Annotated in this window: 53 protein-coding genes, 1 tRNA gene and 1 other RNA gene (2 of these 55 cut by a window edge); 31 read left to right on the top strand and 24 right to left on the bottom strand. The window is 51.2% G+C overall.

From position 1 onward, the window contains the following. The 3 genes from hsdR to GBAG_RS02185 all read right to left on the bottom strand — a co-directional run. Positions 1-3,169 carry the 5' portion of a type I restriction-modification system endonuclease gene (gene hsdR, locus GBAG_RS02195; RefSeq protein WP_034493069.1) on the bottom strand. 356 nt of this gene lie to the left of the window's left edge, so only the first 3,169 of its 3,525 coding nucleotides appear in the window; its start codon is at positions 3,167-3,169; its stop codon lies beyond the left edge, outside the window. A gap of 339 nt (positions 3,170-3,508) precedes the next feature. Beyond that, entirely contained in the window at positions 3,509-4,762 is a 1,254-nt protein-coding gene (locus tag GBAG_RS02190; RefSeq protein ID WP_034493067.1) for a tyrosine-type recombinase/integrase, read from the bottom strand. A gap of 186 nt (positions 4,763-4,948) precedes the next feature. Continuing rightward, positions 4,949-5,033: transfer RNA gene (locus GBAG_RS02185), tRNA-Leu, on the bottom strand. A 249-nt stretch (positions 5,034-5,282) separates the two neighbouring features. On the opposite strand from GBAG_RS02185, the gene GBAG_RS02180 reads away from it, so the two are divergent. The 3 genes from GBAG_RS02180 (at position 5,283) to sstT (ending at position 9,038) form a co-directional block, all read left to right on the top strand. Next, positions 5,283-6,281, top strand: a complete 999-nt coding sequence (locus GBAG_RS02180) for a Gfo/Idh/MocA family protein (protein WP_034493064.1) — start codon at positions 5,283-5,285, stop codon at positions 6,279-6,281. A 243-nt stretch (positions 6,282-6,524) separates the two neighbouring features. Further along, a complete protein-coding gene (locus tag GBAG_RS02175) occupies positions 6,525-7,493 on the top strand; it encodes a TerC family protein (RefSeq protein ID WP_034493062.1) in 969 nt (322 codons plus the stop codon). Between the two features lie 300 nt (positions 7,494-7,793). Further along, positions 7,794-9,038: a serine/threonine transporter SstT gene (gene sstT / locus GBAG_RS02170; protein WP_034493060.1), complete on the top strand. Its 1,245-nt coding sequence runs from the start codon at positions 7,794-7,796 to the stop codon at positions 9,036-9,038. Positions 9,039-9,071: 33 nt separating this feature from the next. On the opposite strand, the gene GBAG_RS02165 is transcribed toward sstT, so the two are convergent. From GBAG_RS02165 to uxaC, 3 genes are all read right to left on the bottom strand, one after another. Continuing rightward, positions 9,072-9,617 carry a YgjV family protein gene (locus GBAG_RS02165; RefSeq protein ID WP_034493058.1) on the bottom strand — a complete coding sequence of 182 codons (546 nt, stop codon included), beginning with the start codon at positions 9,615-9,617 and terminating at the stop codon, positions 9,072-9,074. 88 nt (positions 9,618-9,705) lie between these two features. After that, a complete protein-coding gene (locus GBAG_RS02160) occupies positions 9,706-11,193 on the bottom strand; it encodes a UxaA family hydrolase (RefSeq protein WP_034493057.1) in 1,488 nt (495 codons plus the stop codon). A gap of 18 nt (positions 11,194-11,211) precedes the next feature. Continuing rightward, complete coding sequence (uxaC, locus tag GBAG_RS02155) at positions 11,212-12,621, bottom strand: glucuronate isomerase (RefSeq protein WP_034493055.1); 1,410 nt, start codon at positions 12,619-12,621, stop codon at positions 11,212-11,214. Between the two features lie 487 nt (positions 12,622-13,108). On the opposite strand from uxaC, the gene GBAG_RS02150 reads away from it, so the two are divergent. The 11 genes from GBAG_RS02150 (at position 13,109) to GBAG_RS02100 (ending at position 20,426) form a co-directional block, all read left to right on the top strand. After that, positions 13,109-14,404, top strand: coding sequence for an MFS transporter (locus GBAG_RS02150; protein ID WP_034493053.1), 1,296 nt, complete (start codon positions 13,109-13,111; stop codon positions 14,402-14,404). 127 nt (positions 14,405-14,531) lie between these two features. Further along, a complete protein-coding gene (gene exuR, locus GBAG_RS02145) occupies positions 14,532-15,308 on the top strand; it encodes a transcriptional regulator ExuR (RefSeq protein ID WP_034493050.1) in 777 nt (258 codons plus the stop codon). A 335-nt stretch (positions 15,309-15,643) separates the two neighbouring features. Beyond that, positions 15,644-16,306 (top strand): DedA family general envelope maintenance protein YqjA, encoded by a 663-nt coding sequence (gene yqjA, locus GBAG_RS02140; RefSeq protein WP_034493047.1) that lies wholly within the window; start codon positions 15,644-15,646, stop codon positions 16,304-16,306. Positions 16,307-16,318: 12 nt separating this feature from the next. Further along, complete coding sequence (mzrA, locus tag GBAG_RS02135; protein WP_034493044.1) at positions 16,319-16,696, top strand: EnvZ/OmpR regulon moderator MzrA; 378 nt, start codon at positions 16,319-16,321, stop codon at positions 16,694-16,696. Between the two features lie 169 nt (positions 16,697-16,865). Further along, positions 16,866-17,234: a DUF1090 domain-containing protein gene (locus GBAG_RS02130; protein ID WP_034493041.1), complete on the top strand. Its 369-nt coding sequence runs from the start codon at positions 16,866-16,868 to the stop codon at positions 17,232-17,234. A 43-nt stretch (positions 17,235-17,277) separates the two neighbouring features. After that, positions 17,278-17,583, top strand: a complete 306-nt coding sequence (locus GBAG_RS02125) for an ElaB/YgaM/YqjD family protein (protein WP_034461328.1) — start codon at positions 17,278-17,280, stop codon at positions 17,581-17,583. Positions 17,584-17,585: 2 nt separating this feature from the next. Further along, complete coding sequence (locus GBAG_RS02120) at positions 17,586-17,984, top strand: phage holin family protein (protein ID WP_034493038.1); 399 nt, start codon at positions 17,586-17,588, stop codon at positions 17,982-17,984. After that, positions 17,981-18,271, top strand: a complete 291-nt coding sequence (locus GBAG_RS02115; RefSeq protein ID WP_034493035.1) for a YqjK-like family protein — start codon at positions 17,981-17,983, stop codon at positions 18,269-18,271. Before GBAG_RS02120 ends, GBAG_RS02115 begins: the two co-directional genes overlap by 4 nt. Positions 18,272-18,470: 199 nt before the next feature. Continuing rightward, the gene (locus GBAG_RS02110; protein WP_034493031.1) at positions 18,471-18,863 is read left to right on the top strand and encodes a DoxX family protein; all 393 of its coding nucleotides are present in this window, start codon (positions 18,471-18,473) and stop codon (positions 18,861-18,863) included. Positions 18,864-18,945: 82 nt separating this feature from the next. Further along, a complete protein-coding gene (locus GBAG_RS02105) occupies positions 18,946-19,938 on the top strand; it encodes a glutathione S-transferase family protein (RefSeq protein ID WP_034493028.1) in 993 nt (330 codons plus the stop codon). A gap of 104 nt (positions 19,939-20,042) precedes the next feature. Next, complete coding sequence (locus tag GBAG_RS02100) at positions 20,043-20,426, top strand: DUF805 domain-containing protein (RefSeq protein ID WP_034493026.1); 384 nt, start codon at positions 20,043-20,045, stop codon at positions 20,424-20,426. Between the two features lie 98 nt (positions 20,427-20,524). On the opposite strand, the gene GBAG_RS02095 is transcribed toward GBAG_RS02100, so the two are convergent. Continuing rightward, positions 20,525-21,415, bottom strand: a complete 891-nt coding sequence (locus GBAG_RS02095) for a LysR family transcriptional regulator (RefSeq protein WP_034493025.1) — start codon at positions 21,413-21,415, stop codon at positions 20,525-20,527. Between the two features lie 106 nt (positions 21,416-21,521). Here GBAG_RS02095 and GBAG_RS02090 point away from each other — a divergent pair, with 106 nt between their 5' ends. Both GBAG_RS02090 and GBAG_RS22895 read left to right on the top strand, forming a co-directional pair. Then, positions 21,522-22,223: a pirin family protein gene (locus tag GBAG_RS02090; protein WP_034493102.1), complete on the top strand. Its 702-nt coding sequence runs from the start codon at positions 21,522-21,524 to the stop codon at positions 22,221-22,223. Between the two features lie 33 nt (positions 22,224-22,256). Beyond that, complete coding sequence (locus tag GBAG_RS22895) at positions 22,257-22,427, top strand: hypothetical protein (protein WP_167333321.1); 171 nt, start codon at positions 22,257-22,259, stop codon at positions 22,425-22,427. Between the two features lies 1 nt (position 22,428). On the opposite strand, the gene GBAG_RS02085 is transcribed toward GBAG_RS22895, so the two are convergent. From GBAG_RS02085 to GBAG_RS02050, 8 genes are all read right to left on the bottom strand, one after another. After that, positions 22,429-23,736, bottom strand: a complete 1,308-nt coding sequence (locus GBAG_RS02085; RefSeq protein ID WP_034493023.1) for an L-cysteine desulfidase family protein — start codon at positions 23,734-23,736, stop codon at positions 22,429-22,431. 43 nt (positions 23,737-23,779) lie between these two features. Next, positions 23,780-25,102 carry an SLC5/6 family protein gene (locus GBAG_RS02080; protein ID WP_034493021.1) on the bottom strand — a complete coding sequence of 441 codons (1,323 nt, stop codon included), beginning with the start codon at positions 25,100-25,102 and terminating at the stop codon, positions 23,780-23,782. Positions 25,103-25,610: 508 nt separating this feature from the next. Then, a complete protein-coding gene (locus GBAG_RS02075; protein ID WP_034493019.1) occupies positions 25,611-26,708 on the bottom strand; it encodes an AAA family ATPase in 1,098 nt (365 codons plus the stop codon). A gap of 104 nt (positions 26,709-26,812) precedes the next feature. Beyond that, an RNA gene (gene rnpB / locus GBAG_RS21805) (RNase P RNA component class A) lies at positions 26,813-27,191 on the bottom strand. A gap of 42 nt (positions 27,192-27,233) precedes the next feature. Continuing rightward, positions 27,234-28,379 (bottom strand): glycerate 2-kinase, encoded by a 1,146-nt coding sequence (gene garK, locus GBAG_RS02065; protein ID WP_034493016.1) that lies wholly within the window; start codon positions 28,377-28,379, stop codon positions 27,234-27,236. A 57-nt stretch (positions 28,380-28,436) separates the two neighbouring features. Continuing rightward, a complete protein-coding gene (gene garR / locus GBAG_RS02060; protein WP_034493014.1) occupies positions 28,437-29,327 on the bottom strand; it encodes a 2-hydroxy-3-oxopropionate reductase in 891 nt (296 codons plus the stop codon). A 27-nt stretch (positions 29,328-29,354) separates the two neighbouring features. Beyond that, positions 29,355-30,125, bottom strand: a complete 771-nt coding sequence (gene garL / locus GBAG_RS02055) for a 2-dehydro-3-deoxyglucarate aldolase (RefSeq protein WP_034493012.1) — start codon at positions 30,123-30,125, stop codon at positions 29,355-29,357. Positions 30,126-30,162: 37 nt separating this feature from the next. Continuing rightward, positions 30,163-31,494 (bottom strand): MFS transporter, encoded by a 1,332-nt coding sequence (locus GBAG_RS02050; protein ID WP_034493010.1) that lies wholly within the window; start codon positions 31,492-31,494, stop codon positions 30,163-30,165. Positions 31,495-31,891: 397 nt separating this feature from the next. Here GBAG_RS02050 and garD point away from each other — a divergent pair, with 397 nt between their 5' ends. Continuing rightward, the gene (gene garD / locus GBAG_RS02045) at positions 31,892-33,463 is read left to right on the top strand and encodes a galactarate dehydratase (RefSeq protein WP_034493003.1); all 1,572 of its coding nucleotides are present in this window, start codon (positions 31,892-31,894) and stop codon (positions 33,461-33,463) included. A gap of 50 nt (positions 33,464-33,513) precedes the next feature. Here garD and GBAG_RS02040 read toward each other — a convergent pair whose 3' ends face one another. Then, positions 33,514-34,443, bottom strand: a complete 930-nt coding sequence (locus GBAG_RS02040) for a LysR family transcriptional regulator (protein ID WP_034493100.1) — start codon at positions 34,441-34,443, stop codon at positions 33,514-33,516. Positions 34,444-34,579: 136 nt separating this feature from the next. Here GBAG_RS02040 and GBAG_RS02035 point away from each other — a divergent pair, with 136 nt between their 5' ends. Then, positions 34,580-35,974, top strand: coding sequence for an MFS transporter (locus GBAG_RS02035; protein WP_034493001.1), 1,395 nt, complete (start codon positions 34,580-34,582; stop codon positions 35,972-35,974). A 51-nt stretch (positions 35,975-36,025) separates the two neighbouring features. On the opposite strand, the gene GBAG_RS02030 is transcribed toward GBAG_RS02035, so the two are convergent. Continuing rightward, complete coding sequence (locus GBAG_RS02030; protein ID WP_034493000.1) at positions 36,026-36,838, bottom strand: DeoR family transcriptional regulator; 813 nt, start codon at positions 36,836-36,838, stop codon at positions 36,026-36,028. Between the two features lie 251 nt (positions 36,839-37,089). On the opposite strand from GBAG_RS02030, the gene kbaZ reads away from it, so the two are divergent. The 9 genes from kbaZ (at position 37,090) to GBAG_RS01985 (ending at position 46,459) form a co-directional block, all read left to right on the top strand. Beyond that, entirely contained in the window at positions 37,090-38,391 is a 1,302-nt protein-coding gene (gene kbaZ / locus GBAG_RS02025) for a tagatose-bisphosphate aldolase subunit KbaZ (RefSeq protein ID WP_034492998.1), read from the top strand. An 18-nt stretch (positions 38,392-38,409) separates the two neighbouring features. After that, positions 38,410-38,883, top strand: coding sequence for a PTS N-acetylgalactosamine transporter subunit IIB (agaV, locus tag GBAG_RS02020; protein WP_034492996.1), 474 nt, complete (start codon positions 38,410-38,412; stop codon positions 38,881-38,883). Positions 38,884-38,893: 10 nt separating this feature from the next. After that, positions 38,894-39,676 carry a PTS N-acetylgalactosamine transporter subunit IIC gene (gene agaW / locus GBAG_RS02015; protein WP_034492995.1) on the top strand — a complete coding sequence of 261 codons (783 nt, stop codon included), beginning with the start codon at positions 38,894-38,896 and terminating at the stop codon, positions 39,674-39,676. Continuing rightward, complete coding sequence (agaE, locus tag GBAG_RS02010; protein WP_034492993.1) at positions 39,666-40,541, top strand: PTS N-acetylgalactosamine transporter subunit IID; 876 nt, start codon at positions 39,666-39,668, stop codon at positions 40,539-40,541. Before agaW ends, agaE begins: the two co-directional genes overlap by 11 nt. Positions 40,542-40,570: 29 nt before the next feature. Continuing rightward, a complete protein-coding gene (gene agaF, locus GBAG_RS02005; RefSeq protein ID WP_034492991.1) occupies positions 40,571-41,005 on the top strand; it encodes a PTS galactosamine/N-acetylgalactosamine transporter subunit IIA in 435 nt (144 codons plus the stop codon). Next, positions 41,002-42,135: an N-acetylglucosamine-6-phosphate deacetylase gene (gene nagA / locus GBAG_RS02000; protein ID WP_034492988.1), complete on the top strand. Its 1,134-nt coding sequence runs from the start codon at positions 41,002-41,004 to the stop codon at positions 42,133-42,135. The genes agaF and nagA overlap by 4 nt, the downstream gene beginning before the upstream one ends. A 303-nt stretch (positions 42,136-42,438) precedes the next feature. Then, a complete protein-coding gene (locus GBAG_RS01995; protein WP_034492985.1) occupies positions 42,439-43,593 on the top strand; it encodes an SIS domain-containing protein in 1,155 nt (384 codons plus the stop codon). 12 nt (positions 43,594-43,605) lie between these two features. Continuing rightward, positions 43,606-44,484, top strand: coding sequence for a tagatose-bisphosphate aldolase subunit KbaY (gene kbaY / locus GBAG_RS01990; protein ID WP_034492983.1), 879 nt, complete (start codon positions 43,606-43,608; stop codon positions 44,482-44,484). 76 nt (positions 44,485-44,560) lie between these two features. Further along, positions 44,561-46,459: an enterotoxin gene (locus GBAG_RS01985; protein WP_034492981.1), complete on the top strand. Its 1,899-nt coding sequence runs from the start codon at positions 44,561-44,563 to the stop codon at positions 46,457-46,459. Positions 46,460-46,591: 132 nt separating this feature from the next. Here the strand turns inward: GBAG_RS01985 and GBAG_RS01980 are convergent, their stop codons facing one another. Beyond that, on the bottom strand, positions 46,592-46,789 hold the full coding sequence (locus GBAG_RS01980) for a hypothetical protein (protein ID WP_156104845.1): 198 nt from the start codon (positions 46,787-46,789) through the stop codon (positions 46,592-46,594). 142 nt (positions 46,790-46,931) lie between these two features. Continuing rightward, positions 46,932-47,798, bottom strand: a complete 867-nt coding sequence (gene rsmI / locus GBAG_RS01975) for a 16S rRNA (cytidine(1402)-2'-O)-methyltransferase (protein ID WP_034492975.1) — start codon at positions 47,796-47,798, stop codon at positions 46,932-46,934. Positions 47,799-47,860: 62 nt separating this feature from the next. Between rsmI and GBAG_RS01970 the strand changes: the two genes are divergently transcribed. Genes GBAG_RS01970 through dolP form a run of 4 tightly spaced genes read left to right on the top strand, consistent with a single transcriptional unit; the run spans position 47,861 to position 51,487 of the window. Beyond that, entirely contained in the window at positions 47,861-49,939 is a 2,079-nt protein-coding gene (locus GBAG_RS01970) for a penicillin-binding protein activator (protein ID WP_034492972.1), read from the top strand. After that, positions 49,897-50,292, top strand: a complete 396-nt coding sequence (locus tag GBAG_RS01965) for a YraN family protein (protein ID WP_034492970.1) — start codon at positions 49,897-49,899, stop codon at positions 50,290-50,292. The genes GBAG_RS01970 and GBAG_RS01965 overlap by 43 nt, the downstream gene beginning before the upstream one ends. 19 nt (positions 50,293-50,311) lie before the next feature. Beyond that, on the top strand, positions 50,312-50,902 hold the full coding sequence (diaA, locus tag GBAG_RS01960) for a DnaA initiator-associating protein DiaA (protein ID WP_034492968.1): 591 nt from the start codon (positions 50,312-50,314) through the stop codon (positions 50,900-50,902). A 9-nt stretch (positions 50,903-50,911) separates the two neighbouring features. Continuing rightward, complete coding sequence (gene dolP / locus GBAG_RS01955) at positions 50,912-51,487, top strand: division/outer membrane stress-associated lipid-binding lipoprotein (RefSeq protein WP_034492967.1); 576 nt, start codon at positions 50,912-50,914, stop codon at positions 51,485-51,487. A 98-nt stretch (positions 51,488-51,585) separates the two neighbouring features. Here dolP and GBAG_RS01950 read toward each other — a convergent pair whose 3' ends face one another. The 5 genes from GBAG_RS01950 to GBAG_RS01930 form a co-directional block, all read right to left on the bottom strand. Continuing rightward, positions 51,586-53,496 carry a BglG family transcription antiterminator gene (locus GBAG_RS01950; protein ID WP_034492965.1) on the bottom strand — a complete coding sequence of 637 codons (1,911 nt, stop codon included), beginning with the start codon at positions 53,494-53,496 and terminating at the stop codon, positions 51,586-51,588. A 15-nt stretch (positions 53,497-53,511) separates the two neighbouring features. Continuing rightward, positions 53,512-54,618: a lactonase family protein gene (locus GBAG_RS01945; protein WP_034492964.1), complete on the bottom strand. Its 1,107-nt coding sequence runs from the start codon at positions 54,616-54,618 to the stop codon at positions 53,512-53,514. 110 nt (positions 54,619-54,728) lie between these two features. Then, positions 54,729-55,469: a 2-dehydro-3-deoxy-phosphogluconate aldolase gene (gene dagF / locus GBAG_RS01940; RefSeq protein ID WP_034492963.1), complete on the bottom strand. Its 741-nt coding sequence runs from the start codon at positions 55,467-55,469 to the stop codon at positions 54,729-54,731. After that, positions 55,466-56,584: a DgaE family pyridoxal phosphate-dependent ammonia lyase gene (locus GBAG_RS01935; RefSeq protein ID WP_034492962.1), complete on the bottom strand. Its 1,119-nt coding sequence runs from the start codon at positions 56,582-56,584 to the stop codon at positions 55,466-55,468. Before GBAG_RS01935 ends, dagF begins: the two co-directional genes overlap by 4 nt. Then, positions 56,568-57,671, bottom strand: the 3' portion of a protein-coding gene (locus GBAG_RS01930; RefSeq protein WP_034492959.1) for an amidohydrolase/deacetylase family metallohydrolase. The gene runs 30 nt beyond the window's last position; the window shows 1,104 of its 1,134 coding nt (coding positions 31-1,134); its start codon lies off the right edge, out of view — the gene reads right to left on this strand; the stop codon is at positions 56,568-56,570. The genes GBAG_RS01935 and GBAG_RS01930 overlap by 17 nt, the downstream gene beginning before the upstream one ends.

Below are 57,671 nucleotides of genomic sequence, written 5' to 3'. Positions count from 1 at the left end.
AATAGCCCGCACCGTCTAATAATAAGCGGATCTCTTTAAGCTGTTCACGAGTGAGGTCGCGGGGTTTGTTGACAACCACGGCCAGCGCAGTGGATTGGTTAAGCTGCTGCTGAATAAAATCCGCAAAGCTTTCCAAGTAATCTTCTGGCCGTTGATGGCTACCGTAGCTCTGGTTACGTTCCTCTAGTTGGTCATGATGCTCAGAAATAATCGGCCGGTATTCACTGCCGAGTAATGTAGCTATCTCGTTGAGCTGACTGATTAACCCTTGCTGTTGTTGGATGAAGGCAGCCGCCTGACGCGGCCCTAAATGATGCAGGTGTTGATGCAGTTGTTTAGGTTCTACACCCCAAATCTGGTGAAGGTCAGCCAACTTTTGTTTCACCGCCGGACGACTTTCTGCGCGTTTTTCCGCTTTACGCAAAATACGCATCACCTTTTGGCTTAACTGGCTGAGTACCACATCAGCTTGAGTTTCCCCGGCCTGTTCGCCGGGACTATTAAGCGCTTTTTCAAGCTGTTCAGTATCTGTTAGCTCGCTGACCAATTGTTCAAGCGTGATATTGGGGTCTTTGACCAGCGGTTTCATGGTGTTGACGTCGCTGAGGGCCTCATAAATATCCACCGGATCGTAAATACGGAAGACCGTTTTGCCAATATCATCACAGCGGCGCGTTGCGCGACCGATCATTTGTTCAAATAAAATACGTGACTTCACCCTACGCATGAAAACCAGATTACAAATCTTCGGCACGTCAATGCCGGTGCTGAGCAAATCAACGGTGACGGCAATATTCGGGTAGCGCTCATTTTTATACTGTTTGATCAGCTGTTTGACTTTGTCACTTTCACCGGTGATTTTCTCGACGGCCGCTTGATTATAGTTTTCATATTCGGCAGAGAACGCTTCATCCAGCAGGCGTTTGACCATGTCGGCATGTTTGTCCGTGACGCAGAAAACCAGTGTTTTCTCTTCGCCAAAGGGGTCGAGCTCTTTCACGAGCTGTTGGCAAATAACCCGGTTAAAGTTTTCACTGATGACGCCACGGTTAAATGCATCGACGTTGAAATCCACCTCGTCTTCTAGCTGGTCAATCTCAACCTCTCCGGTGTGGATATTAATGGCATGCACCTGGCTCCCTTTGTCAAAGTGGATGCCATTTTGCGTCAGCAGCGTTTCATAACGGATCGGGGGTTCATGATCGATGAGCCAATCATCCGCCACGGCTTCACGGTAGGAGTAGATGTAAATCGGTTTGCCGAAGATATCGCTGGTGTGTTTCGCCGGTGTGGCGGTAAGGCCGATTTTTACCGCGTCGAAATAATCGAGCACTCGACGGTAGCTGGAGATGTATTGGCTGGCGTCGCGGGTCGAGAGCTCCCCTTCCGTCATTTCCTGATCTAAGGTGTAGCCTCGGTGGGCTTCATCAACGATGATGCAGTCAAATTCATCCACCGGCGGTGGTGTGTCCGAGGAAAAAATGCGGCTAACCATGGCCTGTACCGTCGCGACCTGTACTCGGGTTTCTGCCTGTGTAGCCATATCGCCGAGCTCAGCGATATTGTAAATCTGAGACAGCGTCTGGTTTTGCTCCAGCGGCGCTTCTTTGAAGGTGTCCGTGGCTTGGTCGCCCAAAGCCGTGCGGTCAACCAGAAACAGGATGCGCTTGAAGCGTTCAGTTTTCAGAAAACGGTACATCAGGCCAACAATGGTGCGTGTTTTCCCGGTGCCGGTCGCCATCGCCAGCAGGGCATTGCGGATGTTTTGCGCCAATGTGCTTTCAACGGCGAGAATGGCCTTTTGCTGATAATCGCGTAACCGGAGGTAAGCGAAGCCTTCTTGCTTTAGCTTCTGTTCGGCGCTGTCTTTGCTGCGTTCGAGTTTATCCAGCAAGCCTTGCGGGGTATGAAACTTTTGCAGCGCACGGCGGATGTTGGACGGTTCGCGCACGTCCCTGAACCAAGTTCCTGATGACTCGGCCAACTGTGGCACGTAGGGGCGACCGTTGCAGGAGTATACAAACGGGATAATGTAATGCCCGTCAGTTTCATCCGCCCATGCAATGGTTCGGCCTTCCCGCTCCCATGCGCCGATCATGGGGGAAGTGATTTTGAAGCCTTTGCTGTAGCGTTCTGCCTGCGGAATTTTTCCCGCAACATCGGTATTTTCTTTTTTGGCTTCGACCGTGGCCAGCGGAGTTAAGCCGCAAAACAGAACGTAATCAGCGCGACCTTTTTTACCCTGATGCTCCGTAGGCCATTCGGCAATGGCTTTGTTTATCCCCTTTTCAGGGCGAGTTCCGTTAGCCCAGGTCAGTTCCTGACTGTCAGCAAGCCAGCCCGCATCATTTAAGTTTTGGTCAATCAGTATACGAGTGAGTTCTTCATTTAACGCGATATGTTGGCTGGCACGGCGGCTCTTCTGGGCAAACTCTTGCCGTTGTGTTCGGGCCTGCTTTTCATCTTTTTCGGTCAGCTGCGCTTGCAGGATTTTTAAATTTTCTTCGTATTGCTGTCGAAGCTGTTCGAGTGCAATTTCCTGCTCTTTCGCCTGCGATGCTAACACCTTAGTTTCATCATCCATGGCTAGCGCCAGCGTTTCATATTCACTCTTTTCCTGCACCAGCAAATTTTGCAGCTGTTGGCTGGAATCTAGCTGTATGTTGGCGGTAGTGAGCTCACTTTTGAGGCGATCGATTTCCGTTTGGAGTTGCCTGAGCTGATTGCTCGGGTCTGGGGGAGCAATAAAAGCGCCGGGTTTAAAGGCCGCGCCCTGCTTGCCGAAAGATTGGTGGAACCAGATAGCTAGCGCTCGCGCCACTTTTAAGCCATCCAGCGCCTCTTTGTGCTTGGTTTTGAACTGGTGAGTGGCCTTGTTGCCCTCTATCCGCAATAGATGAAATAGCTCGCGTACCGTTGGTTCAAATTTTAGCTCGCGATTGAGGCGGTAGAGTAAATCAGCCTGAGTGGGCGGTTCATCAAACGTGAGCCCGACCAGCGCAGCAATATGTTGTGCTAAGGCTTCACCTAGTTGGCGCAATTTAATCAAGGTGGTGTTGGGATCGCCTGAGAAGGCATTTTCTGCAGCAGCGGCGATTTGTAGAAACAGCGGGTCATGTTCAGCGAGAAAACTGAAATTTGTCGATGTTGTAGCCCTTAAAGCATCCATTCAATCGCCTCTCGATTATAAAGCGCCTGTGCTTAGAATTAGTTAAATACTTGGTAGCATTGTATCGAAAAAAACCGGTCAGAAAAGGTAAGTAAACACTCCCCCACTTAAATCAATACCTTCTTTCGATTCTTCATTGCGGCAGACTGGCCCTATCGATATTTAACACAGGGTTACTCTCGAGAGACATAACGCATATTGCAAAATAGACAAAAAATAAGCAGCGTTATTAACTAGCAGCACCAGCATCACTGCTGGCACTGTTGGTCTCCTTTGGATAGACTGCTTTAACTTATGCAAAGTCCCCACTCCGCATGTTGTGGGAGAAACCGCGGCTAATCACCGCCCAAGCTTGGCAAAGTCAAACGGACTCACCGCCTTATCCCTATTCGCATCCAGAAAATCAGCCCACCATTGCAGCATCAGTTTGCGCTCATCAAGATGCTCAGCTTTGTGAATGTAAGCCGCTCGCACAGAGTTACGCTCCATATGGCTCATCTGCCGTTCCACTGCATCTCTCGACCACAACCCTGACTCAATCAACGAACTACACGCCATTGTCCTGAAACCGTGACCGCAGACTTCAACCTGTGTGTCATATCCCATCACTCGCAAAGATTTGTTCACCGTGTTTTCACTCATCGGTTTGCGATGGTCGTGATCGCCAATGAAAACAAAATCGCGATCGCCACTAAGTTTGTGTACCTGTTTAAGGATTGCTAACGCCTGACGAGATAACGGCACCAAATGAGGTGTACGCATTTTTGAGCCGCGCTGGGAGTGCTTTATCCCTTCAATAGCCTCGCGCTCTGCGGGTATGGTCCACATTGATGTTTCAAAATCGATCTCAGACCAACGAGCAAAACGCAATTCGCTGGAGCGGATGAAGACAAGAAGAGTTAGCTCAACGGCAAGACGAGTCAAAGGCCTGCCGGTATAGCTATCAATGCGCTGAAGCAGTTCGGGAGTACGTCTCAACTCTAACGCAGGCCTATGCTGCCTGTTACTTGAAGCAACGGCACCGGCCATCTCCTGTGCCGGGTTATAATCAAGCAAACCACTCTGTACCGCATAGCGCATAATTGCGGTAGTACGCTGCTGTAGACGGGAAGCCACCTCAAGTCGCCCCGACAACTCTACCGCTTTGATTGGGGCCAGCAGGTCTCGAGTTTTGAGATCAATAATATTCCGCTTACCAATGGCGGGAAAGAGATTGTCCTCTAGGCTTTTCAGCACCCGACGACTATGTTCTTCCGACCACTTTTTATTTGTGGCATGCCACTCAATAGCAAGTTGTTCGAAAGTACGTGCTTCTTCCTGCTCAACTTTATCATTTTTCTTTTTATCTCCCGGATCAATGCTGTTTGCCAAAAGCTTACGAGCTTCATCACGGCGAGCCCTTGCATCAGCGAGTGACACATCAGGGTAAACACCCAGAGCCAGCATCTTTTGCTTTCCGCTAAATCGGTACTGCAAACGCCAGTACTTAGAGCCATTTGGATGAACAAGAAGGTGCATACCGTTGCCATCGGTCAGCTTATATTGCTTATCTGTTGGCTTGGCTGTTCTGACTTTGATATCTGTTAGAGCCATGCTTATCCCCTCCCTGTTGGTACAAGCATTATCGAACCGGAAATACCATCATCTGTACCAACATCTGTTGGTAGATGTACGTTGAAGTCGGTTGACCTTGAGAGAGTTAATATAGCGGGAATGATGGGTAAATACTGGATTTCAGGCACAAAAAAAGACGTCCGTTGACGTCTATTGATGTTCCGATGGTGCCGAAGGCCGGACTCGAACCGGCACGTCTTTCAACGGTTGATTTTGAATCAACTGCGTCTACCGATTTCGCCACTTCGGCACGAAGAGGTATGCGGAAAACGTTGGGGATTATACCTGTCACAGACCACCTTGCAAGCACCATTCTACCGATTACGTGCTAAGTGCTGAAAAAACCAGCGCATCATCAGTTGGTTGTACCCTTAAGCCTGTGCGGAAGCCAAATCACGGCACCAAAAGCCAACAAAATCTGCGGTGCTCACCACTGGTTTTCCCCATACATCGTGATAGTCTTTCAAACACACCCCGCCTTCGGAGATAGCACCCGTTTATGATACGCCTCGCTGTTATTGGAACTAACTGGATCACCCGTCAGTTCGTCGATGCTGCCCACGAAAGTGGCAAATATAAACTCACCGCGGTCTACTCCCGCTCGCTGGAACAGGCGCAAAGTTTTGCCAGCGACTATCCGGTAGAACATCTCTTTACCGATCTGAATGCGATGGCGAAGAGTGATGCCATTGATGCGGTGTACATCGCCAGCCCAAATTCTCTGCACTCCCCGCAAACGTTGTTGTTTCTCAGTCATAAAAAGCATGTGATTTGCGAGAAGCCCCTGGCATCTAATTTGCGTGAAGTGGAAGCAGCGATTGCCTGCGCGCGTGAAAACCAGGTGGTTTTGTTCGAAGCGTTTAAAACGGCCAGCCTGCCGAACTTTATTGCGCTGCAACAAGCATTGCCGAAAGTGGGCAAGATCCGCAAAGTGCTGCTCAACTATTGCCAGTATTCCTCGCGCTATCAGCGTTATCTCGATGGCGAGAACCCAAACACCTTTAATCCGGCGTTTTCCAACGGCTCGATTATGGATATCGGGTTTTATACGCTGGCCTCGGCGGTTGCGCTGTGGGGCGAACCGTATTCGGTTCACGCAACCGCAAGCCTGCTGGAAAGCGGTGTCGATGCGCACGGTTCGGTGCAGATGAATTACGGCGATTTTGATGTGAATCTGCTGCACTCGAAAGTGAGCGACTCAACTATCTCAAGCGAAATTCAGGGCGAAGGCGGTTCGCTGGTGATTGAGAAAATCTCTGAATGCCAGCGCATTACCTTTATTCCACGCGGCGGCAAACCGCAGGATCTGACGCTGCCACAGCATATTAATACTATGCTTTATGAAGCCGAAGTCTTTGCTCGTCTGGTCAATGACAACGAAGTGAATCATCCAGGTCTGGTGACATCGCGTTCTACTGCGGCATTGAGTACCGAGATCCGCGCACAAACCGGCGTGAAATTCCCGGCAGATGACGTCTCTGTACAGCTACCGGCGTAAAGGTGTGTAAAAGCGGGGTAGCAGCATGTTGACGGATTGTAGCATTCGTAATATTTTGTTACCCGCAAAGGGGAGTAACTTCATTGTCGGTTAATCGTCATTACGGTGTGAAAGCACCCGGTTACCGAGCAACGTTCAAAACGTTGTAAGTGAGACCTTGCCGGAAGGCGAGATCCCTGTTGCAAGCATTAGCGGCTGGCGTCTTCCGACGTTGGCCGTTTTTGTTTTTATAGGAATAATTTTATGAATAGTGTCGGCACTCCATTACTGTGGGGCGGTTTTGCCGTCGTGGTCGTCATCATGCTGGCTATCGACCTCCTTCTTCAGGGACGTAAAGGCTCGCACACCATGTCCATGAAGCAGGCGGCCGTCTGGTCCCTGGTCTGGGTTTCGCTTTCGCTGCTGTTTAACGCAGCATTCTGGTGGTATCTCACCGGGACATCTGGCCGCGAAGTGGCAGACACACAAGCCCTCGCCTTCCTCACCGGTTATCTGATTGAAAAAGCGCTGGCGGTGGATAACGTCTTCGTCTGGCTGATGCTGTTCAGCTACTTCGCTGTTCCTGCTGCATTGCAGCGCCGCGTGCTGGTCTACGGCGTGCTGGGCGCGATTGTACTGCGTACCATTATGATCTTCGCGGGCAGCTGGTTGATTTCCCAGTTCGAATGGCTGCTGTATGTGTTCGGCGCGTTCTTGCTGTTCACCGGTATCAAAATGGCGCTGGCGAAAGAAGATGAAGGCGGCATTGGCGATAAACCGCTGGTGCGTTGGATTCGCAGCCACCTGCGTATGACGGATAAAATTGAAGGCGAGCACTTCTTTATTCGTAAGAACGGTATTTTGTTCGCAACGCCATTGCTGCTGGTGCTGATTCTGGTTGAACTGAGCGACGTGATTTTCGCGGTCGATAGTATTCCGGCAATCTTCGCGGTAACGACCGACCCGTTCATTGTGCTGACGTCGAACTTGTTTGCCATCCTCGGCTTGCGTGCGATGTACTTCTTATTGGCTGGCGTGGCTGAACGCTTCTCCATGCTTAAGTACGGCCTGTCGATTATCCTGGTGTTCATCGGCGTGAAGATGATGATTGTCGATTTCTACCACATCCCAATCGCGATTTCGCTTGGCGTGGTGGGCGGTATTCTGGCGTTGACGTTAATTATTAACGCTATTGTGAACTACCGTAACGATCAGAAAAGACTGGCGAAATAATATTTTTTGTCGGATGACGCTATCGCTTATCCGACCTACGAAAAGCTTCATGACCCTGCCCTGGTGGCAGGGTTTTTCTTTTTATAGCATCCGCTGTGAGAAATGTTGCTAATGTCACGAATTTGTTAATTATTAGTTATAAAACCTAGCCTGCGTCGAAATAATCAGTGATTACTACTTACTACCCCGCGACATTTCCTTATACTCGACCAGGCAAACACATTTCTTTACATCCGGTCAGAAAAGTACCTCAGAGTACCGACACAGGATGGGACGACATACAACACAGGAAGGTTATTCATGGCTACACAATCTCCGGGTATTCTTAAACGCCTGGCACAAGGCAGTCTGGTAAAACAGATTCTCGTCGGTCTGGTGCTGGGTATCGCACTGGCGGCAATTTCAAAACCTGCGGCTATTGCTGTCGGCTTGCTCGGAACACTGTTCGTCGGCGCACTGAAGGCTGTCGCACCGGTGCTGGTTCTGATGCTGGTGATGGCGTCAATCGCCAACCATAAGCACGGCCAGAAAACTAGCATCCGTCCGATTCTGGTGCTCTATCTTCTGGGAACATTCACCGCCGCGCTAACCGCCGTGGTCGTGAGTTTCGTGTTCCCTTCTACCTTGCATCTGGTGACTGGCGCGACAGATATCACGCCACCGTCAGGCATTGTTGAGGTTCTGCGCGGCCTGTTGTTGAGCATGGTTTCCAACCCAATTGATGCTCTGCTGAAAGCCAACTACATCGGGATTCTGGTGTGGGCTGTAGGTTTGGGCTTCGCGCTACGTCACGGCAATGAAAGCACCAAAAACCTGATTAACGATGTTTCCGATGCGGTGACGTTCATCGTGAGAGTGGTGATTCGCTTTGCCCCAATCGGTATCTTCGGCCTGGTGGCATCAACACTTGCAACGACAGGCTTCGAAACGCTGTGGAGCTATGCGCAACTGCTGCTGGTGCTGGTTGGCTGTATGTTCGGCGTGGCGCTGATCATCAACCCACTACTGGTGTTCATCAAAATTCGGCGCAACCCGTACCCACTGGTGTTCGCTTGCCTGCGTGAGAGTGGCGTAACCGCCTTCTTCACACGTAGTTCTGCGGCCAACATTCCCGTGAACATGGCGCTGTGCGAGAAGCTGAATCTGGACCGTGATACCTATTCTGTATCCATCCCGTTAGGCGCAACCATCAACATGGCGGGCGCAGCAATCACCATTACCGTTCTGACTCTGGCGGCGGTGAATACTCTGGGCGTGCCGGTGGATTTACCAACCGCACTTCTGCTGAGCGTTGTGGCTTCATTGTGTGCTTGCGGAGCGTCTGGTGTGGCGGGGGGTTCTTTACTGCTGATCCCACTGGCATGCGGCATGTTCGGTATTCCGAATGAGATTGCCATGCAGGTGGTTGCCGTCGGCTTTATCATCGGCGTGTTGCAGGACTCTTGCGAAACCGCACTGAACTCCTCCACCGACGTGCTGTTTACCGCAGCGGCTTGCCAGGCTGAAGATGCACGCCTGGCGGACAATAATCCGTTACGCGGTTAATGCTTAAAGCTCCCTGTCTTGCGAGGCAGGGAGTTATCCCTCTTGTTGCTGCACTTCTTTTTCGACTTTAAACGGATCAATTCCTCGCCTCTGCATACGCCAGAAACGAATAATATTCAGGCCGTTCATCACCAGAAAACTCCCTTCGATTAACGTTCCGCCAATCGAGCCAAGCCAGAAGTTATGCGTTACCCAGCAAGCGGTAGAGCACCACATCACGCAGCGAGTGGTCAGCCCTTTGCAACGGAATAATGCCCAGGTACTGGCGACGGTGCCGAATATCGGCAGCAATTCCATGGCGTGGTTAAATTTAGATAGTCCCAACCCAAGCGTCAGCGCGATAAAAATCCCCATCACCCACAGACTACGAGTGCGCAGGGAAATTACGGTTCGGATTGCGTTAAGTTCCGCGCTCATGCCCGCCGGGCTTGCGCCCATCAAGAAGAAATGAATACCGATAATGGCGCTGTAACCCGCCAACTGTAACTTGAAGCGCCGTTCATCACGGTTAACGAACGTGGTAATACCAACCACAAAGGCGAGAACCCCGACGCCCTGGGCAACCCAATACGCGGTCATGACAAATCCTTGTGAGTAAACATGAGGCGAAAAAAAACGGCATTCCAAATATCAAAATGCCGTTTCATGTTAGCACCTGCTTAACGCTTTACAACGTGACGCCGCTCTTAAAGATAGCCAACTCGCGGAAATCATTACGTTCGTTACAGGTTTTCTTGCCGTTAGCGATATCAACAATGGTGTCGATAAACTCAGTCAGCAAGGTGTTCATGTCACTGCCATGCAACAGTTTGCCTGCATCAAAATCGATCCAGTGTGGCTTTTTAGTGGCCAGTTCACTGTTGGTTGCGATTTTAACCGTTGGCACAAAACCGCCGTACGGTGTACCGCGCCCGGTACTGAACAGCACCATGTGGCAACCTGCGCCAGCCAATGCACTGGTGGCAACTGCATCGTTACCAGGTGCACTTAACAAGTTCAGGCCAGGCGTTTTCAGGCGCTCGCCATAACGCAGGACATCAACCACTTCGCTCTCACCGGCTTTTTGCGTACAGCCGAGGGATTTTTCTTCGAGCGTCGTGATACCGCCAGCTTTGTTCCCTGGTGATGGATTCTCGTAGATCGGCTGGTTGTGTTCGATGAAGTATTGTTTGAAATCGTTCACCATGGTGACGGTTTTTTCAAACGTCGCTTCATCGCGACAGTGGCTCATCAGAATGCGTTCAGCGCCAAACATTTCCGGGACTTCTGTCAGCACAGTCGTGCCGCCATTAGCCACCATGTAGTCGGAGAAACGGCCAAGCATTGGGTTCGCCGTAATGCCGGACAAACCGTCTGAACCGCCGCATTCCAGGCCGAACTTCAGCTCGCTGATTTTGCCTGGTTCACGCTTGTCGTTACGCATGACTTCGTACAGGGCTTGCAGTTGCTCAAGCCCGGCTTCAACTTCGTCATCCTGCTGCTGGCAAACCATAAACTTCACGCGGGACTCATCGAACTCACCCAGCGTTTCACGGAAGGCGCTCACCTGGTTGTTTTCACAACCCAGGCCAATCACCAGCACCGCACCCGCATTCGGGTGATGCACCATGTTTTGCAGCATGGTGCGGGTGTTAATGTGATCTTCACCCAGCTGTGAACAACCAAACGGATGACTGAACAGGAACACACCGTCGATATCTTCGGCATCGTTGTTCTGTTTCAGGAAACGGTTCTGGATCTGACGCGCGATACCGTTAACACAGCCTACGGTCGGCAGGATCCACAACTCGTTACGCACACCCACATTGCCGTTTTCACGGCGGTAAACGCTCACTTCGCGGTCTGCCGCCTGGCTTGCAAGAGACTGGAAATCAGGTTGATAGCTATACTCATCCAAATCGTTCAGATTAGTACGCGCGTTGTGTGAGTGAATGTGCTCCCCGGCTTCGATCTTCGCCAAAGCATGGCCAATCGGTAAACCGTATTTAACAACGTTCTCACCTTGCGCAATGGTAACCAGCGCAAATTTATGGCCGCGAAGCACCGGCTGGCGCAGAGTTACCTCTGCACCTTCTACGGTAACGACTTCACTTTCGGCCAGGTCCACTAACGCAACAGCGACGTTATCTTGCGTATGGATCTTGATGTATTGCATATCAACCTCAAAGCCTGATTAGTTCAGTTCAATGCCAAAGTAGTCTCGGGCGTTGTTAAAGCAGATGTTTTCTACCATGCTGCCCAGCAGTTTGATGTCTGCTGGCGCTTCGCCCGCTTCCACCCAACGGCCAATCATCTGGCACAGAATGCGACGGAAGTATTCGTGGCGGGTGTATGACAGGAAGCTACGGCTGTCAGTCAGCATGCCCACAAAGCGGCTTAACAGACCCAGTTGCGCGAGCTGCGTCATTTGACGCTCCATGCCATCTTTCTGGTCGTTGAACCACCAACCGGAACCAAACTGCATTTTTCCAGGCATACCTTCGCCCTGGAAGTTGCCAATCATGGTGCCCAACACTTCGTTATCGCGTGGGTTCAGGCAATACAGAATTGTTTTTGGCAGTTCGTTGTTTTCATTTTGCTTGCTGAGCAGGCGAGATAGTTCTTCAGCCATTGGACGGTCGTTGATGGAGTCAAAGCCCACATCAGGCCCCAGCAGTTTGAACTGACGCAGGTTGTTGTTACGCAGCGCACCGATGTGGTACTGCTGAACCCAGCCGCGACGGGTGTATTCAGCCGCCAGCCAAACCAGAACCGCAGTTTTGAACTGTGCAGTTTCGTGGTCAGTTGGAGTCGCACCGGAAAGACGACGCGCCAGGATACCATCCAGAGTCGCTTCGTCTGCTTCTGCAAACAAAACAACGTCTAATGCGTGGTCGGATACTTTACAGCCGTGTGCTGCGAAGTGGTCCAGACGCTTGCTCAGTGCAGTTTGCAGGTCGCTGAAACGACGGATGTCGGTATCAGAAACTTCAGCCAGTTTGCCCATGTATTCAACGAAAGTGCCTTGCTCGATGTTGAACGCTTTGTCCGGGCGCCAGCTTGGCAGCACTTTGGTTTCAAACGCGTCGAGCGCGATTTGGCGATGGAAACGCAGGTCGTCGATTGGATCATCCGTTGTACCGACCATTTTCACGTTCATCTGCTTCATGATGCCACGCGCAGAGAAGCTGTCCTGAGTCAGCAACTCGTTACATTCGTTCCAGATTTCATCGGCAGTAGTTGGGGAAAGCAGTTTGCCAGTGATGCCGAAAGGACGACGCAGTTCGAGGTGAGTCCAATGGTAGAGCGGGTTACCGATAGTGTGCGGAACAGTCGCAGCCCAGGCATCGAATTTCTCACGGTCAGACGCATCGCCAGTACACAGACGCTCTTCCACACCGTTTGCACGCATGCCGCGCCACTTGTAGTGATCGCCTTTTAACCAGATGTCATACAGGTTTTTAAAACGATAATCTTCAGCAACCTGCTGTGGTGGCAAGTGGCAGTGATAGTCAAAGATTGGCTGATCGGCTGCAAACTCATGGTACAAACGGCGAGCGAATTCGGTATCAAGGAGAAAATCTTCAGTCATAAACTGGGCCATTGTAGGGTTCCTCTGTTCATAGCAGTTCGATGCTTGCGCATAATGCAAATAAAGTTATCACACCAATTTCTTGAGGCCGAGTGGATTTTTGAGGTGCACGTCACAAAAACCATACTTTTATTGTTAATATAGTGTTTAAAAAGAACCCTTATCCCGCGCCAGTTCTGGCCCGAAAGCCCCTACCCCCTAAGAGTGAGCTGATCGACACTTTTGTGATATCACTCAACTTTTGAAGCTGTATGACAAGTTATCTTTCCTGCCGTCGCAATACACATGTAATGGATTTACTTCAGACGCTGATATCAATAACAGCGCATCACGGTACGGAAACCGGAATTGCCACTGGCAGTTTTTTACATGGCAAGGTACGGGTCGTACCGGGTGATACCCCCGGATATGAACCCTCTAACGAACAAACGCTCTGGCAGCAGTGCCGGACGTACGACCACATGATATGTGGTTGTTTATAGACGGGATGAGATTCCAAATGGGAAAGATTAAAGGCTTGCGCTGGTACATGATAGCTCTGGTAACTATGGGTACCATACTGGGTTATCTGACACGTAATACTATTGCTGCTGCTGCACCAACATTGATGCAAGAGCTGCATATCTCTACTCAGCAATATTCCTACATTATCGCTGCTTACTCTGCTTGCTACACCATTATGCAGCCTGTTGCGGGTTATGCGCTTGACGTGTTGGGTACAAAAGTCGGTTACGCTTTCTTTGCTGTCGCATGGGCAATCTTCTGCGGTGCAACTGCACTAGCAGGGAGCTGGGGCGGTCTGGCTATCGCTCGTGGCGCGGTCGGTGCTGCTGAAGCAGCGATGATTCCTGCGGGCCTGAAAGCCAGTAGCGAATGGTTCCCGGCTAAAGAGCGTTCTATCGCCGTAGGTTACTTCAACGTGGGTTCCTCTATCGGCGGTATGATTGCTCCTCCATTAGTGGTCTGGGCGATTGTGATGCACAGCTGGCAGATGGCATTCATCATCTCTGGTGTCCTGAGCTTTGCATGGGCAATGTGCTGGTTGATTTTCTATAAACACCCACGCGACCAGAAACGTCTTTCCGAAGAAGAACGTGAATACATCATTGGCGGTCAGGAAGCTCATCACCAGACCAACAACAGCAAAAAAATGAGCGCATGGAAAATCCTGCAGAACCGTCAGTTCTGGGGTATCGCCCTGCCACGTTTCCTGGCAGAACCAGCGTGGGGGACTTTCAACGCCTGGATCCCATTGTTCATGTTTAAAGCTTACGGCTTCGACCTGAAACACATTGCGATGTTTGCCTGGATGCCAATGCTGTTTGCTGACCTGGGTTGTATCGTAGGCGGCTACCTGCCACCGCTGTTCCAGCGTGTGTTCGGCGTAAACCTGATTGTGTCTCGTAAACTGGTTGTGACCATGGGTGCGATTCTGATGATTGCTCCAGGGACTATCGGCCTGTTCACCAGCCCGTACGTTGCAATCGCCCTGCTGTGCGTGGGTGGCTTTGCTCACCAGTCACTGTCTGGCGCACTGATCACTCTGTCTTCTGACGTGTTTGGTCGTAACGAAGTGGCAACCGCAAACGGTCTGACCGGCATGGCGGCCTGGACTGCGAGCACCCTGTTTGCACTAGTTGTTGGCGCACTGGCTGATACCCTTGGCTTCAGCCCACTGTTTGCCGCGCTGGCCGTGTTCGATATCCTCGGTGCTATCGTTATCTGGACCGTGCTGCAAAACAAACCCATCAGCGAGTTGAACGACTCGCAGAAGCCGAAACAAGCGTTAGCGTAATCGGACTCGCAATTTATATACAAAAGCCGCCGCTCTGGCGGCTTTTCTGTCTGCGCAATGTAGAGCCTAACTTTGAAAAGTGGTATAACAAATAGGGTTACCCGCAGGACTTTTCCCGGAGCTACAGATGGAAGTTATGGAACCACGTCGTCTTTATCAGCAATTGGCCGCTGAACTTAAACAACGCATCGAAAACGGTGTTTATCTCGTTGGGGAAAAACTCCCGGCAGAGCGTTTTATTGCTGAAGAGAAGAACGTGAGCCGCACTGTGGTTCGTGAAGCGATTATCATGCTGGAAGTGGAAGGTTACGTCGAAGTCCGCAAAGGCTCTGGCATTCACGTGATGTCAAACCAGGCTAAATACACCAACCTTCCTGATGAACAGTTTGAATTCGCAAGTTTTGGGCCTTTTGAGTTGCTGCAAGCGCGTCAGTTAATCGAAAGCAATATTGCAGAATTTGCCGCCACCCAGGTCACGAAACAAGATATCGTGAAGCTCATGGAAATTCAGGAAATGGCGCGTAATGAGCACAATTTCCAGGATTCAGAGTGGGACCTTCATTTCCACACACAAGTGGCTTTAGCGTCGCAAAATAGCGCCCTGGCCGCTATCGTTGAGAAAATGTGGAGCCAGCGAATTCATAACCCGTACTGGAAAAAACTTCACGAGCACATTGATAAGCGCACCGCAGATAACTGGTGTGACGATCATGACCAAATTCTTAAAGCGCTGATTCGTAAAGACCCTCATGCCGCTAAACTGGCAATGTGGCAGCATCTTGAAAACACCAAACAGATGCTGTTTGACGCAACCAGCGACGATTTCGAATTCAATGCTGACCGTTATTTATTTGCAGATAATCCTGTCATTCATCTCGATACTGCAGCAAACGGTCAAAAATAGTCATTTTCCCGCGCGAGGGTAAGCAAACCAACCAATAGTGTCAGCGTTTGTAAATACCCTCGCCAGCCCCTCTGCGAGTCATCAAAATCAATCCTCAACAAAGCACAAATACTGTGACGCATGAGCCCGAGCTTTGTTACAATTAGATGCAATTTCATTGTCGGTGTAAGCTTTGCCTTTCACCAGTCTGGTCGTATTCACACGGAGTGGTGCCACGAGCAGGCGATTAATAATGGAATGCATATCGGCAACTACACAAGAAACACAACAAAAAAGCCGAGTTCAGCCAGGCTGACTTTGATCAGCGGTCTTAACCGATGTGCCAGGAACACTGAATGGAACTTTTGACGCAACTACTGAATGCTCTGTGGAGCCAGGATTTTGAAACGCTCGCCAATCCAGGAATGATTGGCATGCTTTACTTCGTTTTATTCATGATTTTATTCCTTGAAAACGGCCTGTTACCGGCAGCTTTCCTGCCTGGTGATAGCTTACTGGTCCTGGTTGGCGTGCTGATTGCCAAAGGAGCAATGGGTTTTCCGGAAACTGTTTTACTGTTAACAACCGCAGCGAGTCTCGGTTGCTGGCTCAGTTATATTCAAGGGCGCTGGCTTGGGAATACGCGAATCGTACAAAACTGGCTTTCGCACCTCCCCGCTCACTATCACCAGCGTGCACACAACCTGTTCCATAAACATGGCCTGTCCGCATTACTGATTGGTCGTTTCATTGCATTTGTTCGCACCCTGTTACCGACTATTGCGGGTTTATCGGGTCTGAATAATGCGCGCTTCCAGTTTTTTAACTGGATGAGTGGCCTGTTATGGGTACTGATCCTCACCACGCTGGGATATCTGCTCGGAAAGACGCCGGTATTCCTGAAATATGAAGATGCATTGATGTCCTGCCTGATGCTGTTGCCAGTGGTGTTACTGGTCATTGGCCTGTTCGGTTCGTTGATTGTGCTCTGGCGTAAAAAATACGGTAACCGCAGTTAGAGAGGGATGACGATGAATACACGCTTTTTTCGTGGCTTTCGGGCCACGATGTTAGTCAGTGCCATTGCGCTGGGTGCCTTGCTTATCTGGTCTGGCATGCAACGCTCTGAATCTACACTTGAAATACGCTCAAGCCAGCAGGGTATCAGCATGCCTGATGGCTTTTTTGTCTGGCATCACCTGGATGCCAACGGTATTCGCTTTAAAAGCATTACCCCTGAAAACAATTCTTTATTGATCAAATTTGATTCAAGCGCGCAAAGTGAAGCCGCCAAAGCCGTGTTGTACAAGACACTGCCGCATGGCTATGTCATCGCTCAACAAGAAGAAGCTGACAGCGCCAGTGCCTGGCTTACTCGCGTCCTGAATGAAAACATCCGCATTGGTTAGCCCTTTCCTGAAATCCTAATTTGTTAACAGGAATTGGGTTTTTACTCAGTTTCTGACTATGCTTGTTTTGACTTAAATCGCTACAAATCATCATTTTCGTCTGATTTCTGGATCTTTGTGTGCTTTACCTTGCGGCTAAACGTACATTCACAATGGAAGGTTTTTTATCATGAACACTCGTACCGTATTGGCTATCGCCTTGTTATCTCTGACATCTGCCGCGCAAGCTAGCTCGCTGTGCAGTGAAAAAGAACAAGATATCCAGCGAGAAATTGGCTATGCGGAGAAACACCAGAACCAGAGTCGTGTTGATGGGCTTAATAAAGCGTTGAAAGAAGTCCGCGCCAATTGCACAGACAGCAGTTTACGTGCAGCGCATCAGAAAAAAATCACCGAACAAAAAGCCGAAATCACCGAGCGTAAAGCCGACCTGAACGAAGCGCGCGCGAAAGGCGACGCGGATAAAATTTCAAAGCGGGAGCAAAAACTGGCCGAAGCTGAACATGAGCTGAAGACCTTGCAGGCCCGTGATTACTAAGCATTCCAACTGAGAAGACTTAATAAAAAACCAGGAGAGAACTATGTCTAAAGATACTACTTCAGAACATTTGCGCGCTGAGTTGAAATCCCTGGCAGATACCCTTGAAGAGGTGCTAAGTGCCTCAACGGATAAGTCGAAGTCCGAACTCGAAAAATTGCGTGGCAAAGCGGAAAAAGCCCTGAAAGAAAGCCGTGTGCGCCTGGGTGATACTGGTGATGTGATTGCCAAACAAACCCGAGAAGCTGCGGCAAAAGCTGACGATTACGTTCGTGAAAATCCATGGACTGGCGTTGGCATTGGGGCGGCGATTGGCGTCGTGCTCGGTGTCCTACTGACACGCCGTTAATTATGCCTGAATCCCATCAACCTCAAGGGCCGGGAAAAGGCGTCCTCGGAATCGGTCAGCGCCTCGTCACCATCATCGTTGGGATGGTGGAGACGCGCGTGCGACTTGCCGTTGTCGAACTGGAAGAGGAGAAAGCGCATCTCGTCCAGTTGCTGCTAATGCTTGGGTTAACCATGCTATTTGCCGCATTTGGCTTAATGAGTCTGGTGGTGTTGGTTTTCTGGGCGGTCGAACCGCAATATCGTCTGAATGCCATGATTGCGACAACCGTCGTATTGCTGGCATTAGCCTTTATTGGCGGGATCTGGACGCTCCATAAATCGCGCCAGTCCACGCTCCTACGCCATACCCGACGCGAGCTAGAAAACGACCGCGCATTGCTGGAAGATGACAAGCCATGAGTGACCGCAAGCTGAATAGACGCAAAGCATTTTTACTCAGCCAAATTCAACAACAGCGGCTGGATTTAAGTGCGGGTAAACGCGACTGGCTTGAAGCGACAGGCTCGTATGACCGGGGCTGGCTCACATTTATGAGCCTGCGCAGTTATGCGTTGATTGCCAGCAGCGTGATGGCTATCTGGACAGTGAAGCATCCCAGCTTCTTTATGCGCTGGGCCAGACGCGGATTTGGTGCCTGGAGCGCATGGCGCCTGGTTCGCAACACTATCCAGCAGCAAACGCATTAATCTAAAACGCCGCCTTTTCAGGCGGCGTTTTTATTAATCAGTAATATTGAAGAACATCGACAGAATTCCTTGCTAACAATCCCTTAACGCCCCGCTTATTATTCCCCACATCAAACGCAGTCACCGGTAACTACCGGAAATTGCAAAGACAAACATCCCTGGGCTGATAGCACCCACAAGAGATTCGCTGGAGAGTAAAATGAAAAAATTAGATGATGCAGGTGTACTGTTAGCTCGTGTCCTGATGCCGATTCTGTTCATCGTTGCAGGCTGGGGCAAAATTAATGGTTATGCCGGCACTCAACAATATATGGAAGCGATGGGCGTTCCGGGGTTCTTACTGCCACTGACCATTCTGCTTGAGTTTGGCGGCGGCCTGGCGATTCTGTTCGGTTTCTTTACTCGTACTACAGCGATTATTACCGCGGTATTCACGATTCTGACAGCATTCTTGTTCCACGGTGATTTCAGCCAGGGCATGAACTCAACCATGTTTATGAAGAACTTCACCATTGCCGGTGGTTATCTGTTGCTGGCAATCTTCGGACCGGGTGCATACAGCATCGACCGCCTGCTGAAGAAAAACTGGTAAGGCTCTATACTTAGTTTCACTAAAAGCGAAGGTTAATCCCTTCGCTTTTTTGTTTTTAACGTCTACGAAGAGGAATGAAAACATGGGACAGCTAATTGACGGCGTCTGGCACGATGTCTGGTATGACACCAAATCGACCGGTGGCAGCTTCAAACGTTCGGAGTCAGCATTTCGTAACTGGCTGACCGCAGATGGTGAGCCGGGCCCGAGCGGTAAAGGTGGTTTTTCCGCTGAGAAAGACCGCTACCATCTGTATGTTTCCCTCGCCTGCCCCTGGGCGCACCGCACGTTAATCATGCGCGCCTTGAAAGGCCTCGAGTCTTTCATTTCTGTATCCGTGGTTAACCCGCTAATGCTGCAAGATGGCTGGACGTTTGACGACGATTTCCCGAATGCCACCGGCGATGGCTTGTATCAGCACGAATATCTTTATCAGCTTTATCTGCAAGCCGACCCCGATTACACCGGGCGCGTCACCGTTCCCGTTTTATGGGATAAGAAAACGCAGACGATTGTCAGCAACGAATCCGCTGAAATCATCCGTATGCTAAATACTGCATTTGATGCCAAAGGCGCTCGCGCCGGGGATTACTACCCAACGGCATTACGCGGCAAGATTGACGAGCTGAATGGCTGGATTTACGACACCATCAATAACGGTGTGTATAAAGCAGGTTTTGCCACTTCGCAAGAAGCCTACGACGAAGCCGTGACCAAAGTGTTTGAATCCCTGGCGCGCGTCGAGCAAATCCTCGGTCAGCATCGTTATTTAACGGGCAACCAGCTCACAGAGGCCGATATTCGCCTGTGGACAACACTGGTGCGTTTCGACCCGGTCTATGTCACACATTTTAAATGCGACAAACACCGCATTAGCGATTACCTGAATATCTACGGGTTCCTGCGCGATATTTATCAGATGCCTGGCATTGCGGAGACCGTCGATTTCGCACATATCCGTAACCATTATTATCGCAGCCACAAAACCATTAACCCAACCGGCATTATTTCTATCGGGCCTGCTCAGGATTTAAATGAGCCACACGGGCGCGACGAGCGGTTTAACCAGGGTTGATAAAATTCACCCAAGCTATGATTTACGTAAAATCCATTCACGGCTATTCTTGAATTAGATCGCTTACAGATCAAGTAATTGATTACTTTTAAGGCAGGCTAAAAATGGATTGGTATTTCAAAGTATTAAGAAATTATGTTGGCTTCAGTGGACGTGCGCGCCGTAAAGAGTTCTGGATGTTCATCCTCGTCAACCTTGTGCTGACTGGCGTATTGAGCATTCTGGACAAAATGTTAGGGCTGCGGATTGCGAAAGATGAAGGTCTGCTCACGACCATTTATGGTGTGCTGATATTCCTGCCTTACTGGGCCGTGCAGTTCCGCCGCCTGCACGATACCGATCGTTCAGCATGGTGGCTGTTGTTGCTGTTAATCCCGATTGTCGGCTGGCTGATTATTCTGGCGTTTAACTGCCAGAACGGCACGCCGGGTGAGAATCGCTTTGGTTCCGACCCGAAAGCATTAGATACCCGGCTCGTTAGCGAATAATACTTTTCCCCTCACCCCACCCCTCTCCCTGAGGGAGAGGGAATTGTCCGGTTTTCCCCCTCTCCCTCAGGGAGAGGGCCGGGGTGAGGGCATACCCACTACTTCAATAATTTTGGAATTTCACGCAAGCACCAGGCTTTCGCCTCACCCATACTATCGCGTCGCCACGCCATAATAATGTCAATTTCATTGGTATATTCAGGACTCACCACGCGCAAACGTCCCTCGGCAATATCCTGCTCCACCAGAGGATAAGGCATCGTCGCCACACCCAAACCTGCCAGCAGCGCCTGGCGTTTATCTTCCATGCTGCTCACCGTCAGGCGCGGCTGTTTATCCAGCAACTGCACCGTGATGACCGGGCGTTCACGCGCCGTATCCGCGACCGCAATACCGCGATATTTCACACGTGTGACTTCCGAAAGTGGCTCCGGCTCGTTGTGGATCGGGTGATCAGGTGCCGCGACATACACGCTCAATATTTTGTACAACTTGCGCGAGTTAATTTCTGACGACGAACGAAAATGCATATCCGGCGCAATCACGATATCCGCACGCCCTTGCTCTAAACGCTCCCACGAACCTGCCAGCACTTCTGTAATAATCGAAAGCTGCGTGTCGGCTTTGTCGGCTAGCTTTTCTACTAACGGATACAGTTTCGCCGTAGGCACCAGCGCCTCGGTCACAATGGTGAGATGCGTTTCCCAACCGCGCGCCAGCGCTTCCGCATCGGTAGTGAGTTTTTCAGCCGCTTCGAGCAAAACTCGCCCGCGTTCGAGCAACATGCGCCCGACGTTAGTAAATTTGGTGCGATGGCCTGAACGGTCAAACAGTACGACATCCAGCTCTTCTTCCAGTTTCTGCATGGTGTAACTCAGTGCCGACGGCACGCGCCCCAGCTCATCAGCGGCTGCGGCAAAACTTCCGCGTCGGTCAATGGCATCCATGACCCGCAATGCTTCCAGCGTCAATGCTCTCTCTTTAGCCATCTCGTTCTCATTCAGGAAATTTGAACATACCAAGCAGATTAACTGGCTAACAATGAAGCGTCCAGAGTTTTACCATGGTCATAGTGTAAAAAGAGGTCAAAAAATTATGATTACGCCAAGAACTGCCAAACAATGTGGGAAAGCGGACTATGGATGGCTGCAAGCCCGCTATACGTTTTCCTTCGGTCACTATTTCGACCCGAAATTGCTGGGCTATGCTTCATTGCGCGTTCTCAACCAGGAAGTGTTAGCGCCCGGCGCATCGTTCCAGCCGCGTACCTATCCAAAGGTCGATATTCTTAATCTGATTCTCGAAGGTGAAGCGGAATATCGCGACAGCGAAGGCAACCACGTTCAGGCCAAAGCGGGTGAAGCCTTACTGCTTTCGACTCAACCGGGGCTGAGTTACAGCGAGCATAACCTCAGCAAAGAGCAATCTCTCACGCGCATGCAGCTGTGGTTAGATGCCTGCCCGGAGCGCGAAAACCCGCTGGTACAAAAACTCACGCTTTCAGATGGGCCGCAGCAATTACTGGCCTCACCTGATGGACGCAATGACAGCCTGCAACTGCGCCAGCAAGTGTGGATTCACCAGATTGAACTGGAAAAAGGTCAGCAGTTGAGTTTCCAGTTACATGGGCCACGCGCTTATTTGCAGTCGATTCACGGAACCGTTCACGCGGTCACCGCCACCGAGGAAAAAGAAGGGCTGACCTGTGGCGATGGTGCTTTTATCCGTGACGAGGCTAACATTACGCTGGTTGCAGATACCCCATTGCGAGCATTACTGATAGATTTACCGGTCTGACCAGTATCAGGAATGGACCAACAGGAGTTATCCGTGAGCAAGAAATCATCGACGAAGAAAACGACCAAAAAAGCAGTGTCAGCGGTTGTGGTTGCGACAACAACCGCTGATGTCGAGCTGAGTTACGACGAGATGCTCAACGAACTGGAAGCGATTGTTGTCGAAGCAGATGTACGGCTGGCGGAAGAAGAAGCCAGCCTCTGAATTACGCGACCTTATTCGCCATTATCGCAATGATCTGACGATCGGTGTGCTGCATCGCCTGGCTTGCCAGGGCACAAAGATTACGGATCGACTGCTCCACATCGTGAGCAACGATCCCTTCATTTCCGCTGACCGACGTATTATCGAGCGCCATCAGCACCGCTTTCCATGCCGAAGCGGCGCTGGTAGACACTTTCATCGCGCAACTGTTTGAAGCACCATCACAAATCATCCCGCTAACATCACCAATCATATTGCTGATAGCCATTGAGATACTCTTGTAGCTGCCGTCGATTAACCAGGTGATCCCTGCCGCCGCCCCCATTGCTGCGGTAGTTGCCGCGCATAACGCAGAGAGTGACGGCAACTGATGGTGAATATAAATCGCCGTCAGATGCGACAGTATCAGCGCCCGCGCCAGTTTTTCACTGTCACAGGCGAGATGTTCAGCCACGACAACCACCGGCATTGTTGCGGCGATACCCTGATTGCCAGATCCTGAGTTGCTCATTGCCGGAAGACACGCGCCTCCCATACGCGCATCAGAAGCGGCGGCAGTGCGAATCATAATATCGCTCAACAGATCCTTTGCCATCAGGCCACGATCCAGCTGGCGCTGTAACGTCGAACCGATATGCAAACCGTACTGCGCCCGCAAACCTTCACGGGAAAGCTCGTTATTCAACAAGGCCGCATCGAGAATAAAACCAATCTCATCAAAGGGGACACACTGCGCAAACTCAACAATCTGCTCAAGACTTACCTTTTCCATAGAGCAGGTTTGCGCCTTCCCTTCTACCTGGCAATCTTCAGCGGCATCAAACAGCACATCACCGTCTTTCTCGATTCTGATGACTCGCGTGTGTTCGCCCGCGATGACCACCGTTGCCGACTCTTTGGCGGTAAATACCGTCACACAGGTATATAAAATCTCATCGCACGGTTGTTGAATGCTGACCTTCACATCACCACGCGCCAACAGTAACTTCGCGGCGGCAATCGCCTCAACCGGCGCGCCTTTGAGCACTTCCAGTCCCGCAAGCGGGTCGCCCCCGAGCGCACCCACCGCGGCAGCGATAGGCAGGCCGACCATCCCGGTTCCCGGAACGGTAACACCCATACCATTTTTCATTAGATTCGGTGAAACGCGAGCCTCGATGCGTATCACTGGCCCCGCGAGATGCGAGGCGGCCAATGCGCTTGCCAGCGCCAGCGAAATAGGTTCTGTGCAGCCCACTGCGGGCTTCACATTTTGTTTCACAGCAAGGATGAGTTCAGCCCATGCCGGGTTAATTGAAGAATTTGCCATTTTTTAGCCTTAACGCTTATATCCAGAAAACACACGCCTGCACTCAGGAGAATGCAAGGAATGGAGAAATACACAATAAGAGGCCAGTGATAACAATAATGACCAGTGAGACACCTTTATATTTATGCAATGCCGGGACTTTATAGACCAGCCACGCTGGAATTAAGCACCCAACCATGCCAAATATTGGGCTACAGATTGAGGTAAAACTTAATACCGGGGCATTCAGTACAATCGCACTCCACGCCAGTAATATGGCGAAAACCATAATTCCGCGCTGTACCCATTTCTCATTAATTTTTTCCGCAGGCATTTTACGACGCAGAATATTAATCACGATACCTTGGGTGGCTTCACGGAACCCGAGATAAACCCCAAAGAAGGCGGTCATAACAGCGAAGATATTTAATATCACGCTGACCACTGTGACCCATGCACCGGCATTTCCGTTAATAAACTGGGCGGCAATAGCCAACGCTGAAATATTTTGTTCATACGCTTTTACCGCTTCGTCATGCCCCATCGCCAGAGTGAAAGAGACGGCATAAAAGAACACGGTCACAAACAGAATACCGAAAGCGATATTCATCGCACGCAGCGCTTTAAAACGAGCCACTTCGCGTGATTTTTCTTTAGAACGGTACGAGATAACCATCGGGCTAAGCGTCTGGATAAACAGAATAGACGTCAGCGTAAAGGGCAGCGTAATAATCGCATTCTTCAGCAGCAAGCCCATGGGCGGCAGCGTGCCTGCGTTATACAAGTGCCACATCCCGACCATTGAAACACCCAGTGCGGCGACGACTAAAAGCTTGGTTAGCACCATGTATCTTGAAACTTTAAATAAGAGCTTTTCACCGCGCGATGAGATGGCGACCAGAATACAAATCAGCACCAGGCCGTAGAAGGGATTATCCGATAGCAGCCCTTCCGTGACGCCAAAGGTATGTAAATAAGAGGCGCTGTCATTAGTGATGGCCGTGGAGTAAACAAACATCCAGATAACCAGCATAATGAAGTAGAGTAAACCCAATAATACCCCCCAGTTTTTACCCAAATAACCGCTTATCACACTCGGGTAATCTTTACACTCCGGGGATTCCGCCAGCGTATTAATAAATAAACGCTGAAACAGATACATGGCTGGGTAGCCGACTATCGAGGAAAGAAGGAAAACCCATAATCCCATCAACCCAACCTGAACGGGTAAAAATACTATTCCCGCCCCAATTGCCATGCCAATACTCATAATAATCCAGCCGACATCAGTGCTGTCAAATTTGGTGGCGGCTTGCCATTCACTTTCCGTCATTCCTGCGCGATTCGATGCCGGAATATTAACGGCAGTAATGCTTCCTGTTTCCATAAAAATGCTCGCTTTAATGTGTAGGTTTTAATTGTGAGTGTTAATTACAGAGTGATTTTCCAGACCATTAAAAACCTGAGATGTGTTTTCTGGTCTTATTCGAATGTAAAAAGAATAGCGCGAGCGGAGGAGAAAAAATTTGCTACTCACTCTGCACATTCGGGATAAAAGAGTAAATAATTCTCCATTCAGAGAAATATCTTCAGTTTTGATTCACGTTTTGCATTTTGAGTAGGAAATAATTATCAAAGCTGTTTGAGTAATATCTTAATTTGTTGTTTTTAAAAGATTTTCTTTCAATTGTTTCCCTAAAGCGGAATTGATTCTCAACAAGGCAATGTGAGCTGACGCAACAAGCGAGGTTAATAGCCTGTGACATTAGACCAAATGTATTTTGATGCACTTCACACTCTGGCAGAGCTTTAGCACGAACCTCTGATTATTGTTTCAATAAGGTTAAGGTTGAGATTTTTTCACTGCTATTAAGACATTTCCATACAGTTAACGATCACGAGAGACGGTTAACGCAAGTTTCCCCGTTCTCAATCCCCAGTTGGTAGAGCGTAAATGGTGTGTGTTTTTCGATAAGTGTCGCCAGTTCAGGCGAATGGCTGGTGAGCCAGATTTGCGTGTAACGACTCGCTTCGGCAATCAGGCGAGCCAGCGCAGGCAGCATCTGCGGATGCAGGCTGTTTTCCGGCTCATTCAAGGCAATAAAACGTGGCGGACGCGGACTGAGTAATGCCACAGTCAGGCAGAGAAATCGCAGCGTGCCGTCAGAAAACTCAGCTGACTCCAGCGGGCGATTAATACCCTGCCGGTGCATCATCATCTGGAAACGCCCATTGCTGTTATCACAGAAAAACAGGCATTCCGGAAACGCCTCAGCCAACACCTCGAACAGCAATTCGCTATCGCCAATCTCAACGATGGTCTGGAAGGCCGCGGCCAGATTCAAACCGTCTCCAGACAAAACGGGCGAGCGATAACCCACCTGCGGCAAACGCAGACCCGCACCTTTAGTAATGTCGAATTCGTGATAAAAGCGCCAGTTGCGTAACGTTTCTCTAGCGCTGGAGACTTCCGGATAAAGATGCGGTTCGCCCAATTGACCAAATAACGATTCATTTTCGTAAAGCGTCGCTGCATGCGTCACTTTCTCGCCGTTGACATCGTTGAGAAAAACCGCCTGGTTGCGGCGATGCATAATGGATGACGAAGGGCGGCGACGAAAACCACTCAGCCAGATTTGCTCCTCTTTCACGATAGGATCGAGATCGAACATGGTCGGATACGGCAGTTTATCTGGGAATCCGACCTGCAATTCGTACTCGAAATCGTCGGTATCCACCGCAAGCGTCATCCGCCGAGGCGCGCTGGCATAGCCTTTGGCGCGGGAGCCTGCCCACATAACCTTCTGGATCCCACCCTCATCTGACAACCAGTGTGAAAGCTGCCCGGTTGCAGCACCGTGAATCAGGTGAATCGCCTTATAAATGTTGGATTTTCCGCAGCCATTCGGGCCGAAAACGACGTTCAGGCGACCGAGATCGATGGAGAGTTTGCGCACTGAGCGGTAATTGTCGATGTACAGGGACTTGATCATGGCGGTGTGGGATCCGGTGATGGCGAGAGTCGTATTATGGCAATTGTTTGCGCTCATCCCAACCCAAAAACAAAAACCCCGCCGAAGCGGGGTTATTGTTGAATGGTTGAAGCTGACCGATAAGCCGGGTTCTGTCGTGGACAGTCATTCATCTAGGCCAGCAATCGCTCACTGGCTCAAGCAGCCTACCCGGGTTCAGTACGGGCCGTACCTTGTGAACCCCTATTTGGCCTTGCTCCGGGTGGAGTTTACCGTGCCACGAACTGTTACCAGTCGCGCGGTGCGCTCTTACCGCACCCTTTCACCCTTACCTGATCCCGCTTGCGCGGGCCATCGGCGGTTTGCTCTCTGTTGCACTGGTCGTGGGTTTCCCCCCCAGGCGTTACCTGGCACCCTGCCCTATGGAGCCCGGACTTTCCTCCCCTCCGCCCGTCTCCCCCCGAAGGAGGACGACGACGAAGCGGCGACTGTCTGGTCAGCTTCGGCGCGGATTATAGAGGGTTTGCCCCCCCATGTCACGCATGCTTAACGAGTGATGTTCATCCCAATCTCAACGGTTGCTGCAATATCACGCGAGGCACGATAAATATTATCGAATGCATTTTTCAGCGCGTCTTCCAATGTGCCGATACTATTGAGCACGCTAAACACAGCATCAATGCCGTACTGATGAACAATAGCGACATCACTGGTCAGCGAACCGGCGATCCCAATCACCGGTTTGTGGTACTTTTTGGCGACCGCAGCCACGCCCACCGGGACTTTGCCACGAATGCTCTGGCTGTCCATGCGCCCTTCACCCGTCACCACCAGCGAACAGTCGTGAATATGCTCTTCAAGATGTAGTGCTTCGGTCACGATCTCTACGCCGCTGCGTAAATCTGCGCCGAGGAATGCCATTAATGCAGCGCCCATACCGCCTGCTGCTCCGGCACCTTCTGCATTTTTCACATCAACATGTAAGTCTTTTTTAATCACATCAGCAAAGTGAGCAAGGTTGGCGTCTAGCTCAACTATCATCGCTTCACTGGCCCCTTTTTGCGGCCCGAAAACGCGCGAAGCACCATTGTCGCCAATGAGTGGATTGGTGACATCACAGGCCACGTTGATCACACAATCCGCCAGCCGACCGTCGAGTCCTGACACATCAATGCTGTTTAAACTCATTAAACTGCCGCCGCCGTGGCTAATCTCTTTGCCTGTCGCGTCGCACAGTTTGGCCCCCAGCGCCTGCACCATGCCCGCGCCACCATCATTGGTCGCACTGCCGCCGATGCCAATAATAATGTTGCGCGCACCGTTATCCAGAGCGCGCAAAATCAGCTCTCCGGTTCCATGCGACGTGGTAATCAGAGGGTTGCGTTCCTCAATCGGCACCAGCGCTAAACCACTGGCTTCTGCCATTTCGATAAACGCGGTTTTACCGTCACCAGACATTCCCCAATAGGCGCTCACCGGCTCGCCCAACGGGCCAGTCACCGTTGTGGTAATTTTCCTGCCCTGCGTGGCACTGATCATGGCATCGACCGTACCTTCCCCGCCATCTGCAACCGGGACCGATATATATTCCGCATCAGGAAATATTTCGCGGAAACCTTTTTCAATGGCTTTAGCCACATCAACCGCGCAGAGGCTTTCTTTATAAGAGTCGGGTGCGATTACGATTTTCATAGTGTGTCCATGCCAAAAAAGTGCCGAGAAAATCGGGCACCAGAGGTGCCCATCTCTTTATTTGCTGACTTCTACTTTCGCCAGTTTTTCGTAGTAGCACGCGATTGCGCTGTGGTCATCGTTACCGTGGCCGTCTGCACGCAGCGCCTGCATCATTTCCATGACCGCCGCCGTCAGTGGCAGTTGCGCGCCCACGCCGTGGGAAGTATCCAGTGCGTTTGCCAAATCTTTAATGTGCAGATCGATGCGGAAACCTGGCTTGAAGTTACGATCCAGAACCATTGGCGCTTTCGCTTCCAGAACGGTGCTGCCCGCAAGGCCGCCACGAATCGCCTGGAAGACTAATTCTGGGTTTACACCTGCTTTGGTCGCCAGCACCAGTGCTTCAGACATCGCCGCAATGTTCAGCGCCACAATCACCTGGTTTGCCAGTTTGGTGACGTTGCCTGCGCCGATATCACCGGTGTGCACCACGGAACCAGCCATAGATTTCAGCAGGTCGTAATACTTGTCGAAAATCGCTTTGTCGCCGCCAACCATTACAGATAGGGTGCCTTCAATCGCTTTTGGCTCGCCGCCGCTCACTGGCGCATCCAGCATGTCGATGCCTTTGGCTTTCAGCGCTTCGCTAATTTCGCGGCTCGCCAGCGGTGCGATCGAACTCATGTCGATAACCACGGTGCCCGGTTTTGCCCCTTCGATAATGCCGTTTTCGCCCAGCGCCACTTCTTTCACGTGCGGGGAGTTTGGCAGCATGGTGATAATCACATCACACTGCTCGGCAATCTCTTTCGGGGTAGCAGCAGTTTCTGCACCGGCTGCGATAATTTCAGCAATCACCTCTGGATTACGGTCGGCAACCACCAGTGAATAACCGGCTTTGATGAGGTTTTTACTCATTGGTTTGCCCATGATGCCAAGGCCAATAAACCCAACTTTCAGTGTCATAATTCAGTCTCTCTTTTCAGGTGGTGGTTATTTTTTAAAGGAATCAGCCAATTTCTGGGTTGCTGAACGGAAGCAGCCTAAATCACTGCCCACAGCCACAAAGGTGGCGCCCCATTCCATATAACGACGCGCGTCGGCTTCAACCGGAGCCAGAATGCCAGCCGGTTTACCGTGAGCTTTAGCACGGGCAAAGATGTGTTTGATGCATTGCTGCACTTCCGGATGCGAGGCATTTCCTAAATGTCCTAATGCCGCCGCCAGGTCGCTTGGGCCAACAAAAATCCCGTCCACGCCATCTGTTGCGGCAATCGCATCAACGTTGTCCACGCCCTGCTGGCTCTCGATTTGCACCAGAATCGTGATGTTCTTATTCGACTGCGCAAAATAATCCGGCACGGTGCCAAACATATTGGCGCGGTGAGAAACGGACACGCCGCGAATGCCTTCTGGCGGATAGCGGGTTGAAGACACTGCCAGCGCCGCCTCTTCCTGAGTTTCAACAAACGGAATCAGGAAGTTGTAGAAACCGATATCCAGCAAACGCTTGATGACCACCGGGTCGTTGGTTGGCGCACGAACCACTGCCGCACTTTCGCTGCCTTTTAACGCCATCAGTTGTGGAATAAAAGTGGTGATATCGTTTGGCGCATGTTCGCCATCCAGCACAATCCAGTCAAACCCGGCCAGGCCCAGCACTTCGGTGCTGATAGGGTTTGCCAGCGCTGACCAGCAACCAATTTGCGTCTGGTGTGCTGCCAGCGCTGCTTTGAATTTATTGGGGAAAACGTTGGTATTCATCTGTTGCCCTTATTTATCCAGTTATCCGTTGAGTGAATTACTTCTGCAATTCCATACGTTTAATGTCACCCACTACGAACAGATAACAAACCATTGCCATCAGCGCCGAACAGCCAACAAAGATCAGCGCCGCATTGAAGGAGTGAAGTTCAGAAACCAGGTAACCAATCACCAGTGGAGTCACGATAGACGCTACGTTACCAAACACGTTGAATACTGCACCGCACAGGCCAACCATCTCTTTTGGTGCCGTATCCGCGATAACCGGCCAACCCAGCGCACCGAAACCTTTACCGAAGAAAGCGAATGCCATCAGCGTGACAACCAGTGCCGTGCTATCGGTGTAGTTACACAAAATGATGGTGGAAGCGAGTAGCATCCCGAGCACAATCGGTATCTTACGAGCTACGGTCAGTGAGTAACCGCGTTTGATTAACGAATCAGAGAACACGCCGCCCAACACGCCACCGGCGAAACCACACAGCGCCGGGATGGAAGCAACCATGCCTACTTTCAGAATCGACATACCTTTATCTTGCACCAGGTAAATCGGGAACCATGTCAGGAAGAACCAGGTGATGGTATTGATAAAGTACTGACCGAAGAACACGCCCAGCATCATGCGGTTAGTCAGCAACTGCTTGATGTAATGAAGTTTTGGCCCTTCAACCACTGCACCTGGTTTTTTGTGGTCCATATCAACCACGGCGCCACCTTTCGTGATGTAGTCCAGTTCTTCTTTAGACATACGAGGGTGGTCAGTTGGGTTGTGAATAAACTTCACCCACAGGAAAGTCAGCACAAAACCGATTCCGCCCATCACTGTAAAGACATGCTCCCAACCCCATGCGAAGGTCAGCCAGCCGAGTAATGGAGAGAACAGTGCCAGGGAGAAATACTGTGCGGAGTTAAAAATCGCAGAAGCAGTACCGCGTTCTTTGGTTGGGAACCAGGCCGCCACAATACGGGCGTTAGCCGGGAATGATGGCGCCTCGGAGAAACCGAGCATAAAGCGCATGATGAACATGGAAATACCCGCATACGCCAGCGGCACCATATCCACAAAACCTTGCATGAACGTAAACAGCGACCAGAAGAACAGACTGTAGGTATACACTTTCTTCGAACCGTAGCGGTCAAGTAACCATCCGCCAGGGATTTGCATCAGCAGGTAAGCCCAGCCGAAAGCTGAGAAAATATAGCCCATTGAGATTGCACTGAGCTGTAATTCTTTAGCAACTTCAGTACCCGCAATAGAAAGAGTAGCGCGATCGGCATAGTTAATCGTCGTCACAATAAATATAATTAATAATATTAAGTAGCGGGTGTGCTTCCCTTTTTTTGCTTCCACAGCTGTATCTAAAATCATTTTCTACATCCTCTGTTGCGGGTACTTAATTCAAGGATTTTTTATTTATATAAAGCGTTATCTCACGAATATTTGTTCGGATAATACCGCTCTGGAAATTTACCTGGTGTTTGTCATTCGCAACACAGTATAGCCAGCACAGAACAAATGGACATTAGGCATATGCACAATAGATAACATTAAAAACATCTAATAGTTAAACCTATGCACATGTTTGTGGGGTGTATTGCACAATTTTATAGATTGCTCCCCCTATGCAATATGGCGTCATGATATTAAGTGATCAACGTCACATTTTTATTTCTCGTGTCCTGACATTCTTTATTTAGCTTGTGAGACAATCACGATTAGAAAATTATTTAATTAACATTCAGGTTGATTCTGGAGAATAGCGACGATGTCAAATATAGAAATTAAACAACAACCCCCTGGGTCGTTTTATATAAAAGTTCATGAGACAGATAATGTCGCTATTATTGTTAATGACAATGGCCTGAAAGCGGGTACGCGTTTCCCGGATGGTTTGGAACTCATCGAACATATCCCGCAAGGTCACAAAGCCGCTCTGGTCGATATTCCTGCCCACGGTGAAATCATTCGTTATGGGGAAGTGATCGGCTACGCAGTAAGGGATATTCCACGCGGTAGCTGGATTGACGAATCATTGGTGGAATTGCCAAAAGCCCCACCGCTTCACACCCTGCCATTAGCGACCAAAGTGCCTGAGCCATTGCCACCGCTGGAAGGCTACACTTTTGAAGGCTATCGCAACGCGGATGGCAGCGTCGGCACCAAAAACCTGCTTGGCATCACCACCAGCGTGCATTGCGTCGCAGGCGTGGTGGATTACGTCATCAAAATTATTGAACGTGATTTACTGCCGAAATACCCCAATGTGGACGGCGTGGTCGGGCTGAATCACCTGTACGGCTGTGGTGTGGCGATCAACGCACCTGCGGCAGTCATTCCCATTCGCACCATCCATAACATCGCCCTGAACCCGAATTTTGGTGGCGAAATTATGGTCATTGGCCTCGGCTGCGAGAAGTTGCAACCGGAGCGCCTGCTGGAAGGCACCGATGACGTGCAGCCGATTAATGTTGGCGACGCCAGTATTGTGCGTCTGCAAGACGAACACCACGTCGGCTTTAAATCAATGGTCGATGACATTCTTAACGTCGCCGAGCGCCATCTCGCCAATCTGAACAAACGCCAGCGCGAAACCTGCCCGGCATCAGAACTGGTTGTCGGTATGCAGTGCGGCGGCAGCGATGCGTTCTCCGGCGTGACCGCAAACCCGGCGGTCGGTTACGCATCAGATTTATTAGTGCGCTGCGGCGCAACAGTCATGTTCTCGGAAGTGACGGAAGTGCGCGATGCCATCCACCTGTTAACGCCACGTGCCATCAACGAAGAAGTCGGCAAGCGTCTGCTCGAAGAGATGGAATGGTATGATAACTATCTGGACATGGGCAAAACCGACCGTAGCGCCAACCCCTCTCCAGGCAACAAAAAAGGCGGCCTGGCCAACGTGGTGGAAAAAGCCCTCGGCTCCATTGCTAAATCTGGCCAGAGCGCGATTGTCGAAGTGCTTTCGCCAGGTCAACGCCCAACCAAACGCGGCCTGATTTACGCCGCCACACCAGCCAGTGATTTCGTTTGTGGCACACAGCAGGTGGCTTCCGGCATTACAGTGCAAGTGTTCACTACCGGTCGCGGAACGCCATACGGCTTGCTGGCAGTCCCGGTGATTAAAATGGCCACCCGCACCGCACTGGCAAACCGTTGGTACGACTTAATGGATATCAACGCAGGCACCATCGCCACCGGTGAGGCGACCATTGAGGATGTCGGCTGGGAGTTGTTCAAATTTATTCTGGATGTGGCGAGCGGACGCAAGAAAACCTTCTCGGATCAGTGGGGGCTTCACAACGCATTAGCCGTTTTCAACCCGGCACCAGTGACCTGATTTGATTCACAAATGGCGGATGACGCTAACGCTTATCCGCCCTACAACCGCTATCCCGGCACTTTCTCGCGGCAAACCTGCAACACCAACTGCCGCAGCCAGCGATGCGCCGGATCTGCTTCCGAACGCGGGTGCCACATCAACGACACCGTAATCTCATTGGTTTTCACCGGCAGCTCAAAAACATGAAGCCGCGCTTCCCCGGAATTGCCATATAACCCCGGCTGATTGAGCAAGAAAGTCGCTGGCACCAAAGCCACTAAATCAGACGCCTGAGCCACTGCTAACGCAGCAGGAAAACCCGGCACCAACGCGGCAATCTTGCGTTCTAAATTCAGCTCTGCCAGCAGCATATCAACCGGGCCGATTCCGCGATCGTGACGCGACACCACCACATGCCCCAACGCAGCATACCTCGCAGGGGTAATTTCACTTTCTTGCTCAAGCGGATGATCCTTTCTGACCACACCGACGAACTTGTCGCGATACAACGCCGTAATACGAATTTCTGGCCCCATTTCCCCGAGTACGCCGACTTCAAAATCAATCTGCCCCTCGCGTAAATACTTCGCCGTTTTCTCCGGTTTAGGCATAAAACGCAGTTGCACGAAAGGTGCGACAGTGGCCACCGCCGCAATCAACGCGGCACCAAAAATCTCGATGAATCCCGCATTGGTGCGCAGGGTGAAACGGCGCTCAAGCGTAGCAAGATTGAGCGCGGCTTTTGCCGGACGCAGAATCGCACGGGCCTCAAACACTGCGTTTTGCGTACGCGGCCGAATCTCCTCTGCGTAAGGTGTGAGCACCATATTGCGCCCGGCGCGCACCAGTAAAGGGTCACCCGTAGTATTGCGCAGGCGGCTTAACGTACGACTCATGGCCGACGCGCTGAGTCCCAAACGACGCGCAGCACCCGCCACACTTCCTTCAGCCAGAAGCACATCAAGCGCAATGAGTAAGTTCAAATCGGGTTCATTCATATTCAGCATGGTCACTCGTCATTGAAAATGAGAGAAGGCGTTTCATGCATCTTTAAAGTGCAAATGCTGCGCCTTCCGCCATATCTAATACACCGCTATATTTCCGCTATCAACCCGTAAAATAGAGTTTCCACAAATGGCGTTATTTTCCAGTCAACCCGGCGATGAAGGTTTACCCGGCTTCGAGCGTGGTTTAGCGATGGCTGCCGTCATGACAATGGCGGCAATGGTGGTGTTCGACGGCTCGATGATTAACATCGCGCTGCCGCAGATCGCCCGGTCACTTAACGCCTCCGTTGGCGCTACCGTCTGGGTGGCGAATGGCTACCTGCTATCGGCGGCAATGACGCTGGCGATCTTCGCCGCACTTTCCAGCCGCCTCGGGTTCCGCTCCGTTTTCATTTTTGGCCTGAGCGTTTTCACGCTCGCCTCTGTGGGTTGTGCGTTATCGACATCACTGGATATGTTAATCGCCATGCGCGTCTTACAAGGGATTGGCGGGGCTGCCACGTTAAGTATTGGCCCGGCCATTCTGCGCTCGGTTTTCCCTAACCGCCTGTTAGGGCGCGTCCTTGGTCTCAATGCCTTATTGATAGGCACCAGCACCGCTATCGCGCCCATTCTCGGGGGAACCATACTCTCGACATTGAGCTGGCAATGGCTGTTTGCGATTAACATTCCACTGGGCATTATCGCGATGCTACTCGCCTTGCGTGTGGTGCCACATAATCCGGCGTTAAAGCGTGAACCGTTTGATTACGCAGGAGCTGTGCTTTCCGCCGTTGCGTTAGGCGCACTGGTGATGGCCGCCGATGCTTTTACACATCAGGGAAATAGCGACCTGATAACCGCATTGATTTATGGTGGCATCGCAATATTCACCGGAATGGCGTTCGTCTGGGTTCAACGCCGCGCAACAAAACCGCTGCTGCCGCTCAACATTTTTGCCTCTTCCCGATTTTCGCTGGCCGCGCTCACTTCTTTGGCGTCTTTTGTCAGCCAGGGAATAACCTTTATCGCACTGCCCTTCCTGTTTCAGAGCGTTTACGGTTACAGCGCGCTGGTTTCAGCACTGCTTTTCACACCGTGGCCCATCGGCATCATTCTGGCCGCACCCCATGCCGGGCGCCTTGCCGACCGCTATTCAGCGGCGATCATTTCCACCATTGGCTTGAGTATTTTTGCGGTTGGCCTGGCATTACTGGCGATGCTCCCGGAACACGCTCAGGCGTGGGATATCTGCCTGCGTAGCCTGTTATGCGGCATCGGTTTTGGCTGCTTCCAAAGCCCGAACAACCGAGAAATGCTGTCCAATGCCTCACGCGAAAACAGCGGCTACGCCTCAGGCGTGCTGGCGATTATGCGCACCTTTGGTCAGTGCCTGGGTGCTGCCTTTGTTGGCGTGTTGATGTCGATTTATGCGCAGAGCAGCGCCATACATATCAGCCTATGGCTGGCGGTGATTGCGACGGTGTTAGCTATCGTGCTGAGTGTGAGTCGGTTGCGGGGATATAAATTAGCGGCGGGGTGAGATGAGTTAAGTAGGGTGGATAAGCGCAAGCGCCATCCACCGCTTATACGATTAGGCTTCGCCCACCAAAACGACTTCAATGCCGCCTTTACGCAGCCCCTTCAGGCTCTCTTCAGGAATACCCGCGTCGGTGATCACCATATGGATCCGTTGGGTATCAATGATCTTATGCAGGCTGGAGCGGTTAAATTTCGTAGAGTCCGTGACTACAATTACGCGTTCAGCCACTTCACACATGCGGCGGTTGAGTCGCGCTTCATCTTCATTATGCGTGCTGACACCGCGTTCAAGATCGATGGCATCAACGCCGAGGAATAGCATGTCGAAGTGATAGTTTTGCAGCGATTGATCGGCCTGATCGCCGTAGAATGACAGCGACTGGCGGCGCAAATGCCCGCCGGTCATCAGCAATTCCACGCCTTCTGCTTCAAGCAATGCATTCGCCACGTTCAAACCGTTAGTCATGGCGATGACTTCTTTATGGTTGCGCAGGTGGCGCGCAATTTCATAAGTCGTGGTGCCGGAGTCAAGAATAACGCGGTGGCCCGGTTTAATAAGATCTGCCGCCGCGCGCGCGATGCTGCGTTTCAGCGAGGTATTCAGAGAGCTTTTATCTTCAACCGTCGGTTCAACCGCCGCCGTCCCTGAATCGCAGACCAGCGCCCCGCCGTAAGCACGCACCGCCACGCCCTGCTTTTCAAGGAAAGCCAGATCGTTACGGATCGTCACCGTCGAAACACCAAAAAATGAAGAGAGATCATTAACCTGCACACTTCCCTGCTGGCGAAGACGCTGAATAATGTGTTCGCGTCTTTCACTTGTACCTGTTACACGCTTGTCCGTTGCTGCGTCGGTATTGCTCATAATAGATCCTTTCATAAAACCTTTCGTTTCATTTCACTTCGCCTATTAACACCTTTCTTTTCGCGGAAAGCAAGCCTTTACATCGCCTGCTGCATTCACTGTTGTCGTGTCAAATAGGCTTTCATTATGTTTCTTTTGCGAAACAGATCGCAATTCTATTATCTTTCGTTTTGTTTTTATCGCACGATACACCACTATTAAATGAAACAAATCGAAAGACAAATAGTTCCCCAACTCATACGGAGAGGAAAGTGAAACATTTAACCGCGTTTGTGGCCGACCATAAACAGGACTCACGATGTGGCATTTTTGCCGTCTGTTCCGCTCACCCAATGGTTCTCGAAGCGGCAATGCGCCATGCAAGAGAAGCCAAATCTCTCTTATTGATTGAAGCGACGTCCAACCAGGTCGATCAGCATGGCGGTTACACCGGAATGACGCCGCAACACTTCCGCGAGTTTGTTGAGTCAATGGCAGACCAGTATCACTTTCCACACGAAAACCTGATTCTGGGCGGCGATCACCTTGGCCCAAACCGCTGGCAGGGACTGAACGCAGAAGAAGCCATGCGCAATGCAGATGAGTTGATTCGTTACTATGTCGCCGCAGGTTTTAAAAAGATCCATCTCGATTGCAGTATGTCCTGCGCTGATGACCCGGTGCCGTTGACCGATACTATTGTTGCGATGCGCGCCGCAAGACTGGCGAAAATTGCCGAACAAACCTGTGCTGAGAAATTCGGCGAGTCCGATTTAGTTTACGTTATCGGCACTGAAGTTCCGGTTCCCGGCGGCGCGCACGAAACGCTGGCGGAACTCGCGGTGACAACACCGCAGGCCGCAAAAGCCACACTGGAAGCTCACCGTCACGCTTTTGAATTACAAGGTTTAAGGGATATCTGGCCGCGGATCATTGGCCTGGTCGTTCAGCCAGGCGTTGAGTTCGACCACACGCAAGTTATCGATTATCAGCCGGAAAAATCACTTTTCCTGAGTCAGATGATTGAAGCGTTCGACACCCTGGTGTTTGAAGCGCATTCCACCGATTACCAGACCCCGCAGGCATTGCAGCAGCTGGTTCAGAACCACTTTGCGATTCTGAAAGTCGGCCCGGCGCTGACCTTCGCACTCCGTGAAGCGCTGTTCTCACTGGCCGCTATCGAGCATGAACTACGCCCGGTACATAAATGCTCAGGTCTTCGGGAAGTGCTGGAAAACGTCATGCTCGAACAGCCCGAATACTGGAAACACCATTATCACGGCAATACCAGCGACTGCCGTCTGGCACGTGGCTACAGCTTCTCTGACCGCGTCCGCTATTACTGGCCGGATCGTGAGATTGACGAAGCATATTCAAACCTTGTTACTAATCTGGCCGGTGAATCTATTCCTTTGCCGCTCATCAGTCAGTATCTGCCACTTCAATACGCTAAGGTCCGTGAAGGAAAAATCGCGGCCACGCCGCATGAGCTGATTATCGACCATATCCAGGACGTGTTGCATCAGTACCATTGTGCCTGCCATGGCACACAGCAATCTCCATTAACACAATGATAATAAGAGGAAAAAAACATGCCAAACATTGTATTAAGCCGCATTGATGAGCGACTGATTCACGGCCAGGTAGGCGTTCAATGGGTCGGATTTTCCGGAGCAAACCTCGTCCTCGTGGCTAACGACGAAGTTGCCGAAGATACGGTACAGCAAAATTTGATGGAGATGGTTCTGGCGGAAGGAATTGCCGTGCGTTTCTGGTCGCTGCAAAAAGTTATCGACAATATTCACCGCGCAGCCGACCGCCAGAAGATCCTTTTGGTTTGCAAAAACCCTAATGATTTTCTGACGTTAGTAAAAGGTGATGTGCCTGTTTCGCGGATCAACGTCGGCAACATGCACTACGCAGAAGGCAAAAAACAAATCGCGAAAACCGTCTCTATAGATGACCAGGATATTGCCGCTTTTGATGGCCTACAAAAGGCCGGAGTGGAATGTTTTGTTCAGGGTGTGCCGACGGAATCCGCGCAGGATCTCTACAAACTCCTCTGAGGGATTTTCTATGGAAATTAGCTTATTACAGGCGTTAGCGTTGGGTATTCTGGCCTTTATTGCGGGTCTGGATATGTTCAACGGCCTGACTCATATGCACCGCCCTGTCGTCCTGGGGCCGCTGGTTGGCTTGATTCTTGGCGATCTTCATACCGGTATTTTATGTGGCGGTACGCTGGAACTGGTGTGGATGGGCCTTGCACCATTGGCAGGCGCACAGCCACCTAACGTGATTATCGGCACCATTGTTGGCACCACATTTGCCATCACAACAGGTGTAAAACCTGAAGTCGCAGTGGGTGTTGCGGTGCCGTTCGCCGTGGCCGTGCAAATGGGGATTACCTTCCTGTTCTCAATTATGTCCGGCGTGATGGCGCGCTGCGATCGCATGGCGGCCAACGCCGACACCGACGGCATTGAACGCGTGAATTACCTGGCATTACTCGCACTCGGTATCTTCTATTTCTTGTGCGCCTTCCTGCCCATTTATTTCGGCGCGGAACACGCCAAAACCGCTATCGACTTGCTACCTGCTCGCCTGATTGACGGCCTCGGTGTGGCGGGCGGCATCATGCCAGCCATCGGTTTTGCCGTGTTGCTGAAAATAATGATGAAGAATGTCTACATTCCTTATTTCATTCTCGGCTTCGTGGCTGCCGCCTGGCTGAAACTGCCAGTGCTGGCCATTGCCGCCGCAGCATTAGCCATGGCGCTGATTGATTTCTTACGCAAAGACCCGGCACCGCAGCAACCTACACACGTGAAGCAAGAGGAATTTGAAGATGGGATCTAACGAACAGACTCTGCCAGGCGTTAACGTCGCTGACACCGCCGAGGTCGATAAAAATGATAATGTCTATGAAGATCAGCGTATTGGTGCGGAACTGACTAAACAGGATATTAACCGTGTGGCATGGCGTTCCATGCTGTTACAGGCGTCGTTTAACTATGAACGTATGCAGGCATCCGGCTGGCTTTACGGTTTGTTGCCCGCGCTGAAAAAAATCCATACCAACAAAAACGACCTGGCTCGCGCCATGAAAGGTCACATGGGATTCTTCAATACTCACCCATTCCTCGTGACCTTTGTTATCGGCATTATCCTGGCGATGGAGCGCTCAAAGCAGGATGTGAACAGCATCCAGAGCACGAAAATTGCCGTCGGTGCGCCGCTGGGCGGGATTGGCGACGCCATGTTCTGGCTGACCCTGCTGCCTATTTGCGGCGGTATCGGGGCAAGCCTGGCCTTACAAGGTTCGATACTTGGCGCAGTTATCTTCATCGTACTGTTTAACGTCGTGCATCTCGGCCTGCGTTTTGGCCTGGCACATTACGCCTACCGCATGGGTGTGGCCGCCATCCCATTGATCAAAGCCAACACTCGCAAAGTCGGCCATGCCGCATCTATTGTGGGGATGACGGTGATTGGCGCACTGGTAGCCACTTACGTTCGCCTCTCTACCACACTTGAAATCACCGCCGGCGATGCGGTGGTAAAACTGCAAACTGATGTTATCGACAAACTGATGCCAGCATTTTTGCCACTGGTTTATACCCTGTGCATGTATGCACTGGTGCGCCGCGGCTGGAGTCCACTGCGCCTTATCGGTATCACGGTCATTCTGGGTGTTGTCGGGAAGTTTGCCCACTTCCTGTAAATGAGTCCCTGTAAGCGAGATAAAACAATATGTTAAGTATTATTCTCAGCGGTCACGGTGGCTTTGCCACCGGGCTGGAAAAAGCGATGAAGCAGATCCTCGGTGAACAGGAACAATTTATCGCCATTGATTTCCCTGAAACCTCTTCAACAGCACTCCTGACGGCACAGTTTGAAGAAGCGATCGGCGCATTAGATGAAAGTGAAGACCTGGTTTTTTTAACCGATTTACTCGGCGGCACGCCGTTCCGCGTGGCTTCAACCATGGCGCTAGAGAAGCCAGGGCGTGAAGTCATTACCGGCATCAACCTGCAACTGCTGCTGGAAATGGTGCTGGAGCGCGATGGCCTGAGCAGTAAAGAGTTTCGTCTTCAGGCACTGGAATGCGGCCATCGTGGGTTAACCAGCCTGGTCGATGAAATGGGGCGTTACCGTGAAACGCAGGCGGTTGAGGAAGGAATATGACCACGCTGCTGCGCGCCAGGCGTGTTCTGACCGAACAAGGCTGGCTGGACGATCATCAGTTACGCATTGAAAACGAAACGATTGTCGCCATAGAGCCGATTCCTGCGGGCACTCTGACGCGTGATGCTGAACTGCTTTGCCCAGCTTACATCGACATTCATGTTCACGGCGGCGACGGGGTTGATGTGATGGATGACGACCCCGGCGTCCTCGAGCGGCTGGCAATACACAAAGCGCGTGAAGGTGTGGGTGGCTGGCTGCCCACCACCGTTACCGCTCCGCTTGCGGATATCGAGCGGGCATTGCAGCGAATTGCACAGCGCTATTATCGCGGCGGACAGGGAGCCAGTGTGCTGGGCAGCTATCTTGAAGGGCCGTATTTTACACCGCAGAACAAAGGCGCTCATCCGCCAGAATTGTTCCGCGAGTTAGATATTGCCGAGCTGGACAGGTTGATAGAGGTATCGCAAAACACCTTGCGCGTAGTTGCTCTGGCACCGGAAAAACCCACAGCGCTGGAAACCATCAAGCATCTGAAAAGTCGTGATGTGCGCGTGATGCTTGGCCACAGTGCCGCCAGTTATGAAGAAACCATAATGGCGTTTGATGCCGGAGCCGACGGGCTGGTGCATTGCTTTAACGGCATGACGGGCCTGCACCATCGTAATCCAGGCATGGTGGGAGCGGGTTTAAGCGATAAACGTGCGTGGCTGGAACTCATTGCCGATGGGCACCATGTTCACCCTGCTGTAATGAATATTTGTTGTCACTGCGCGAAATCGCAAATTGTGCTTATCACCGATGCCATGAGTGCCGCCGGAATGCCAGATGGCGACTATTCGATTTGTGGGCATCCAGTGACCATGCAAAATGGCATTGTGAGAACTGGAAGCGGCGGGCTTGCCGGAAGCACGCTCTCGCTTGATGCGGCGGTGCGCAATCTGGTCAACAGCGCTGGCGTTACCGCTGAAGATGCCATTCACATGGCTTCGCTGCATCCTGCAAAAATGCTCGGCCTGGATAACTCTCTTGGCTCCCTGGCGGTGGGAAAACGCGCCAACCTGAATGCGCTTAACCCGCAGCTTTTACTGCAAAACATCTGGATTAACGGCCAGGCTGTCCTCCTGTAGTTCTTTCATTGTGCTCCGTTTTGGTCTGCTAACCACCCCGTGGCAGACCTTTCTTTTCCTTTCGATTAAATCTGCGAGCACTATTATTTTTTTATATATTACTATTTAAATCAAATAATTAATTAAATTATATCGATTTAGAGATCACATTTTTCGTTTTATTGTTTTTCTTACATTGACCTTTCGTTTTCTTTTCTATAGATTTTATTTAAGCATGAAGTTGAGTAAATGAAACAAAACGAAAGATTGTCCTGTACTGCTTTGTGCTACTTCCGATGATCTTGCACTGCTAAGGACTGAGTTATGAGCGAAACCCAATCTGCCTGTCTTTCCGGCACATCAACCTGGACTGAAAAAGAGATCCGCCAACAACCGGCAAGCTGGATCCAGTCACTAAAAAATATTGGCCATCAACGTAGCAACATCGACGCGTTCCTGGCGCCTTTGCTACAAAACACCTCATTAAAAATCATCCTGACGGGTGCAGGAACCTCCGCATTTATTGGCGACATTATTACGCCATGGCTTTCGCGCCACACCGGGAAAAATTTTGTTGCCGTGCCGACCACGGACCTCGTGACCAACCCGGTGGACTATTTAACCGAGCAAGAGCCGACGCTACTGGTTTCGTTTGCACGCTCAGGCAACAGCCCGGAAAGTGTGGCGGCGGTCGATTTAGTCAACCAGGTCGTGAAGGACTGCTACCACCTGATAATTACCTGTAACGAAGCCGGTAGCCTGTATCAAAACGCCGCGACCAGTGGCAATTCGCTGGCATTGTTAATGCCGCCAGAAACCCACGATCGCGGTTTCGCGATGACCAGCAGTATTACCACCATGATGGCGAGCTGCCTTGCGGTGTTTGCGCCCGACGTCATCAATAGCGCTACTTTCCAGGATGTCGCCGAACGCTGCGAACAAATTATTACCTCGCAATGTGACCTCAGCGAAAGCGTGTTTGGCGACCTTCCTTTCAAACGTGTCGTCTACCTCGGCAGTGGCGGTTTACAGGGTGTTGCGCGTGAATCCGCGCTGAAAGTTCTCGAACTAACAGCAGGAAAATTAGCCGCGTTTTATGACTCCCCAACGGGTTTTCGCCACGGTCCAAAATCACTGGTCAATAACGAAACGTTAGTCGTGGTCTTTGTCTCAAGCCACCCATACACACGCCAGTACGACCTGGATTTGCTGGCTGAACTGCGTCGTGATCAACAGGCGCTACGCGTTGTGGCTATCTGCGCTTCACCTTGCCCTGAAGTGGAAACAGGGCCACACATCTGGCTGCCCCCTTCCCGCGATTTTATCGACGTCGAGCAGGCTTTCTGCTTCTTGATGTATGCGCAGATTTTCGCACTGACCGAATCAATCAAAGCAGGCATTACCCCTGACACGCCATCTGCCAGCGGCACGGTTAACCGTGTTGTGAAAGGTGTGATTATTCATCCGTGGAAAGGCTGAGAGGAATACAACATGAGTATTATTTCCACTAAATATCTTCTGCAAGATGCGCAGGCTCGAGGCTACGCCGTACCTGCGTTTAATATTCACAACGCAGAAACTATCCAGGCGATTCTGGAAGTCTGCAAAGAGATGCAGTCTCCGGTCATTCTTGCTGGCACGCCCGGCACCTTTAAACATATCGCGTTTGAAGAGATCTACGCGTTGTGCGAAGCCTACTCCGAAAGCTATGACATGCCACTGGCGCTGCATTTGGATCACCATGAATCGCTGGCCGATATTAGCCGCAAGGTGAATGCTGGCGTGCGCAGCGCCATGATTGACGGCAGTCACTTCCCGCTGGCAGAAAACGTGCGCCTGGTGAAATCAGTGGTCGATTTTTGCCACCGTAATGATTGCAGTGTCGAAGCCGAATTAGGCCGTCTCGGCGGGGTGGAAGACGATATGGATGTAGATGAAGAAAGCGCTTTCCTCACCGATCCGCAAGAAGCACGTCGCTTTGTCGAACTCACCGGGATCGACAGCCTGGCGGTAGCCATCGGCACCGCTCATGGGCTTTACACTAAACGCCCAAAAATTGACTTCCAGCGCCTGGGCGAAATTCGCGAAGTGGTGGATATTCCGCTGGTGCTGCACGGCGCGAGCGATGTGCCAGATGAATTTGTCAGACGCGCCATTGAGCTTGGCGTGTGCAAAGTGAACGTGGCAACCGAATTAAAAATCGCCTTTGCTGCGGCAGTGAAAAAGTGGTTCAGCGATAACCCGGAAGGCAACGATCCACGCTACTACATGCGCGTTGGAATGGACGCAATGAAAGATGTGGTACGCAGTAAAGTCACCGTTTGTGGTTCTGCCAATAAATTAATTCTCGAAACAGAAACAACGCTTTAAATCCTTTCCCTTCAGGGTATTGCCTGCGAATGCGGGTAATACCCTACGTTTGAAAATACCCTGACAGGAAACTCAGATGAATAGAATGATTAAAAGCTCGTTATTACTTTTACTGGTCAGCAATGGCGCATTGGCTTCCGAATATCTGCTCAATAACAACAATATCTCCATCTCATTTGACGATACCAATTCTGCGGTCTTAATTAAGGACAAACTTTCCCAGAGCAAACTCGCGCCTAAAGAGTTGTTCTTTTTAACGCTCCCGAACGAAGATATTATCCACGCTGCCGATTTTAAAATCAAAAACGTTAGCCAAAAAGATGACGCTATTCATATTGATTACGACCACAAAGATTTTTCAGTTACTGTCGTGTTGAATGTTCTGAAAGGAAAATACGCCAGCATCGATTACACGATTAAAGCAAAAGGCAAAGCGCAGGATGTCGCGAAAATCACCTTCTTCCCGACCAAAGGGCAATCGCAAGCACCTTATGTTGATGGCGCGATTAATAGCTCACCGATTATTGCCGACAGCTTCTTTATTCTGCCGGAAAAACCTATCGTTAATACCTACGCGTACGAAACCACAACCAATCTGAATGTCGGCCTGAAAACCCCCATTAAAACCGATGCGCCAGTAACCTACACCACCTATTTCGGCACCTTCGAGGCGACAAATCAGCTACGCCGCAGCTTTAATGAATTCATTAACGCGATGCGCCCGCGCCCGTATCAGCCGTATTTGCACTACAACAGCTGGATGGATATCGGCTTCTTTACGACGTATACCGAACAAGATGTCCTTAACCGGATGGATGCCTACGCCAATGAATTAATTAAAAAACGTGGCGTAAAACTGGACGGATTTTTACTCGATGACGGCTGGGATGACCGCACAGGAAAATGGTTATTTGGCCCGGCGTTCAGCAATGGATTTGGCGTTGTAAAAGAAAAGGCTGACAGCTTAAATACCTCTGTCGGTTTATGGTTATCGCCATGGGGAGGTTATAACAAACCGCGTGATATCCGCGTTTCTCACGCCAAAGAAAATGGATTTGAAACCGTAGACGGTAAATTTGCCCTTTCCGGACCCAATTACTTCCGCAACTTTAATGAACAGATTATTAAGCTCATTAAGAACGAACATATTACCTCGTTCAAATTAGATGGCATGGGTAATGCCAATAACTGGATTCAGGGTAGCCAGTTCGCTTCGGATTTTGATGCCTCAATTGAGCTGATTAAAAACATGCGGGTAGCGAATAAAGACCTGTTTATTAACCTGACCACCGGTACAGACGCCAGCCCTTCGTGGCTATTTTATGCCGACTCTATCTGGCGCCAGGGCGATGATATCAACGTATATGGCAAAGGATCGCCGGTTCAACAATGGATGACCTACCGCGATGCTGAAACTTACCGTTCTATTGTACGTAAAGGCCCGCTGTTCCCAATCAACTCGCTGATGTATCACGGTATTGTGAGTGCTGAAAATGCCTACTTCGGGCTTGAAAAAGTACAAACTGACAGTGATTTTGCCGACCAGGTCTGGAGCTACTTTGCTACCGGAACTCAGCTACAAGAGCTGTATATCACGCCATCCATGCTCAACAGTGCAAAATGGGACACACTGGCCGACGCTGCGAAATGGTCGCGAGCAAATAGTGCAGTGTTAGTTGATACCCACTGGATTGGTGGCGACCCGACAGCGCTGGAAGTATATGGCTGGGCATCGTGGAGCAAAGATAAAGCTATCCTTGGTTTACGTAATCCGTCTGATAAAGAACAAAGCTACTATCTCGATTTGACAAAGAGCTTTGAAATTCCTGATGGCGAAGCGACACAATTCGCACTCAAACCCGTCTATGGCGCAAATACCACTCTGCCGAGTGATTACAGCAAACCGGTCATTGTGATGCTGAAACCGCTGGAAACACTGGTGATAGAAGCCATGCCAATGGCCGGGAAGAAATAGCGTTTAGTCACTGTGCTTAAAACAAAAAACCCGCGAAAGCGGGTTTTCATACATTTTGTGAAACAGCAGCAGACTCCCAGTAGCGTTTAACGGCCAGGATGGACTCTCTCTGCTCAGCGCTTTTGCGTGGAATCAAATCCAGTTTTGCTGCAACGAGATGACGAAGCTCGCCTCTCCATCCAACGAAGGTTCTGCATAAACAATAGCCGCAGCTGTTTTATCCTTTCGCAATACAATCCATGCTGGCACGCCGAGAATATCGGTAGTCCCAGACACATCAAATGCACGTTCCAGAGCGGAAGGGCTATCGCTGATAGGGTAAAGAATCATATATGAATCTCCCTGATACAACACCGGCATAATTTACTCATCCTGAACAGACTAAAGAATGAGCAAACTACCATCGCTTATTAAAACCATACTAACAATAGTGATACCTGTAACAACAGAGTGCGAGGCTACTCGAAAATCTCTATTTCTCGCTGTTTTCTAAAGCATATTTGTACAGCGCATTTTTCTTAACACCGTGGATTTCAGCCGCCAGCGCAGCCGCTTTCTTCAGTGGCAATTCAGTTTGCAGTAGTGCCAAAGTGCGCAACGCATCGGCCGGAAGCGCGTCATCGGCGGGTGCTTTGAAGCCTTCGACAATCAGCACCATCTCACCTTTACGGCGGTTTTCGTCTTCTTTCACCCACGCCGCCAATTCGCCAATCGGCGCACCATGGATTGATTCCCAGGTTTTCGTCAGCTCGCGCGCCAGCACCACATAACGCGATTCCCCCAGCACAGCGCATATATCGTCTAAACTATCGAGCAGGCGATGCGTAGACTCATAGAAGATGAGCGTGCGGGGTTCTTGCTCAATCGCTTTAAGCGCGTCGCGGCGACCTTTGGATTTTGCAGGCAAAAAGCCTTCGTAGCAGAAACGGTCTGAAGGCAAACCGGCTGCGCTTAATGCAGCAATCGCGGCGCATGGACCCGGCAACGGCACCACGCGGATACCCGCTTCACGGCAAGTACGCACTAAATGGTAGCCAGGATCGTTAATTAACGGCGTTCCTGCGTCAGAAACTAACGCGATGCTCTGCCCTTCTTGCAGCTTAGCCAGCAAAGTTTCGGATTTTTGCTGCTCGTTATGATCGTGCAATGCGAACATCCGCGCATTTATCGCAAAATGTTGCAGCAGCAAACCGGTATGGCGAGTATCTTCGGCAGCAATCAGGTCAACGCTTTGCAACACGGATAACGCCCGCTGTGTGATATCGCCGAGGTTACCGATGGGTGTCGGAACGATGTAGAGCGTGCTGGCAGAAATAGCCGCCGTTTCGAGTTGTTTCATTGTTTCATCCGTATTGCCGATTTAATATTGAACACTGAGATAAAAATTACACTGGATACAGAATGGTACCGTCTAAAATTATTCGTTCTAAAGCCGGGCGCTGTCTGCCGGTTGTACTGGCCGCGCTAATATTCGCTGGCTGTACCACGACAAAAGCACCAGATCAGGCAACCGCGCATATGCAGGGCGAAGCCACAGCGGATTCCGCCTATTATCTGCAACAGATGCAGCAAAGCGGTGATGATAGCAAGACCACCTGGCAATTACTCGCCATTCATGCGCTGGTGAAAGAAGGCAAAACTCAGCAAGCCGTTGATCTCTACAATCAGCTGCCAAAAGAGATGAATGACGAACAACGCCGTGAACAACAGTTGCTGGTGCCTGAAATCAAAGTCGCGCAGAAAGATTACGCCGCCGCGAATGCCGCGCTGGCAAAAATCAATCTGGCCGAGTTGAACAAAAACCAGCAGGCCCGCTATTACCAGTCCTTTATCGACGCCAGCCAGAATCGCCCGTCGCTGGAGCTGCTGCGTGCTTATATTGCCCAGGAGCCTATGTTGACCGGCCCTGCGCATCAGAAAAATATCGACGGTACCTGGCAGGCATTATCTCAGATGACGCCAGAACAGATGAATGCGCTGGTCATTAATGCCGACGAAAACACGCTGCAAGGCTGGCTGGATCTGCAACGAGTATGGAACGATAACCGCAACGATCCGGAAATGTTGAAAGCCGGGATCAAAGACTGGCAAACGCGTTACCCGCAAAATCCGGGTGCTAAAACGCTGCCAACTCAGCTAAGCAATATGCAGAATTACAAAGCGGCATCGACCGAGAAAATCGCCCTTCTGCTGCCGTTGAGCGGCCAGGCGGCAGTATTTGGTCGCACCATCCAGCAAGGTTTTGAAGCCGCCAAAAATATGGGTTCTGCCCCGGTTGCACAAACGACTGCACCTGCGCAAATGCCAGATGCTAACGCACAGCCTGTTGATACCACCCAGGCAGCATTACCGCAGCCAACCGATCCTAATATGGTGGCAGCGCCTTCGGCAGCATCGGTTGATGATTTAACGCAGCAGCCAGCAGAAACAACGGCTGCTCCGGTTCAGGCTCCACAAACGGCAACACAAACGGCGCCAGCGCCAGCCGCTCCGGCGAATCCTTCAGCGGAAGTGAAAGTCTACGATACCACCTCGCAACCGCTCGCTCAGTTGCTGGCTCAGGCACAGCAAGATGGCGCAACGCTGGTCGTCGGCCCGCTGCTTAAAAACAACGTAGATGAACTGGCCACCAGCACCTCGCCACTGAATATCCTGGCACTCAACCAGCCGGAATCCGTTCAGAACCGCGCCAATATCTGCTATTTCGCGCTGTCGCCAGAAGATGAAGCCCGTGATGCCGCAGATCATATCTGGCAGCAAGGCCACCGTGCGCCGCTGATACTGGTGCCGCGTAACGCCTTGGGCGACCGAGTGACCAAAGCCTTTGCCGAAGAATGGGTGAAGCTTGGCGGCGGTACAGTCCTACAGCAGAAGTTCGGTTCAACGGCTGAACTCAAGCAAGGCATTAACAGCGGTTCAGGCATCGCGTTAAGCGGCACGCCAGTCACGCCAGCCAGCGCTCAACCCGCAGGCGTGACCATTGGCGGGCTGACAATTCCACCACCGCCAACGGATGCGCAAATTACAGGTGCCACTTCCGGCGGCGTAGATGCAGCCTACATTGTGGCGACATCTGACGAAGTCGCACTGATCAAACCGATGATTGCCATGCGTACCGGCAGCCGCAGCCCGGCGCAACTGTATGCCAGCTCACGCAGTTCTCAGGGTGTGAACGGCCCGGATTTCCGCCTGGAAATGGAAGGTTTGCAATTTAGTGAGATCCCAATGCTCGCGGGCAACAATCCGTCACTGATGCAGCAAGCACTCAGCAACGTGCATAACGATTACTCGTTAGCGCGACTGTACGCGATGGGCGTTGATGCCTGGTCACTGGCAAACCACTTCTCTCAAATGCGCCAGGTACCGGGTTATCAGGTGAATGGCAATACCGGCACGCTGTCTGCAAATCAGGACTGTGTCATTAACAGGAAGTTAAATTGGCTGCAATTCCGTCAGGGGCAAATCGTTCCGGCATCCTGACCCGTCAACAAACTGGCGCGCACTACGAGTTAGCCGCGCGCCGTTTTCTTGAACGCAAAGGACTGCGTTTTATCGCCGCCAACGTGCATTCCCGCGGCGGCGAAATCGACCTTATCATGCGACATGGCAACGTTATCGTGTTTGTTGAAGTGCGATACCGCCGCTCAAATCACTTTGGTGATGCCGCCGCCAGCGTCACACACCGCAAGCAACAAAAATTGTTACATGCCGCTTCGTATTGGCTAGCCCGCACATCAGGAAGTTTTGATACTGTGGATTGCCGTTTCGATGTGTTAGCCTTCACCGGCAATGAAATAGAGTGGTTAACCAACGCGTTCACCGCAGATGTTTAAAGAAACCAGGTAAATAAACGTGCTCGAAAGAATCAAAGTCTGCTTCACGGAAAGTATTCAAACCCAGATTGCCGCAGCGGAAGCTCTGCCAGATGCTATCTCCCGTGCAGCCATGACGCTGGTTCAGTCACTGCTCAACGGCAATAAAATCTTGTGCTGTGGTAACGGCACATCTGCGGCGAATGCCCAGCATTTTGCCGCCAGCATGATCAACCGCTTTGAAACTGAGCGCCCGAGTTTACCTGCCATTGCACTTAATGCTGATAATGTGGTCTTAACCGCGATCGCAAACGATCGTTTACACGAAGAAGTGTATGCCAAACAAGTACGTGCGCTAGGTCATGCCGGTGATGTTTTGCTCGCCATTTCGACCCGCGGCAACAGTCGTGATATTGTCAAAGCGGTAGAAGCCGCTGTGACACGTGACATGACTATCGTTGCGCTCACAGGCTACGATGGCGGGGAACTGGCAGGACTGTTAGGTCCGCAGGATGTGGAAATTCGCATCCCTTCTCACCGCAGCGCACGCATTCAGGAAATGCATATGCTGACGGTAAACTGCTTATGCGATCTGATTGATAATACGTTATTCCCTCACCAGGACGATTAAGGAGTACAGATGAAGGCATATAAGCCACTTGCAGTCCTTATTACTGCGTTACTGCTACAAGGTTGTGTTGCTGCCGCAGTAGTGGGTACCGCCGCAGTTGCCACTAAAACGGCGACAGATCCGCGCTCAGTCGGTACTCAGGTTGACGATGGTACGCTGGAATTGCGCGTAAACAGCGCATTGGCTAAAGACGAACAAATCAAGAAAGAAACACGTATCAACGTCAGTGCATACCAGGGCAAAGTGTTGCTAGTTGGGCAGTCGCCGAACTCAGAACTCTCATCGCGTGCCAAACAAATTGCGTTGGGCGTTGATGGCACCACCGAGGTGTATAACGAAATCCGTAACATGGCACCAATTGGCCTGGGTACAGCGTCAAATGACACCTGGATAACGACCAAAGTGCGTTCGCAGTTGCTGACAAGCGATCAGGTGAAATCGACGAATGTGAAAGTCACGACCGAAAATGGCGAAGTGTTCCTGTTAGGTTTGCTGACTGACAGAGAAGCCAAAGCCGCGGCAGATATTGCCAGTCGGGTCAGTGGCGTGAAGCATGTAACCACTGCGTTTACGATTCTGAAGTAACTTTTCCCCTCACCCTAACCCTCTCCCTAAGGGAGAGGGAATTATACGGTGTTCCCCTTCTCCCTCAGGGAGAAGGTTGGGATAAGGGTGGCTTCCCCTTAAAACCGACTCAAACAATCCATTGCCACCGCTTTAAACTCGTCAAAACTCCTGCTGTCCCGCAAGCGCGGCATCGCCCGTTCACGCAGAAAAGTCACAAACAAATCGTAAATTGCCATCGCCTCTTCGTACTCACTTTTGCTGATAGCGAGCAGGAAGATGACGTGCGCCGTTTCGTCACCCCAGCCAATTCCCTGCGGGGCAAGAACGGTATAAACCACGGTTTTGTTGGCCATGAGTCCCAATGAGTGCGGAAGCGCAATCCCCTCGCCCAACACCGTACTGACTATTGCCTCGCGCTCAACGACTGACGGATAAAAGTCCGCACCGACAAACCCTTCCTGCTCAAGTTGCTGGCACAACGAACTGAACAACTCCTGCTGTGTGACAGGCTCATCAATCACTCGGAAGTGACTGGCATCAAAGAATTTTTCCAGCATGTACGGGCGGGTTCTATCCACCAACACCAGCTTGCCAAGCTGTTCGAGCTGATACTCCGTTGGGAACGGGGCGACGACCACCGTCGGTTTTTGTTTATCCGTTACGCGCGCCGTGGAAATCACAAAATCTTCTTCAACGCAGGCGAGCTGTTCGTAATCGCGCAACGAGATAATCCGCGTCACTTCAATTTGCGGGTATTTACGCAACAGCATCGCCTGAATCATACGCACCGTGGAATTGCCGGTGTCACAAACCAGTAGCACACGCGGATGGCGCTGATAACCAATGTTGTAATGCCGCTCCAGCCCGACGCCAATATGCAGCACCAGAAAACCAATTTCGTTTTCGCTGATGACATAAGGAGTGTACTTCCCCCAGCTCGACACCGCCGCCAGCGTCATGTCATAGGCCATCGGATAGTGCTGTTTAATGTTGTCGAGCAGCGGATTCGGAATGTTTATCTGATACCGCACCCGGGTGATCATGGTTTTGATATGGGTAAGCAAATCAGCGTGCAATTGCTTATCTGTCAATAAGTTGTAGTTATAGTTGCTGTTGATAAAGCTCAGAATGTAATTTACCAGCGCTTCGTCGTCGTCGGCACTGATGGCGCTCGGGGCCACATCCTGAATCTGGCGCGAGGCGATATGCACTTGTAGCCATTGTTCTTCCGCTTCCGAAAGTGGCTTATCGGCCAGTTTCTGAATCAACACCGTAATTTCACGGGCGGCTTCCCGTACGGCTTCGTCCACATTGTCGGCACTAAATTCCGGCAGCGGATAACCTTCGCTGATACGGCGCACAGCCACGGCGCAATACAAACGGATAAACTGCTCGCCCTCGTCCGTCAGACGAATTCGGCAGCGCGTAAAACAGTTATGTAATTCCGCCGCCAGTTGCTCTGGCACGCCAGCGTTCAGCGCTTCTTCAGTCAGCAGCGGGTTATCGCTATCTTCCTGAGTCAGTTGCCAAAGTAGCTCCGTCAGGCAGGCACGCACCGACATTTCGCTGCCAAACAATTTCATGCCGTGACGCGGGCGGGTTTCAATCGTCAGGTTGTAACGCGCCAGCCATTCACGCACTTCTGCCATATCGCTTTGCAAGGTAGCGCGGCTGACAAACCACTCTTCCGCCAGATCTTCGAGTTTTAATGAGAAGGCAGATGTCAGAAAACGTACCACTAAATAATGGACGCGTTCCGGAGAATTACGTGGGATCCGCAACTGGCGCGAAGGCTGCTGCACCAGCTCCTGATAGAGCGAGCTGTCGGCAATATTGAGCTGATACCCCGCACCGCGACTGAGCACGAACTGCGCACCATGCCCGGCCATCAATGCGTTTAGAGCAGTAATATCCGCGCGCACCGTGCGGGTAGAAACAGATAAGCGCCGCGCCAGTTCATCCTGGGGCAGCGTTTCGTTTTGCAGCATTTCAAACAACTGGGCCAGACGTTGGTTTGGGAATCTCACTGCCGTTTCCTTTCTTTAATCGGGCGTGATGCCTGTCATCACCATCTGTGATGGGCTTCCCACCGCAATGTAATCCTCAACAAAAGTCAGTTTTCCATTGCCGTGCGCCACACTAAAACGAGTGATGTTGTCACTGCGCTGATTCATGACGTACAGATACTTTTCATTATGGTCGAGGGTGAGCGTGCGTGGGTAATCTCCCCGCGTCCAGACATGTTCCTGAAGCACCAGTTTGCCGTTCGCGGTGACGGTAAAATGACCGATGCTGTTGTGCAAACGGTTAGCGATGTAAAGCTGTTTTCCGTCTTTACTCAGCAGTAAACCCGAAGCATAACTGGTGCCTTTGAAACCTTCGGGCAGCGAAGACAGACTTTCGCCTTCGGTCAGTGTTCCCAGGTTTTCATCAACCTGGTAATACGTCAGCGTGGAAGCCTCTTCGTTGATCAGCCACAAACCCTCACCGCCAGGCGTAAACACAAAGTGGCGAGGCCCGGCACCTTTTGAAGAAGCATCAATATAAGGAGGATCGTTAGGCACGAGCTTGCCGTGGGTTTTGTCGAAACGATATTGATAGATTCGATCCAGACCCAGATCGGTAGTAAACACGTATTTGCCCGTGGGATCGGCGGCGATCATATGAGCGTGCGCACTGCTGTGACCGCTGGCAGCAAAACTGCCTTCTACGGCGGCTACCGGCTTTTTAGCTCCCGCAGGCCCTGAATCTTGTTGGACGTCAGTGGCCTCACCGAGGCTGCCGTCGGCTCTCACGGGCAATACGGCAACGGAACCGCTGCCGTAATTAGCCACCAACAGATAGCGCCCATCCGGCGTGAGTGCGAGAAAAACCGCCCCCGCACCGCCCGATGAAACCTGATTCAGCTCGGTAAGATTACCGTCATCCCCCACGCGCAACGCTGCAACAGTGCCTTGTTCTGCTTCGCTTGCCACATACAACGTTTTGCCATTTTTAGCGGCGGTTAGCTGTGCCGCATGGGGCAATTCGCAAACTAACGTTTTGTGGGTCAACGCACCGGTTTCGGCATCTACCAGGAAGCGGTACACACCTTCTCCATTGGGATGGTAAGTGCCAATCCAGGCATACTGCGGCTGTGTTGCAGGCATCAGAGATCCTTGTTGTGTATGAGATTGGTCGCCCTCACCCTCTCCCCCAGGAGAGGGAACTGCCCAGTTTCCCCCTCTCCCTCAGGGAGAGGGCCGGGGTGAGGATGGTTTTAGCCGACCAACTTCTTGGTCATTTCCAGCAAAGTGCGCACATCTTGCGGACGCGTATTGCCGCTCGCTTTATCAATAATTGAACTGTAAATATGCGGAATCACTTTGCTTACGCCCGCATCTAGTGCGATTTTCAGAATTTCTTCGTAGTTCTCAAGGTCAATACCACCGGTGGGCTCCAGCCAGAAATCATATTTTGCGCAAGCTTTCGCTACCGCTTCATATTCATCACGGCATTGCAGGCCGCCCATTGGGAAATATTTGACTGAGCTTCCGCCCATGTCTTTGAGTAGCTTAATTGCTGTTTCGACAGGTACGATGCCGTCTGGCGCGCCAGAACTCAACGGGCCGGTGGAAATTTTCACCATACCGACGGTGCCGGTTGGAGAAACCAGGCCGTTAACCACACTTTCATTTTGCCCAAGCAGCGCACGGCTGGTTCCCACGCCGGTAAATACCTGGTTTACATGCTGCGGCTGCACCTGGCGGGAGATCTCACTCACCATTGCCGATTGATTCGGGTCGCCTGCACCAAGGCCAACCGAGAGCGCATTTTCGATCAACGCCGCATATTCGCGCATATCTGCAACAGCACTGGCGACATCCGGGTAATTTTTGGAAAGCACGCCCACCAGCACATGCCCTTCGGCAGCGTCATAAATAGCTTTAGCATTCTCTTTGGAGCCAGCCAGCACGTTCAGGCAAACACGATCGCGGTAAAAGTTCGGGGTCAATTTCATGCTTGTTTCTCCTTGCTGACCAAAGCCTTAATGCTGTGATAAATAATCTCTAGCTGCTGTGGGTTTACGCTGCGTACGTCGGCTTCGATAATCCCTTCGTTAGCTTTGTAGCCACGGAAGAAAATCGCATATTCGCCTTGTTTCAGCGCGCTGACTAACTCTACGGTACTGGTGCCAATCACCGCTTCATCGAATTTAATTTCAGTACGCGCGATATCACGACCGGCGGCATCCCACACGACGCGGGCGCTGATCCCCTCAATCGTATTGAGATTAGCGATAAACGGCGTCATTTTTTCCACCATCTGCGCACCGCTCTCTTTTTCCGCACTCAGATAATGTTCGATAGCGCAGGTCAGGCCAAGAATGCCTTCTTTACCGACTTTCATGGCGCGTCCAATGCCGCCAGTTTGGAGTTTCACCCACTCGATGTACTGCGCTTTGCCGATCACCAGACCGCTGGTTGGCCCTTCAATCGCTTTTGCGCCGCTGTAAATCACCAGATCAGCACCGGCGCGGTAGTAACACTGCAAATCTTCTTCCGCTGCAGCATCAACAATTAATGGCAGGTTATGCTTGCGGGCCACGACCGCCGCCTGCTCAACACTAAGCATGCTTTTCTGCACCGAGTGGTGAGATTTGATATACAGAATGGCCGCCGTGCGCGGGGAAATCGCCGCAGCCAGTTGATCAGCCGAACATTCGTTGGCGTAACCGGCTTCAACCACTTTGCCGCCACCGAGATAAACCATGGTGCCTACCGGTGCGCCGAAGTTCACGTTGTGGCCTTTTGGTAACACTATTTCGTTGTTCTCAAGCGGGGTGCCATGCAGGTTTTCAATCAGCCACGCGTTGTCTTTCACCAGCACCGCCGCCACCGATTGCGCGATACCGGCGGAAGCACAGGACACTACCGTCGCCGCTTCCACATCCAGCAGTTTTGCGATGTATTCCCCAGTTTTGTTCACCAGGTCTTTCATTTCAAAGTAGTGATTCATGCCTTTCGTCACGGCGTCCACCACTTCCGGGCGCGGAGTAGAAACACCGAGTGCCGTCATGCGGCCGGATGCATTAATAACTTGTTTTAAATTGTATTTTTCATAAATCGAAGACATGTTCTTGCTTCCCTTGTTCGGTCGTAAACCATTTTCCAGCGCGAACTGCGGCAAGTGCCACCAGTAGTTGTTCACCCTGGAGTGTCTGATTTTCTGAGTCGGTAAATACCGTCGGCTGGCGGCGTTTGGCAAAAATAGTCAGGTCGCCATCAAGGCCAATCGACAAACGGCCTTTATTCACCAGGCGCAGACCGTCGGCTGCATGTGACGTCACACAATCAATGACTTGTGGCAGCGACATGCCGATGGAGAGGAATTTTGACATCACCACGCCGAGGCTATGCACCGGGCCGTTAATGCGGTTGCGGCAGTAAATATCGGAGCTGATGGTGTGCGGAAAAATCCCTTTGCTAATGGCGATTTTCGCCACTTCAAAGCTGAAACTGGCCGTGCCATGGCCGACATCAAGGCGCACGCCACGCTGTATCGCGCTGGAAACCGAGGCACGTAATTCACCCGCAGACGTCAGAATGCGGTTCGGTTTGCCGTTGTAGCAGTGGGTGATGATGTCGCCGCTGGTTAATAAATCGGTGATTTCATCGAGGTCCGGCGGATTATTGCCAATGTGTACCATCAGCGGTAAATCACCGTTTTCACGCTGGATTTCTTTGGCGATTTCAAGAGGTTTAATGCCGTTCGCACCGACCACGCTACTGCTCATGCGGGCTTTGATACCGATGATAAAACCCGGGTGGCGCGTGACGGCATCGCACACCGCCACTTTGTCGATATTCGCCATATCAGAGAGTTCGTTTTGCGCAATCAGCCCAACCTTCGAGATATTCAGCAGAGCGTAAACGTCGGTGCGCGCACTGCGAGTCAGCTCGTAAAACTCGTCGATGTCATCTGCACCGGTGCTTCCGGCATCCACCACCGTCGTCACGCCTGTATGAATACCGATACTGTCGGGGTCATCGTGATAAATCGGGGATTTTTGATAGCAGTGAACGTGGGAATCAATCCAGCCGGCGCTAACGTAAAACTCGCCGTTAAGCTGGCGTTCTTCGCGTGTTTCGCCCGTGACATCGCCCAGTGCCGCAATTTTTCCATCTTTAATCGCGATGTCGATAACCGTATCGTCCACCAG

Origin of the sequence: Buttiauxella agrestis ATCC 33320, from assembly GCF_000735355.1 — a bacterium.
GTDB classification, from domain to species: Bacteria; Pseudomonadota; Gammaproteobacteria; order Enterobacterales; family Enterobacteriaceae; genus Buttiauxella; species Buttiauxella agrestis.
The sequence above is the reverse complement of the archived record's forward strand: the minus strand, read 5'-3'. Positions and strand labels throughout refer to the sequence as shown.

Bases quoted from the DNA above. Each gene is read 5' to 3' on its own strand.
- GBAG_RS02190 (WP_034493067.1), bottom strand. From the start codon at position 4,762: ATGGCTCTAACAGATATCAAAGTCAGAACAGCCAAGCCAACAGATAAG.
- GBAG_RS02180 (WP_034493064.1), top strand. From the start codon at position 5,283: ATGATACGCCTCGCTGTTATTGGAACTAACTGGATCACCCGTCAGTTC.
- GBAG_RS02175 (WP_034493062.1), top strand. From the start codon at position 6,525: ATGAATAGTGTCGGCACTCCATTACTGTGGGGCGGTTTTGCCGTCGTG.
- sstT (WP_034493060.1), top strand. From the start codon at position 7,794: ATGGCTACACAATCTCCGGGTATTCTTAAACGCCTGGCACAAGGCAGT.
- GBAG_RS02165 (WP_034493058.1), bottom strand. From the start codon at position 9,617: ATGACCGCGTATTGGGTTGCCCAGGGCGTCGGGGTTCTCGCCTTTGTG.
- GBAG_RS02160 (WP_034493057.1), bottom strand. From the start codon at position 11,193: ATGCAATACATCAAGATCCATACGCAAGATAACGTCGCTGTTGCGTTA.
- uxaC (WP_034493055.1), bottom strand. From the start codon at position 12,621: ATGGCCCAGTTTATGACTGAAGATTTTCTCCTTGATACCGAATTCGCT.
- GBAG_RS02150 (WP_034493053.1), top strand. From the start codon at position 13,109: ATGGGAAAGATTAAAGGCTTGCGCTGGTACATGATAGCTCTGGTAACT.
- exuR (WP_034493050.1), top strand. From the start codon at position 14,532: ATGGAAGTTATGGAACCACGTCGTCTTTATCAGCAATTGGCCGCTGAA.
- yqjA (WP_034493047.1), top strand. From the start codon at position 15,644: ATGGAACTTTTGACGCAACTACTGAATGCTCTGTGGAGCCAGGATTTT.
- mzrA (WP_034493044.1), top strand. From the start codon at position 16,319: ATGAATACACGCTTTTTTCGTGGCTTTCGGGCCACGATGTTAGTCAGT.
- GBAG_RS02130 (WP_034493041.1), top strand. From the start codon at position 16,866: ATGAACACTCGTACCGTATTGGCTATCGCCTTGTTATCTCTGACATCT.
- GBAG_RS02125 (WP_034461328.1), top strand. From the start codon at position 17,278: ATGTCTAAAGATACTACTTCAGAACATTTGCGCGCTGAGTTGAAATCC.
- GBAG_RS02120 (WP_034493038.1), top strand. From the start codon at position 17,586: ATGCCTGAATCCCATCAACCTCAAGGGCCGGGAAAAGGCGTCCTCGGA.
- GBAG_RS02115 (WP_034493035.1), top strand. From the start codon at position 17,981: ATGAGTGACCGCAAGCTGAATAGACGCAAAGCATTTTTACTCAGCCAA.
- GBAG_RS02110 (WP_034493031.1), top strand. From the start codon at position 18,471: ATGAAAAAATTAGATGATGCAGGTGTACTGTTAGCTCGTGTCCTGATG.
- GBAG_RS02105 (WP_034493028.1), top strand. From the start codon at position 18,946: ATGGGACAGCTAATTGACGGCGTCTGGCACGATGTCTGGTATGACACC.
- GBAG_RS02100 (WP_034493026.1), top strand. From the start codon at position 20,043: ATGGATTGGTATTTCAAAGTATTAAGAAATTATGTTGGCTTCAGTGGA.
- GBAG_RS02095 (WP_034493025.1), bottom strand. From the start codon at position 21,415: ATGGCTAAAGAGAGAGCATTGACGCTGGAAGCATTGCGGGTCATGGAT.
- GBAG_RS02090 (WP_034493102.1), top strand. From the start codon at position 21,522: ATGATTACGCCAAGAACTGCCAAACAATGTGGGAAAGCGGACTATGGA.
- GBAG_RS02085 (WP_034493023.1), bottom strand. From the start codon at position 23,736: ATGGCAAATTCTTCAATTAACCCGGCATGGGCTGAACTCATCCTTGCT.
- GBAG_RS02080 (WP_034493021.1), bottom strand. From the start codon at position 25,102: ATGGAAACAGGAAGCATTACTGCCGTTAATATTCCGGCATCGAATCGC.
- GBAG_RS02075 (WP_034493019.1), bottom strand. From the start codon at position 26,708: ATGATCAAGTCCCTGTACATCGACAATTACCGCTCAGTGCGCAAACTC.
- garK (WP_034493016.1), bottom strand. From the start codon at position 28,379: ATGAAAATCGTAATCGCACCCGACTCTTATAAAGAAAGCCTCTGCGCG.
- garR (WP_034493014.1), bottom strand. From the start codon at position 29,327: ATGACACTGAAAGTTGGGTTTATTGGCCTTGGCATCATGGGCAAACCA.
- garL (WP_034493012.1), bottom strand. From the start codon at position 30,125: ATGAATACCAACGTTTTCCCCAATAAATTCAAAGCAGCGCTGGCAGCA.
- GBAG_RS02050 (WP_034493010.1), bottom strand. From the start codon at position 31,494: ATGATTTTAGATACAGCTGTGGAAGCAAAAAAAGGGAAGCACACCCGC.
- garD (WP_034493003.1), top strand. From the start codon at position 31,892: ATGTCAAATATAGAAATTAAACAACAACCCCCTGGGTCGTTTTATATA.
- GBAG_RS02040 (WP_034493100.1), bottom strand. From the start codon at position 34,443: ATGAATGAACCCGATTTGAACTTACTCATTGCGCTTGATGTGCTTCTG.
- GBAG_RS02035 (WP_034493001.1), top strand. From the start codon at position 34,580: ATGGCGTTATTTTCCAGTCAACCCGGCGATGAAGGTTTACCCGGCTTC.
- GBAG_RS02030 (WP_034493000.1), bottom strand. From the start codon at position 36,838: ATGAGCAATACCGACGCAGCAACGGACAAGCGTGTAACAGGTACAAGT.
- agaV (WP_034492996.1), top strand. From the start codon at position 38,410: ATGCCAAACATTGTATTAAGCCGCATTGATGAGCGACTGATTCACGGC.
- agaW (WP_034492995.1), top strand. From the start codon at position 38,894: ATGGAAATTAGCTTATTACAGGCGTTAGCGTTGGGTATTCTGGCCTTT.
- agaE (WP_034492993.1), top strand. From the start codon at position 39,666: ATGGGATCTAACGAACAGACTCTGCCAGGCGTTAACGTCGCTGACACC.
- agaF (WP_034492991.1), top strand. From the start codon at position 40,571: ATGTTAAGTATTATTCTCAGCGGTCACGGTGGCTTTGCCACCGGGCTG.
- nagA (WP_034492988.1), top strand. From the start codon at position 41,002: ATGACCACGCTGCTGCGCGCCAGGCGTGTTCTGACCGAACAAGGCTGG.
- GBAG_RS01995 (WP_034492985.1), top strand. From the start codon at position 42,439: ATGAGCGAAACCCAATCTGCCTGTCTTTCCGGCACATCAACCTGGACT.
- kbaY (WP_034492983.1), top strand. From the start codon at position 43,606: ATGAGTATTATTTCCACTAAATATCTTCTGCAAGATGCGCAGGCTCGA.
- GBAG_RS01985 (WP_034492981.1), top strand. From the start codon at position 44,561: ATGAATAGAATGATTAAAAGCTCGTTATTACTTTTACTGGTCAGCAAT.
- GBAG_RS01980 (WP_156104845.1), bottom strand. From the start codon at position 46,789: ATGATTCTTTACCCTATCAGCGATAGCCCTTCCGCTCTGGAACGTGCA.
- rsmI (WP_034492975.1), bottom strand. From the start codon at position 47,798: ATGAAACAACTCGAAACGGCGGCTATTTCTGCCAGCACGCTCTACATC.
- GBAG_RS01970 (WP_034492972.1), top strand. From the start codon at position 47,861: ATGGTACCGTCTAAAATTATTCGTTCTAAAGCCGGGCGCTGTCTGCCG.
- dolP (WP_034492967.1), top strand. From the start codon at position 50,912: ATGAAGGCATATAAGCCACTTGCAGTCCTTATTACTGCGTTACTGCTA.
- GBAG_RS01945 (WP_034492964.1), bottom strand. From the start codon at position 54,618: ATGCCTGCAACACAGCCGCAGTATGCCTGGATTGGCACTTACCATCCC.
- dagF (WP_034492963.1), bottom strand. From the start codon at position 55,469: ATGAAATTGACCCCGAACTTTTACCGCGATCGTGTTTGCCTGAACGTG.
- GBAG_RS01935 (WP_034492962.1), bottom strand. From the start codon at position 56,584: ATGTCTTCGATTTATGAAAAATACAATTTAAAACAAGTTATTAATGCA.